This is a genomic window from Paramesorhizobium salinisoli (assembly GCF_003335045.1).
Classification (GTDB): Bacteria; Pseudomonadota; Alphaproteobacteria; order Rhizobiales; family Rhizobiaceae; genus Paramesorhizobium; species Paramesorhizobium salinisoli.
This window is the reverse complement of record NZ_QOZG01000011.1, coordinates 1-56,827: the sequence shown is the minus strand read 5'-3', so window position 1 is coordinate 56,827 and position 56,827 is coordinate 1. Positions and strand designations below refer to the sequence as shown.

The 56,827-nt window shown below is 60.5% G+C and carries 52 protein-coding genes, 2 tRNA genes and 1 pseudogene (1 of these 55 cut by a window edge); 23 read left to right on the top strand and 32 right to left on the bottom strand.

What is annotated here, in order from left to right:
* The 4 genes in view from DUT91_RS20815 to dprA are tightly spaced (at most 29 nt apart) and all read left to right on the top strand, a layout consistent with a single transcriptional unit that may run on beyond the window.
* Positions 1-577, top strand: partial view of an aspartate carbamoyltransferase catalytic subunit gene (locus tag DUT91_RS20815; RefSeq protein ID WP_114442402.1) — the 3' portion only. It extends 407 nt beyond the left edge of the window; 577 of the gene's 984 nt are visible here — the last part of the coding sequence; the start codon falls outside the window, past its left edge; it ends in the stop codon at positions 575-577.
* The gene (locus DUT91_RS20810; protein ID WP_114442401.1) at positions 574-1,860 is read left to right on the top strand and encodes a dihydroorotase; all 1,287 of its coding nucleotides are present in this window, start codon (positions 574-576) and stop codon (positions 1,858-1,860) included. Before DUT91_RS20815 ends, DUT91_RS20810 begins: the two co-directional genes overlap by 4 nt.
* A 29-nt stretch (positions 1,861-1,889) precedes the next feature.
* Positions 1,890-2,504, top strand: coding sequence for a glycerol-3-phosphate 1-O-acyltransferase PlsY (gene plsY / locus DUT91_RS20805; protein ID WP_114442400.1), 615 nt, complete (start codon positions 1,890-1,892; stop codon positions 2,502-2,504).
* On the top strand, positions 2,501-3,694 hold the full coding sequence (gene dprA / locus DUT91_RS20800) for a DNA-processing protein DprA (RefSeq protein ID WP_114442399.1): 1,194 nt from the start codon (positions 2,501-2,503) through the stop codon (positions 3,692-3,694). The genes plsY and dprA overlap by 4 nt, the downstream gene beginning before the upstream one ends.
* On the opposite strand, the gene DUT91_RS20795 is transcribed toward dprA, so the two are convergent.
* Positions 3,662-3,940 carry a hypothetical protein gene (locus DUT91_RS20795; RefSeq protein WP_147272229.1) on the bottom strand — a complete coding sequence of 93 codons (279 nt, stop codon included), beginning with the start codon at positions 3,938-3,940 and terminating at the stop codon, positions 3,662-3,664. The two genes, dprA and DUT91_RS20795, sit on opposite strands and share 33 nt — an antisense overlap.
* A gap of 189 nt (positions 3,941-4,129) precedes the next feature.
* Here DUT91_RS20795 and topA point away from each other — a divergent pair, with 189 nt between their 5' ends.
* The 7 genes from topA to DUT91_RS26255 all read left to right on the top strand — a co-directional run bounded on the left by topA (position 4,130) and on the right by DUT91_RS26255 (position 12,062).
* On the top strand, positions 4,130-6,751 hold the full coding sequence (gene topA / locus DUT91_RS20790; RefSeq protein ID WP_114442397.1) for a type I DNA topoisomerase: 2,622 nt from the start codon (positions 4,130-4,132) through the stop codon (positions 6,749-6,751).
* A 12-nt stretch (positions 6,752-6,763) separates the two neighbouring features.
* Positions 6,764-9,070 carry a ribonuclease R gene (gene rnr / locus DUT91_RS20785; RefSeq protein ID WP_425373826.1) on the top strand — a complete coding sequence of 769 codons (2,307 nt, stop codon included), beginning with the start codon at positions 6,764-6,766 and terminating at the stop codon, positions 9,068-9,070.
* Positions 9,067-9,498 carry a DUF983 domain-containing protein gene (locus tag DUT91_RS20780; protein WP_114442396.1) on the top strand — a complete coding sequence of 144 codons (432 nt, stop codon included), beginning with the start codon at positions 9,067-9,069 and terminating at the stop codon, positions 9,496-9,498. The genes rnr and DUT91_RS20780 overlap by 4 nt, the downstream gene beginning before the upstream one ends.
* 39 nt (positions 9,499-9,537) lie before the next feature.
* Positions 9,538-10,281: an NUDIX hydrolase gene (locus tag DUT91_RS20775; RefSeq protein WP_114442428.1), complete on the top strand. Its 744-nt coding sequence runs from the start codon at positions 9,538-9,540 to the stop codon at positions 10,279-10,281.
* A 7-nt stretch (positions 10,282-10,288) separates the two neighbouring features.
* Complete coding sequence (locus DUT91_RS20770; RefSeq protein ID WP_114442395.1) at positions 10,289-11,482, top strand: MFS transporter; 1,194 nt, start codon at positions 10,289-10,291, stop codon at positions 11,480-11,482.
* A 101-nt stretch (positions 11,483-11,583) separates the two neighbouring features.
* Positions 11,584-11,751 carry a 50S ribosomal protein L33 gene (gene rpmG / locus DUT91_RS20765; RefSeq protein WP_105743497.1) on the top strand — a complete coding sequence of 56 codons (168 nt, stop codon included), beginning with the start codon at positions 11,584-11,586 and terminating at the stop codon, positions 11,749-11,751.
* 149 nt (positions 11,752-11,900) lie between these two features.
* A complete protein-coding gene (locus tag DUT91_RS26255; protein WP_200835036.1) occupies positions 11,901-12,062 on the top strand; it encodes a hypothetical protein in 162 nt (53 codons plus the stop codon).
* A 372-nt stretch (positions 12,063-12,434) separates the two neighbouring features.
* On the opposite strand, the gene DUT91_RS20755 is transcribed toward DUT91_RS26255, so the two are convergent.
* Together DUT91_RS20755 and DUT91_RS20750 are read right to left on the bottom strand one after the other, a co-directional pair.
* Complete coding sequence (locus DUT91_RS20755; protein ID WP_114442393.1) at positions 12,435-13,808, bottom strand: PleD family two-component system response regulator; 1,374 nt, start codon at positions 13,806-13,808, stop codon at positions 12,435-12,437.
* Positions 13,809-13,826: 18 nt separating this feature from the next.
* Positions 13,827-14,183: a response regulator gene (locus DUT91_RS20750; protein ID WP_281032632.1), complete on the bottom strand. Its 357-nt coding sequence runs from the start codon at positions 14,181-14,183 to the stop codon at positions 13,827-13,829.
* A gap of 257 nt (positions 14,184-14,440) precedes the next feature.
* On the opposite strand from DUT91_RS20750, the gene DUT91_RS20745 reads away from it, so the two are divergent.
* Positions 14,441-14,737: a DUF3572 domain-containing protein gene (locus DUT91_RS20745; RefSeq protein ID WP_114442391.1), complete on the top strand. Its 297-nt coding sequence runs from the start codon at positions 14,441-14,443 to the stop codon at positions 14,735-14,737.
* A 168-nt stretch (positions 14,738-14,905) separates the two neighbouring features.
* Positions 14,906-16,219: a DNA polymerase IV gene (locus DUT91_RS20740; protein ID WP_114442427.1), complete on the top strand. Its 1,314-nt coding sequence runs from the start codon at positions 14,906-14,908 to the stop codon at positions 16,217-16,219.
* 105 nt (positions 16,220-16,324) lie between these two features.
* Here the strand turns inward: DUT91_RS20740 and dnaE are convergent, their stop codons facing one another.
* From dnaE to DUT91_RS20620, 24 genes are all read right to left on the bottom strand, one after another.
* On the bottom strand, positions 16,325-19,828 hold the full coding sequence (dnaE, locus tag DUT91_RS20735; protein WP_425373825.1) for a DNA polymerase III subunit alpha: 3,504 nt from the start codon (positions 19,826-19,828) through the stop codon (positions 16,325-16,327).
* Positions 19,829-20,472: 644 nt separating this feature from the next.
* Entirely contained in the window at positions 20,473-21,168 is a 696-nt protein-coding gene (locus DUT91_RS20725; protein ID WP_114442425.1) for an ABC transporter ATP-binding protein, read from the bottom strand.
* Entirely contained in the window at positions 21,168-22,466 is a 1,299-nt protein-coding gene (locus DUT91_RS20720; RefSeq protein WP_114442390.1) for a lipoprotein-releasing ABC transporter permease subunit, read from the bottom strand. The genes DUT91_RS20725 and DUT91_RS20720 overlap by 1 nt, the downstream gene beginning before the upstream one ends.
* Positions 22,463-23,791: a proline--tRNA ligase gene (proS, locus tag DUT91_RS20715; protein ID WP_114442389.1), complete on the bottom strand. Its 1,329-nt coding sequence runs from the start codon at positions 23,789-23,791 to the stop codon at positions 22,463-22,465. The genes DUT91_RS20720 and proS overlap by 4 nt, the downstream gene beginning before the upstream one ends.
* Before the next feature lie 326 nt (positions 23,792-24,117).
* Complete coding sequence (locus DUT91_RS25585; RefSeq protein WP_147272227.1) at positions 24,118-24,375, bottom strand: hypothetical protein; 258 nt, start codon at positions 24,373-24,375, stop codon at positions 24,118-24,120.
* Between the two features lie 31 nt (positions 24,376-24,406).
* A complete protein-coding gene (locus DUT91_RS20710; RefSeq protein ID WP_114442388.1) occupies positions 24,407-24,676 on the bottom strand; it encodes a DUF1467 family protein in 270 nt (89 codons plus the stop codon).
* 2 nt (positions 24,677-24,678) lie between these two features.
* Complete coding sequence (gene mce / locus DUT91_RS20705) at positions 24,679-25,083, bottom strand: methylmalonyl-CoA epimerase (protein WP_114442387.1); 405 nt, start codon at positions 25,081-25,083, stop codon at positions 24,679-24,681.
* Positions 25,084-25,090: 7 nt separating this feature from the next.
* Positions 25,091-26,764 (bottom strand): ribonuclease J, encoded by a 1,674-nt coding sequence (locus DUT91_RS20700; RefSeq protein WP_114442386.1) that lies wholly within the window; start codon positions 26,762-26,764, stop codon positions 25,091-25,093.
* A gap of 350 nt (positions 26,765-27,114) precedes the next feature.
* On the bottom strand, positions 27,115-27,915 hold the full coding sequence (locus DUT91_RS20695; protein WP_114442385.1) for a biotin--[acetyl-CoA-carboxylase] ligase: 801 nt from the start codon (positions 27,913-27,915) through the stop codon (positions 27,115-27,117).
* 19 nt (positions 27,916-27,934) lie between these two features.
* Entirely contained in the window at positions 27,935-29,371 is a 1,437-nt protein-coding gene (gene nuoN / locus DUT91_RS20690; RefSeq protein ID WP_114442384.1) for an NADH-quinone oxidoreductase subunit NuoN, read from the bottom strand.
* 76 nt (positions 29,372-29,447) lie between these two features.
* Complete coding sequence (locus DUT91_RS20685; RefSeq protein WP_114442383.1) at positions 29,448-30,956, bottom strand: NADH-quinone oxidoreductase subunit M; 1,509 nt, start codon at positions 30,954-30,956, stop codon at positions 29,448-29,450.
* Complete coding sequence (gene nuoL, locus DUT91_RS20680) at positions 30,956-32,947, bottom strand: NADH-quinone oxidoreductase subunit L (RefSeq protein ID WP_114442382.1); 1,992 nt, start codon at positions 32,945-32,947, stop codon at positions 30,956-30,958. The genes DUT91_RS20685 and nuoL overlap by 1 nt, the downstream gene beginning before the upstream one ends.
* Before the next feature lie 7 nt (positions 32,948-32,954).
* Complete coding sequence (gene nuoK, locus DUT91_RS20675; protein WP_068881842.1) at positions 32,955-33,263, bottom strand: NADH-quinone oxidoreductase subunit NuoK; 309 nt, start codon at positions 33,261-33,263, stop codon at positions 32,955-32,957.
* Between the two features lie 13 nt (positions 33,264-33,276).
* On the bottom strand, positions 33,277-33,897 hold the full coding sequence (locus tag DUT91_RS20670; RefSeq protein ID WP_114442381.1) for an NADH-quinone oxidoreductase subunit J: 621 nt from the start codon (positions 33,895-33,897) through the stop codon (positions 33,277-33,279).
* A gap of 208 nt (positions 33,898-34,105) precedes the next feature.
* Complete coding sequence (gene nuoI, locus DUT91_RS20665; RefSeq protein WP_114442380.1) at positions 34,106-34,597, bottom strand: NADH-quinone oxidoreductase subunit NuoI; 492 nt, start codon at positions 34,595-34,597, stop codon at positions 34,106-34,108.
* Positions 34,598-34,608: 11 nt separating this feature from the next.
* Positions 34,609-35,652, bottom strand: coding sequence for an NADH-quinone oxidoreductase subunit NuoH (gene nuoH / locus DUT91_RS20660; RefSeq protein WP_114442379.1), 1,044 nt, complete (start codon positions 35,650-35,652; stop codon positions 34,609-34,611).
* Positions 35,653-35,674: 22 nt separating this feature from the next.
* Complete coding sequence (gene nuoG / locus DUT91_RS20655; protein ID WP_114442378.1) at positions 35,675-37,756, bottom strand: NADH-quinone oxidoreductase subunit NuoG; 2,082 nt, start codon at positions 37,754-37,756, stop codon at positions 35,675-35,677.
* 83 nt (positions 37,757-37,839) lie between these two features.
* On the bottom strand, positions 37,840-39,147 hold the full coding sequence (gene nuoF / locus DUT91_RS20650) for an NADH-quinone oxidoreductase subunit NuoF (RefSeq protein WP_114442377.1): 1,308 nt from the start codon (positions 39,145-39,147) through the stop codon (positions 37,840-37,842).
* A gap of 89 nt (positions 39,148-39,236) precedes the next feature.
* Entirely contained in the window at positions 39,237-40,457 is a 1,221-nt protein-coding gene (locus DUT91_RS20645) for an NADH-quinone oxidoreductase subunit E (protein ID WP_114442376.1), read from the bottom strand.
* On the bottom strand, positions 40,457-41,647 hold the full coding sequence (locus DUT91_RS20640; RefSeq protein WP_114442375.1) for an NADH-quinone oxidoreductase subunit D: 1,191 nt from the start codon (positions 41,645-41,647) through the stop codon (positions 40,457-40,459). The genes DUT91_RS20645 and DUT91_RS20640 overlap by 1 nt, the downstream gene beginning before the upstream one ends.
* A gap of 11 nt (positions 41,648-41,658) precedes the next feature.
* Positions 41,659-42,267 carry an NADH-quinone oxidoreductase subunit C gene (locus DUT91_RS20635; protein ID WP_114442374.1) on the bottom strand — a complete coding sequence of 203 codons (609 nt, stop codon included), beginning with the start codon at positions 42,265-42,267 and terminating at the stop codon, positions 41,659-41,661.
* Between the two features lie 10 nt (positions 42,268-42,277).
* Complete coding sequence (locus DUT91_RS20630; protein WP_114442373.1) at positions 42,278-42,859, bottom strand: NuoB/complex I 20 kDa subunit family protein; 582 nt, start codon at positions 42,857-42,859, stop codon at positions 42,278-42,280.
* Positions 42,850-43,215, bottom strand: coding sequence for an NADH-quinone oxidoreductase subunit A (locus tag DUT91_RS20625; protein ID WP_114442372.1), 366 nt, complete (start codon positions 43,213-43,215; stop codon positions 42,850-42,852). The genes DUT91_RS20630 and DUT91_RS20625 overlap by 10 nt, the downstream gene beginning before the upstream one ends.
* Before the next feature lie 547 nt (positions 43,216-43,762).
* Positions 43,763-43,839, bottom strand: a tRNA-Asp gene (locus tag DUT91_RS20620).
* Between the two features lie 336 nt (positions 43,840-44,175).
* Here DUT91_RS20620 and DUT91_RS20615 point away from each other — a divergent pair.
* Positions 44,176-44,251: transfer RNA gene (locus DUT91_RS20615), tRNA-Val, on the top strand.
* A 179-nt stretch (positions 44,252-44,430) separates the two neighbouring features.
* Here DUT91_RS20615 and DUT91_RS20610 read toward each other — a convergent pair.
* From DUT91_RS20610 to DUT91_RS20600, 3 genes are all read right to left on the bottom strand, one after another.
* Entirely contained in the window at positions 44,431-44,754 is a 324-nt protein-coding gene (locus DUT91_RS20610) for a cupin domain-containing protein (RefSeq protein WP_114442424.1), read from the bottom strand.
* A gap of 35 nt (positions 44,755-44,789) precedes the next feature.
* Positions 44,790-46,076: an O-acetylhomoserine aminocarboxypropyltransferase gene (locus DUT91_RS20605; RefSeq protein WP_114442371.1), complete on the bottom strand. Its 1,287-nt coding sequence runs from the start codon at positions 46,074-46,076 to the stop codon at positions 44,790-44,792.
* A 135-nt stretch (positions 46,077-46,211) separates the two neighbouring features.
* Positions 46,212-46,631: a CoA-binding protein gene (locus DUT91_RS20600; RefSeq protein ID WP_114442370.1), complete on the bottom strand. Its 420-nt coding sequence runs from the start codon at positions 46,629-46,631 to the stop codon at positions 46,212-46,214.
* Between the two features lie 86 nt (positions 46,632-46,717).
* Between DUT91_RS20600 and DUT91_RS20595 the strand changes: the two genes are divergently transcribed.
* From DUT91_RS20595 to DUT91_RS20570, 6 genes are all read left to right on the top strand, one after another.
* Positions 46,718-47,203: a PaaI family thioesterase gene (locus tag DUT91_RS20595; RefSeq protein ID WP_245419852.1), complete on the top strand. Its 486-nt coding sequence runs from the start codon at positions 46,718-46,720 to the stop codon at positions 47,201-47,203.
* A 214-nt stretch (positions 47,204-47,417) separates the two neighbouring features.
* Complete coding sequence (gene rplM, locus DUT91_RS20590; RefSeq protein ID WP_114442369.1) at positions 47,418-47,882, top strand: 50S ribosomal protein L13; 465 nt, start codon at positions 47,418-47,420, stop codon at positions 47,880-47,882.
* A 2-nt stretch (positions 47,883-47,884) separates the two neighbouring features.
* Positions 47,885-48,370: a 30S ribosomal protein S9 gene (rpsI, locus tag DUT91_RS20585; protein ID WP_114442368.1), complete on the top strand. Its 486-nt coding sequence runs from the start codon at positions 47,885-47,887 to the stop codon at positions 48,368-48,370.
* Between the two features lie 155 nt (positions 48,371-48,525).
* Entirely contained in the window at positions 48,526-49,476 is a 951-nt protein-coding gene (gene speB, locus DUT91_RS20580; protein ID WP_114442367.1) for an agmatinase, read from the top strand.
* Positions 49,477-49,565: 89 nt separating this feature from the next.
* Positions 49,566-50,501 carry an N-acetyl-gamma-glutamyl-phosphate reductase gene (gene argC / locus DUT91_RS20575; RefSeq protein WP_114442366.1) on the top strand — a complete coding sequence of 312 codons (936 nt, stop codon included), beginning with the start codon at positions 49,566-49,568 and terminating at the stop codon, positions 50,499-50,501.
* Positions 50,501-51,334, top strand: a complete 834-nt coding sequence (locus tag DUT91_RS20570; protein WP_114442365.1) for an aminoglycoside phosphotransferase family protein — start codon at positions 50,501-50,503, stop codon at positions 51,332-51,334. Before argC ends, DUT91_RS20570 begins: the two co-directional genes overlap by 1 nt.
* On the opposite strand, the gene DUT91_RS20565 is transcribed toward DUT91_RS20570, so the two are convergent.
* A complete protein-coding gene (locus DUT91_RS20565; protein WP_114442422.1) occupies positions 51,322-52,392 on the bottom strand; it encodes a COX15/CtaA family protein in 1,071 nt (356 codons plus the stop codon). The two genes, DUT91_RS20570 and DUT91_RS20565, sit on opposite strands and share 13 nt — an antisense overlap.
* Before the next feature lie 218 nt (positions 52,393-52,610).
* On the opposite strand from DUT91_RS20565, the gene DUT91_RS20560 reads away from it, so the two are divergent.
* Positions 52,611-52,829, top strand: coding sequence for a DUF2842 domain-containing protein (locus DUT91_RS20560; RefSeq protein WP_114442421.1), 219 nt, complete (start codon positions 52,611-52,613; stop codon positions 52,827-52,829).
* Positions 52,830-52,902: 73 nt separating this feature from the next.
* Positions 52,903-54,042 (top strand): GNAT family N-acetyltransferase, encoded by a 1,140-nt coding sequence (locus tag DUT91_RS20555; RefSeq protein WP_114442364.1) that lies wholly within the window; start codon positions 52,903-52,905, stop codon positions 54,040-54,042.
* Here DUT91_RS20555 and DUT91_RS20550 read toward each other — a convergent pair.
* Positions 54,037-56,238, bottom strand: a complete 2,202-nt coding sequence (locus DUT91_RS20550; protein WP_114442363.1) for a GumC family protein — start codon at positions 56,236-56,238, stop codon at positions 54,037-54,039. The two genes, DUT91_RS20555 and DUT91_RS20550, sit on opposite strands and share 6 nt — an antisense overlap.
* 382 nt (positions 56,239-56,620) lie before the next feature.
* Here DUT91_RS20550 and DUT91_RS20545 point away from each other — a divergent pair.
* A pseudogene (locus tag DUT91_RS20545) lies at positions 56,621-56,827 on the top strand (hypothetical protein); the annotation flags it as partial.

The following is a 56,827-nucleotide window of genomic DNA, read 5'->3' as shown; positions in this document are numbered from 1 at the left end:
GGGGGATGGTGCGCATGAGCATCCGACCCAGGCGCTTCTCGATGCGCTGACGATCCGCCGCGCCAAGGGCAGGATAGAAGGGCTGATCGTGGCGATCTGCGGCGATGTACTCCACTCGCGCGTGGCGCGCTCCAACATCCTGCTTCTCAACGCGCTCGGCGCCCGCGTCAGGGTCGTCGCACCCTCGACCCTCCTCCCCTCCGGGATCGCGCAGATGAGCGTCGAGGTTTTCAATTCCATGGAGGAAGGGCTGAAGGACGCCGATATCGTGATGATGCTGCGCCTGCAGCGCGAGCGCATGGCGGGCTCCTTCGTGCCTTCGGTGCGCGAATATTTCCGCTATTACGGCCTCGACCGCGAGAAGCTGAAATTCGCGAAGCCCGATGCGCTGGTCATGCATCCAGGCCCCATGAACCGCGGCGTCGAGATCGCCTCCGATGTGGCCGATGGCCCGCAAAGCGCGATCCAGAACCAGGTCGAGATGGGTGTCGCCGTTCGCATGGCCGTGATGGAAGCACTGCTCGATCCACGCCGCAATGATGAGCCCTCCGGCTCCATGACGGGAGGACGGGCATGAGCGCTGTCGTTTTCGAAAATGCCCGCATTGTCGATCCCTCGCGCGGCCTCGACGAGACCGGAACCGTCATCGTCAGCGATGGGAAGATCGTTGCCGCCGGCGCGGATGCGCGTAACCAGGGCCTGCCCGAGGGCGCGCAACGGTTCGACCTTGGCGGCAAGACGATCATTCCGGGGCTGGTCGATTCCCGCGTGTTCATCGGCGAACCCGGCGCCGAGCATCGTGAAACCATCGCCTCTGCCAGCCGTGCGGCGGCGGCAGGCGGCGTCACGTCGATCATCATGATGCCGGATACCGATCCTGTTATCGACGATGTGGCGCTGGTCGAATTCGTCAAGCGCGCCGCGCGTGATACCGCGATCGTCAATGTCCATCCCGCGGCTGCGATCACCAAGGGCTTGCGCGGCGAGGAGATGACCGAGGTCGGGCTTTTGCGCGAGGCCGGCGCTGTCGCCATCACCGAAGGCCGCAAGACCATCGCCAGTACGCTTCTGATGCGCCGGGCTCTGACCTATGCGCGCGATTTCGGCGTGGTGGTCGCCCATGAGACCCACGATCCCTATCTCGCTGCGAACGGGGTGATGAACGAGGGGCTTTTCGCAAGCTGGCTGGGCCTGCCGGGCATTCCGCGCGAGGCGGAAGTCATCCCGCTCGAACGCGACCTGCGGCTGGCGGCGCTGACGCGCAGCAAATATCATGCCGCGCAGATCTCCACGGCGATGTCGGCGGATGCCATTCTGCGCGCCAAGGATCAGGGCCTGGCTGTCACGGCGGGGATTTCGATCAACCATCTTTCGCTCAATGAAAACGACATCGGCGAGTTCCGCACCTTCTTCCGGCTGTCGCCGCCCTTGCGGACGGAGGAGGACCGGCTGGCGATGGTCGAGGCGGTACGCTCAGGCGTGATCGATCTCGTCGCGTCCGCGCACGATCCGCAGGATGTCGACACCAAGCGGCTGCCCTTCGCTGACGCCGAGGCAGGCGCCATCGGCCTCGAGACCTTACTGGCGGCGGCGCTCCGCTTATACCACAATGAAAGCCTGCCGCTGATCCGCATCATCGAGGTGCTGTCGACCGCGCCGGCGAGGATTTTCAGCCTCGATGCGGGAACGCTGAAGCCGGGCGCGCCCGCCGATCTCGCCATCGTCGATCTCGGCGAACCGTGGATCGTGCGGGAACAGGATCTGCATTCGCGCTCCAAGAACAGCTGTTTCGAGGGAGCACGCTTCCAAGGCCGCGTAACGCAGACTATGGTGGCCGGAAAAATCGTGTTCAACATCTGAGCCGAATCGCAAGCCGAGGGGGAGGCATAATGATCGATCCGACCATCCTGCAGGCGGGCTTGCCTTCGCTGCTGGCCGCGCTTGTCTTCGGCTATCTCCTGGGATCGATACCTTTCGGCCTGATCCTCACCCGGCTTGCCGGCCTTGGTGACGTGCGCGCCATCGGCTCAGGCAATATCGGCGCGACCAATGTGCTGCGTACGGGCAACAAGAAGCTTGCTGCAGCGACGCTGCTTCTCGACGCACTGAAAGGCGCCGCCGCGGTTCTCATTGCCGGACGCTGGGGTCCGGAACTGGCGCTTGCCGCCGGCTTCGGCGCATTCATCGGCCATCTCTATCCGATCTGGATCGGCTTCAAGGGCGGCAAGGGCGTCGCCACCTATCTCGGCGTCCTCCTCGGCCTCGCCTGGCAGGGTGCGCTGGTTTTCGTGCTCGTCTGGCTCATCGTGGCGTTCGCAACGCGATATTCCTCGCTCTCGGCGCTCGTCGCGGCGGTAGCCGTGCCGATTGCGCTTTTTCTTCTTGGCTTGCGGGATGTAGCGCTCCTTTTCGCCATCATGAGCCTCATCGTCTTCATCAAGCACCAGGCCAATATTTCCCGTCTCATGAACGGGACCGAAGGAAAGATCGGGGCCAAAGGATGACCCGTCCGGCGAATTCACAGAAGGGAATTCGCCTGTCCGACCGCCAGAGGCTGAACTGGCTGCGCCTGATACGCAGCGAGAATGTCGGCCCCGTCACTTTTCGCGATCTCATTTCGCATTTCGGCTCTGCGGGCGATGCGCTGCAGATGCTGCCGGAACTGATGCGCCGTGGCGGCGGAAACCGCCCGATCCGCGTAGCAACCGTCGAGGACGCCGAGCGCGAGATGGAATTGATCGATAAGATCGGCGCGCGCTTCGTTGGAATGGGCGAACCCGATTATCCGCCCTATCTGCGCCACTACGAAGCCTCTCCGCCGCTCCTCGCGATCAAGGGCGATGCCAGTCTTTTCGAGGCCCCGCCGGTCGCCATCGTCGGCGCGCGTAATTCCTCGATCGCCGGCAACCGCTTCACGCATCGACTGGTGAAGGAGCTTGGCGATGCGGGATATGCCATCGTATCAGGGCTGGCGCGCGGGATCGATGCCGCCGCCCATGAAGCAAGCCTCGAAACCGGGACAATCGCCGTTCTTGCCGGCGGGCTGGACAAACCCTATCCGCCCGAGAACATGCATCTCTACAATGCCATTCCCGAAAAGAACGGCGTTCTGGTCAGCGAAATGCCCATGGGCTGGGAGCCCCGCGCCCGGGACTTCCCTCGCCGCAACCGCATCATCGCCGGCATCTCGCTCGGGCTTGTCGTCATCGAAGCGGCCAACAGATCCGGCTCGCTGATCAGCGCCAGGCTTGCCGGCGAAATGGGGCGGCTTCTGTTCGCGGTCCCGGGTTCGCCGCTCGATCCCCGTTCATTCGGAACAAACAAGCTGTTGAAGAACGGCGCGATACTCGTCACCGAGGCCAGCGACATCATCGAAGCGCTCACGCCTTTGATCGGCCCCCTGAACGGCCAGAAGACCGGCCCCATGGGGGGTGCTACCGGCGAGTTACCGTTCAATGCCCCGACGCAGGACAGCACGCTCGATGAGGCGGCGGTTTCTCCCATGATGCTTCTCAACGATCCCGAGCGGGAAAGCATCATCGACGCGTTGAGCCCCGTCCCGACCGATCCGGATGCGCTCATCCGCCATACGGGCCTGCACCCATCGCAGGTATTCCTGGTTCTGCTCGAACTCGATCTTGCCGGTCGCATCGCGCGTCATTCAGGCGGTGCCGTCTCGCTCCTGCAGGCCTGACATGGCTTCGCGTTCGGCCCTGATCGTGTCTTCGCTTTCAATGTGAGCCATTTTGATAAAATAGGCGAGCATCGGGTAATTGGCAGAATGGGCCATCCAATGCATCTCACCAAGCATTTGCTGGAGATATGAAAGGACTTCAATGCGGCTTACATCCATATCGTTCATTGCAAACCTTTGAAAATTTGTAATCGCAAAATGATGAATTTCAACATGGCGATGGTTATTAAAGTTCCGGCTATTCATCGGCCGATCACGTAGCACTAATACTACTTGAAGTTTTAATTAGATATAAAGCAACCAAAGGTTGTATTTCGCGAAAAATATCGTGTTGCCCTTGACCAAACGGAAAGGGCTGTTCATTTGGGGGGACAAATTTACCCCATCGAATGTGCTTTTGTGTAGCGACAGGGGCCCGGAAACCAGGGTCGAAGTATGAAACTCGTCGTTGTCGAATCGCCTGCCAAGGCAAAAACAATCGTTAAATATCTAGGTCCGGGCTATCAGGTCCTGGCCTCGTTTGGCCATGTCCGCGATCTCCCGGCCAAGGACGGGTCCGTACGCCCGGATGAAGATTTCGCCATGTCATGGGAAGTCGACACGCCTTCCGCCAAGCGTCTCAGCGATATCGCCAAGGCGGTGAAGGAGAGCGACGGTCTTATTCTCGCAACCGATCCTGATCGCGAAGGCGAGGCGATTTCATGGCACGTACTCGAAGTGCTGCGCCAGAAGAAGGTGATAGGTTCGAAATCCGTCCAGCGCGTCACGTTCAACGCCATCACGAAAAAGGCCGTGCTGGACGCCATGGCGAGCCCGCGCGAAATCGATGTACCCCTCGTCGATGCGTATCTGGCGCGCCGTGCGCTGGACTATCTCGTCGGCTTCACGCTTTCCCCGGTGCTCTGGCGCAAGCTGCCCGGCGCGCGCTCTGCCGGGCGGGTTCAATCGGTCGCGCTCCGCCTCATCTGCGACCGTGAGTCGGAGATCGAGCGCTTCGTCCGCGAGGAATACTGGAACATCGCAGCGCTTTTGAAGACGCCGCGCGAGGACGGCTTCGAGGCGCGGCTGACCGCATTCGACGGCAAAAAGCTCAGCAAGCTCGATATCAAGAATGCCGAACAGGCCGGCACCATTCGCAGCATGCTTGAGGGGGCGAGCTTCAAGGCGGCATCGGTGGAGGCCAAGCCGACCAAGCGCAATCCCGGCCCTCCCTTCACGACATCGACCCTGCAGCAGGCCGCGTCCGCCAAGCTCGGTTTTTCCGCAACGCGCACCATGCAGATTGCCCAGCGCCTCTACGAAGGCATCGATATCGGCGGCGAGACGGCCGGTCTCATCACCTATATGCGAACCGACGGCGTCCAGATGGATCCCGATGCCATCCAGGCGGCGCGGCGCGCCATCGGCACCGGTTTCGGCGATAGCTACGTGCCGGAGAAGCCACGCTTCTACGCGTCGAAGGCGAAGAACGCCCAGGAAGCGCACGAAGCGATCCGCCCGACGGATTTCGATCGCCACCCCAAGGAAATGCGCCGCTATCTCGACGAAGACCAGGCAAAACTCTACGATCTGATCTGGAAACGCGCCATCGCCAGCCAGATGCAGTCCGCCGATATCGAGCGCACGACCGTTGAGATCGAAGCGGTGAACGGGACACAGACGGCGCAGTTGCGGGCCACGGGATCCGTCCTGCGCTTCGACGGCTTCATCGCCGCCTATACCGAACATCGGGAAGATGACGAGGACGACGAGGAAAGCGCGCGCCTCCCCGAAATCCGCGCAGGCGAGATGCTGGCACGCGACAAAATCAACGCCACCCAGCATTCCACGGAGCCGCCGCCGCGTTATTCCGAAGCGACACTCATCAAGAAGATGGAAGAACTCGGGATTGGCCGGCCTTCCACCTACACCGCGACGCTCGGCACATTGCGCGACCGCGAATATGTAACGGTCGACAAGCGCAAGCTCATTCCGGAAGCGAAGGGACGTCTGGTCACCGCATTCCTGGAAAGCTTCTTCAACCGTTACGTGGAATATGACTTCACGGCGGATCTCGAGGAAAAGCTCGACCTGATCTCGGATGGCAAGCTGCTGTGGAAAGACGTGCTGCGCGATTTCTGGAACGATTTCTCCGGGGCAGTCGGCAATATCAAGGAATTGCGCGTCACCAACGTGCTCGACGCGCTGAACGAGGAATTGAGCCCGCTCGCCTTCCCGCCGCGCGCGGATGGCAGCAATCCGCGCAGTTGCCCCAATTGCGGCACCGGCACGCTGTCGCTGAAGCTTGGTAAATTCGGAGCCTTCGTCGGCTGCTCGAACTATCCGGAGTGCAAATTCACCCGCCAGCTCGGCGGCGATGCCAATGGCGACGGCACCAATGGGTCTGCCACGGGCGACGAGCCGAAAGTGCTGGGCAAGGATCCCTACACAGACGAGGACATCACCGCTCGAAACGGCCGCTTTGGCCCCTATATACAACGGGGCGAAGGCAAGGAGGCGAAGCGCGCGAGCCTGCCCAAGGGATGGTCGATCGAGACGATAGACCATGAAAAGGCGCTGGCGCTGCTATCCCTGCCACGCGATATCGGAAAGCATCCGGAAACGGGAAAGATGATTTCCGCCGGCATTGGGCGCTATGGTCCCTATGTGACGCATGACGGCACGTTCGCCAATGTCGAGAATGCCGAGGAGGTGTTCTCGATCGGCATCAACCGCGCCGTGACCGTCCTTGCGGACAAGCAGGCGAAGGGCGGTCGCACGCGCTCCACGCCCGCGGCGCTGGCGACATTGGGCGACCACCCCGATGGTGGGCCAATTACGGTACGCGACGGCCGCTATGGTCCCTATGTCAATTGGGGCAAGGTCAACGCCACATTGCCGAAGGGCAAGGAACCGGCCAGTGTGACGCTTGAGGAAGCGCTGGCGCTCATAGCGGAAAAAGGCGGCGCCTCGGCCAAGAAGCCAGCCCGGGCCAAGGCCGCCAAGACGACCAAGGCACCGGCAAAAAAGAAAGCCCCTGCCAAGACGGCGAAGAAGGCCACGGCAAAAACCGAATGAGGAATTAAAGGATTGGCGCGCCAGATTTCGAAACCACCCAAGCCTGGCCGGACAAGCCAAGATCGCCAGACGCATCTGCCGACGCGTGACGATATCCTGAACTTCATCAACGAAAATCCGGATCGCGCCGGCAAGCGCGACATAGCAAAAGCTTTCAACCTGAAGGGTGATAGCAGGATTTTCCTGAAGGACATGCTGCGCGATCTGGCCGACGAAGGGCTGATCGAAAAGCGTGCCAAGCGGCTGACCACGAAGGGTGCGCTGCCGCATGTCGCGGTCCTCGACATTACGGGCCGCGAGGCAGATGGCGGCCTGATCGCCAAACCTGCTGAATGGGACGTGACCGGAGAGAAAGCGCCCCAGATTCTCATTCGCCCCTCGCGCGACAAAGGCGCCGCGGCGGGTGTAGGGGACCGGGTCCTCGCCAAGATATTCCCGTCGCCCGAGAAGACCGGACCAGCCTATACGGCACGTGTCATGAAGCGCCTGGAGCACCGGCCGGATGCGGTGCTCGGCGTGCTGCGCCGAACCAGTGATGGCGAATGGCGCATTGAGCCCGTGGAACGCCGCCAGGCGGAGCTGGTGGTCGATAGCGGCCAGTTGAACGAGGCGAAAGCCGGCGACCTGGTGGAGGTAGAGATCACCCGCGCCGGGCGCTACGGCCTTGCCCATGCCAGCGTGCGGCAGATCGTGGGCTCGATCGATAGCGAGAAGGCGCTGTCGATGATCGCCATTCATGCCCATGAAATCCCGCATGTGTTTCCGGAAGCAGTGCTCCGGGAGGCCGAGGAGGCAAAGCCTGCCAGCATGACCCATCGCGAGGACTGGCGCAGCCTGCCGCTGGTCACCATCGATCCGGCCGATGCCAAGGACCATGACGATGCGGTCTTCGCCGAGCCGGACAGCGATCCCTCCAATCCCGGCGGCCATATCGTCACGGTGGCGATTGCCGATGTCGCGGCCTATGTGCTGCCCGGCTCGGCCCTTGACCGCGAAGCCCTGAAGCGGGGCAATTCGGTCTATTTCCCCGACCGCGTCGTGCCGATGCTTCCCGAGCGGATTTCCAACGATCTGTGTTCGCTGAAGGAGCTTGTCGACCGCCCTGCCCTCGCCGTCCGCATGATCTTCACCGCTGAAGGACGCAAGCGCTCGCACAGCTTCCACCGCGTGATGATGCGCTCCGCCGCGCGGCTTGCCTACAGCCAGGCCCAGACAGCCATAGACGGCGCGCCAGATGACAAGACCGGTCCTATCCTCGATAGCATCCTGAAGCCGCTGTGGGACGCTTATGCGGCGCTGAAGCGTGGGCGCGACCAGCGCGAACCGCTGGAACTCGACCTGCCGGAAAAGAAGATCCTGCTCACGCCTGAGGGCAAAGTGGACAAGGTCGTCATTCCGCCTCGCCTCGATGCGCACAAGCTCATCGAGGAGTTCATGATCCAGGCGAATGTCGCGGCGGCGGAAACGTTGGAGCGCAAGCGGCAGGCGCTGATTTTCCGTACCCATGACGCACCCTCGATGGCCAAGCAGGAATCGTTGCGCGAATTCCTGCGCACGCTGGACATCAGCCTCGCCAAAGGAGCCCAGCTCCGGCCCGGCCAATTCAACCAGATCCTGAAGCGCGTTCAGGGCAGCGACCATGAGGAACTCGTCAACCAGGTGGTGTTGCGCTCGCAGAGCCAGGCCGAATACAGCCCCGACAATATCGGCCATTTCGGCCTGAACCTCAGCCGCTATGCGCATTTCACCTCGCCGATCCGGCGTTATGCCGATCTGATCGTGCATCGTGCGCTGATCGGCAGCCTCGGTCTTGGGCCGGGCGGAATTACGCCTGATGAGGAAGCGCGGCTCGAAGAAATCGCCGCGCTCATCTCCGCTACAGAACGCCGCGCGATGGCGGCGGAACGCGAAACAGTCGACCGGCTGATCGCCCACCATCTGGCGACACAGATCGACTCCGAATTCCAGGGAAGGATTTCCGGCGTCATCAAATCCGGCCTTTTCGTTGCGCTTGCGACATATGGCGCAGACGGCTTTATTCCCATTTCCACACTGGGGAACGAATACTACCTATATGACGAAGCGAACCATGCGCTTACCGGTGAACGCAGCGGAAAAGGCTATCGCCTTGGCGATATCGTCGACGTCAAATTGATTGAAGCGCTTCCCATAGCGGGCGCGCTTCGCTTCGAAATGGTTTCCGAACCACGTCCCATGCCGGCATCGATGCGTTCGCACCATAAATCGAGCCGCGCGATGCGTGGCCAAAGAGGGAGGCCGTCAGGCATCCCCCGAGGCAAGCGGAAAGGACGTTCATGAACCAGTCCATCGAAAATCGGCAGATATTCGGCGGCGCCGCGGCCAATGCGCGCCCGGTCCGGCCGCTTCTGCAGGCCATGTGGCGCGGCTTTTGCGGACGTTGCCCGCATTGCGGCGAAGGCAAGCTGTTTCGCGCTTTCGTCAAGCCCGTCGACGCCTGCGCGGTATGCGGCGAGGAATTCCATCACCAGAGAGCCGACGACCTGCCGGCCTATCTGACGATTTTCGTCGTCGGCCATATCGTCGTCGGCGCGTTCATGGGTGTCGAAACCGCAGTCGATTTACCGCTCTGGGCGCATATGGCGATATGGGGCCCACTTACGATCATCATGTCGCTTTTGCTCCTGCAGCCGCTCAAGGGCGCCGCCATCGGGCTGCAATGGGCCTATTACATGCACGGGTTCGGCGGCGAAGAAGACCATTTCTAGCAGCATCCAGAAATGCAACCCGAGAGCCCTCCGCAGCAGATGCAGGACATGCAGGTGAAGTCGGGCTCCGGTCCGCTTCCCCTACGCCCACGCGCTGCCGCATCGCTGATCCTGATCGATCGCGAAGGGGCGGAATTTCGCGTCCTGATGGGACGCAGGCATGCGCGTCACGTCTTCATGCCGGGAAAGTTCGTTTTTCCGGGCGGACGAGCCGATCCGGACGATGGCAGCATTTCCGCCGCCGCCGAGCTTTTGCCTGAAGACGAGCAAAAACTCCTCGCCGGCATGGGCTCCCGGGGCACGCGGAGACGTGCGAGGGCGCTGGCGCTTTGCGCGATCCGCGAGACCTATGAGGAGGCGGGGCTTTTCCTCGGCAGACGGACAGCAGGTGGAGCCAAGCCTATCTCCCTGCATCCGGACTGGCAGGCTTTCGCGGAACGCAACCTTCAACCTGATCTGTCGGTTCTGCGCTATGTCGCGCGTGCCATCACCCCGCCGGGAAATGTCAGGCGTTTCGACACCCGCTTCTTCATCGCATTCCGCGACGCCATCGCCGATCAATTGGCGGAGGGTACCGGACCCTCGGGCGAGCTGGAGGAATTGTGCTGGCTTTCATTCGCCGATGCCTGTTCTCTCGACGTACCCTCGATTACGCTTGCGATTCTCAAGGAAATCGGAGCGCAATTGCGGGAGAGTCCTGCCCTGCCCTCCGCTGGCTTTCCGGGCCGTCCAGTCGTTCAATATACAATGCGGTATGGCCGCTATGTCCGTGAGATCATCTGAAGACGTGATGTCCCTCTCCTCAGGCTCGGGTCCCCAATCGGACCAAAATCAGCCTGGGGCACGCTGGCGCTCGCTTGCCGCGGCCATCGCCACGATCAGCGCCGTTGGCATGGCAATCGGTCTCGGCATTCCCCTTCTGAGCGTGCTTCTGGAAAGCCGCGGCTATTCCGCGAGCCTCATCGGCGCCAATACGGCTGTCGCCGGGCTTGCCTCGATCGCCGCTGCTCCTCTGGCAGCGCCGATCGCGGCGCGTTTCGGCGTGGTGCGGACAATACTCGCCATGCTGCTCCTTGGCGGCTTCGCCTTTCTCGGGTTTCATTTCTTTCAAGCCTTGTGGGCGTGGTTCGCGCTGCGCATCGCGCTGCATTTTGCGCTCACCGTGCTGTTCGTCCTGTCGGAATACTGGATCAATGCCTCCGCGCCGCCGGAAAAGCGTGGGCTCGTCCTCGGCATCTATGCCACCACGCTGTCGCTGGGGTTCGCCGTCGGTCCCTGGCTCTTCGCGCAGATAGGCAGCACCGGGATGCTGCCGTTCGGAGTCGGCTTCACCATCATCATGCTCGCGACCATCCCCGTGCTTCTGGCCTGGAAGGACAGCCCGGATTTCGATGAAGGCGAGCATGTGCCGTTCATCCCCTATATCTTCGCCGTCCCCACGGCGACCGCCGCCGTCTTTGTGTTCGGCGCGGTTGAAACTGGCGGCTTCGCGCTCTTTCCCGTCTTCGGAACCCGCATCGGCTATAGCGAAAGCGAGGCCGCCCTGCTCCTCACGATGATCGGCCTTGGCAATGTTCTCTTGCAGATCCCGCTCGGGATCATCAGCGACAAGGTTCGCGATCGGCGCAACCTCCTGCTGGTCTGCGCCTTCATCGGCCTCATGGGCATGGCTGTCCTGCCTTTCATTATCGGCAACTGGTATCTGGTGGCGGGGCTTCTCTTCGTCTGGGGCGGCGTAGTGGCGGGGCTTTACACGGTTGGTCTCGCGCATCTCGGATCCCAACTTACAGGGCGAGAGCTCGCCTCGGCCAATGCCGCCTTCGTCTTCTGCTACGCTTTGGGGATGCTGGCTGGGCCGCAGACCGTCGGCATTGGCATGGATGCCATGGGACCCAAAGGCTTTGCTGTCGTTCTCGGGGTATTTTTCGCCCTTTACATGCTTATCGCAGCATTCCGACTCCTGACACCCCAGAAGCGGGCTTGACTTTTTGGCCTCAATCCGTAGTGTCGCGCCGAATTTCCGCTGCCGGATGAAATCGCCGGAATCGCTGGCGGTTTCAATCAGAAAAGAGCAGGTACTTTAAAATGGCTAAGGCTACGACCATCAAGATCAAGCTTTTGTCGACCGCAGACACCGGTTTCTTCTACGTCACGTCGAAGAACAGCCGCACGATGACGGACAAGATGACGAAGCGTAAGTACGACCCGGTTGCAAAAAAGCACGTCGAGTTCAAGGAAACCAAGATCAAGTAATCCTGGTTTCAACGAATTTTCGAACGCCGCCTCCTGGGGCGGCGTTTTTGTTTCGGGCGCTCAGCGACGCGCGAACAAAAAAGTTGATTTGGCGGATCTGGAATTTGCGGTTAGCCTGACCGGGCACCAACAAAGCATGGAGACAGACGATGAAAGCATTTCTCGTACTTGCCGCCGCTTTTGGCCTCTCGGTATCAGCCGCCGCCGCGGATTGTGTCGGGCATTCGGCATCCGTCGACAAGCAGACGACTACAGCAAGCATTTCGACAGACGCGCAGTCCACCCAGAAAGAAAAGACAAAGACCGAATAGGCCGCTTTCGGCAGCCCTGATATTTCAAGACGCCGTCCCTACCGGGCGGCGTTTTGTGCATTGGGCATGCGAATGATCAAGAGCAAGCTTCGGAAGGAAAAGGGGGTCGGCCGGCGAAGAGGCAGCGGTACGAGGATTCCACTTTGTGCCAAACGCCGACCGACCGACCCCACGGACCCAGGAGATGCGGCGGACCTGAGCATCATGGGGTATTTTTTGCGTGGGTCGCTCCTCAACCAACGCTTGTTGCTCCCAAGAAATTTGCGCAAATAAAAGAGAAAAGCAACTGAATCTTAACTATGCCTGAAAACATCGTATTATTTGGTAAATGCGTACATACGCATGTACGCATTCAAATGGTCTCTCAGGCGGCTATGCGACCGCCGCGACCACCTGGTTACGACCGTTTTTCTTGGCTTCGTAAAGCGCCACGTCGGCGCGCTTGAAAAGCTTTTCAACGCTGTCGTTGCGGGGTTGAAGGCATGCCAGTCCAACGCTGATGGTGACGTTGACGCTTGCGGCGCCGTTGCGAATGAGAAACGGCGTCGAGGCTACCGTTCCGCGGATGCGTTCGGCGACGACCGCCGCCATATGTGCGTCGGTATCCGGTAGCACGACGACGAATTCCTCGCCGCCATAGCGGCAGGCAAGATCGATGCCCCGGATATTGCGATGCAGACGCCCGGCGAAATCACGCAGGACATCGTCGCCTGCATCATGGCCATAGGTGTCATTGATCAGCTTGAAATGATCCATGTCGGTCATCAGTACCGACAAAGGCCGCTCGCGCGATATCGAGCGCGTGAACAGCATCGACATGTGACTGTCGAGATAGCGGCGGTTGTGCAGCCCGGTCAGGCTGTCCGTCACTGCCATTTCGATGGTCTGGCTGAGGCTCTTCCTCAGGAGGTCGTTGTAGCGTTTGCGCTTGACCTGGGTGCGCACGCGGGCGAGCAGTTCGTTGCGATCCAGCGGACGCATCAGATAATCGTTGACGCCCAGATCCAGTCCGCGGGCGACGAGGCTGGTCTCGCCATGTTCGGCGATGAGGATGATCGGCAGCAGGCGCGTGCGCTCGATAGCCCGCATCTGCGAGCACAGGCGTAGCGGATCGTAATTGGCAAAGCCGGTGGCGACGATCACGCAATCATAGTCGCCTTCCACCACACCGATCAGCGCGGCCGACGGATCCGTGACAATATCGACCTGGTTGTCCTGGGACAGCAGGCCCTGCAACCGCGTCCCGGTTTCGGGATTCTCATCGACGATGAGGAGTTTTGCCCGAACCTTGACATCTTCCGTGCGGCTCATCAGCAGCGCTTCGATATCCGCCTCGCGTGCCGTGGCCGCGCGAAGGAAAAGCTCGTCGGAAAGGTTTTTCAGCCGGGCCAGGCTCTTAACCCGCGATATTAGTTGCAGGTCGTTGACCGGCTTGGTGAGGAAATCATCGGCGCCGGCTTCCAGCCCGCGAACGCGATCTTCCGGTCGGTCGAGCGCCGTTACCATCACAACTGGGATGTTGGTCGTCTTCGGATCAGCTTTCAAGCGACGGCAGACCTCGAACCCATCCATGCCAGGCATCATGACATCGAGAAGCACGATATCGACATTGCTGCTCTGGCAGATCTCGAGCGCTTCCCGGCCGCTCAGCGCGGAAACCACGTCATAATATTCCGCAAGAAGCCTCGATTCGAGAAGCTTCACGTTGGCAGGAAGATCATCGACGACAAGAATGCGAGCAGTCACAGAATGGCCCCCAGCCTCTCAGGCATCGCCAAGATAAGATTTAATGGTTTCGATGAACCGCGGAACCGAGATGGGTTTCGATATATAGGCCTCGCATCCACCCTGACGAATCCGTTCCTCGTCGCCTTTCATCGCAAACGCCGTCACCGCGATGACCGGAATGCTATGCAGTTCATCATCCTCCTTCAGCCATTTCGTGACCTCGAGGCCGGAAACCTCGGGCAACTGAATATCCATGAGGATCAGATCCGGCTTGTGAAGCCGCGCAAGATCCAGCGCCTCCAGCCCATTGCGCGTGCGGATCGTCTCATAACCACTCGCCTCAATCAGATCCCGGAAAAGCTTCATGTTCAGCTCGTTGTCTTCAACGATCATCACTTTTTTTGTCATTGAAAACTTTCCCGCGAATCTTCTCGCATATGGCAGCGCTTGCCGTTCATCATGCGCGCAGCAATAATTCCGTTCATGCCGCTCAACCGATTATTGGCATCCTATGTCGATAAGATTGACGAAAGGCAAATGAACCGGCCTATGTTCCCATGCCTACTATAAAGTTGCAGATTAGATTGCCTAGCCCTAAAAAACCGACCCATCAACGCCATATTTTGCCAGTGCCACCTCCGGAACCCTTCATGTTGACCAATATGACGACCGATCAGGCCCAGACGATGGCGGTGAAGGCCCTGGCTTTCCTGGCACAGGATGATGAGCTCTTGCCTCGGTTCCTTTCGCTTACCGGCATTCAGGCCAACGATATCAGAACCGCGGCCCGCGAACCGGGATTCCTTGCCGGCGTGCTGCAATTCTATCTTGCGCACGAGCCGACGCTCATGCGCTTCTGCGAGGCAACCGGCAGCAACCCCATGGATATACAACGCGCCCTTCATGCGTTGCCGGGTGGCGACGAGGCATGGGACCGGCAGGTCTGATTTTCACCAGACAGGGACCTGTCGGCAAATCGCGGAATTTGATCGCTAGCGTTGCATATCCAGCGGTGCTGCGGTCGCTTCTAACGGTGTATGATCGCGCATCTGTTCTTGCCGCGACGGCATCAGTCGCCTATCATTCAAAATGTTCCTCTTATGTTCGCCGTGTGTATGGGCTCTGTCAATGATCCGCTTAGCGGTTTCTGCCGCGACTGCCTGACGCTGCAACGTTCCGCGGCGCGGCGTTGCCATGCCTGCGGCAGCCCACGGCTCATGCGTCATGACGAGCTCTACAGCCTGTCGCTGGCGCATATCGACTGCGACGCCTTCTATGCGGCGGTGGAGAAGCGCGACAATCCCGATCTTCGCGACAAGCCGCTGATCATCGGCGGCGGCAAGCGCGGCGTGGTCTCGACGGCATGCTATATCGCGCGCATCCACGGCGTGCGCTCGGCCATGCCGATGTTCAAGGCGCTGGAGGCCTGTCCGCAGGCGGTGGTCGTCAAGCCTGACATGGAGAAATATGTCCGGGTCGGCCGTGAAATCCGGCAATTGATGCTGGAACTGACGCCGCTGGTCGAGCCGATTTCGATTGACGAGGCTTTTCTCGACCTGAAAGGCACGGAGCGGCTGCACCGCGATCCCCCTGCCCGTGTGCTGGCCCGCTTCGCCAAGCGCATCGAGGACGAAGTCGGCATTACCATCTCCGTCGGCCTCTCCTATTGCAAGTTCCTGGCAAAGGTCGCCTCCGATTTCGAAAAGCCGCGCGGCTTCTCCATCATCGGCGAGAAGGAGGCGTTGTCGTTCCTGAGGGAAAAATCGGTGACGCTGATCTGGGGTGTCGGCAAGGCCTTCGCGGCGACGCTGCAAGCCGATGGCATCAGCACCATCGGCCAGTTGCAGGAAATGGAGGAAACGGCGCTGATGAGGGCCTATGGAACGATGGGCCAGAGGCTCTATAGGCTTTCGCGGGGTATGGATGTGCGGCGGGTCGAACCTGAGGGCGAGATGAAAAGCGTATCGTCCGAGACCACGTTCAACACGGATCTCTCCTCGGCCGGCGATCTCGTGCCAATCCTGCGCAGCCTTTCAGAAAAAGTATCGCGGCGACTGAAGGCCGGCGGCATTGCCGGGCGCACCGTTGTCCTGAAGCTCAAGACCCAGGATTTTAAGAGCCGGACCCGCAACAGGCAGCTTTCCGATCCGACGCAACTCGCCGACCGCATATTCCGCACAGGGTTGCAGCTCCTGGAAAAGGAGCTTGATGGAACAAAGTTCCGCCTCATCGGCATCGGCGTCAGCGATCTGGAGGATGCGGGCAAGGCAGACCCGCCGGATCTGGTCGACAATCAGGCAACGAAGCGCGCAGTTGCGGAAGGCGCGATCGACAAGCTTCGAACTAAATTCGGCAACAAGGCCGTCGAAACCGGCTACACTTTCGGCAAGGCGCGGACTGAGCGACCGCCGAGCGAGGGGAAGGGTTGAGACCAGGGCTCCAGGTTTGCTGTTCTGGAATTCCGGACGGTGACCCGTTGTTTGCATGTCAAGTAACGGATGCGGATTCCAGGGACGGAACGATTTCAACCTTCCCTAAAGCAACTCGACATCCACAACGCCCTTGATCGCCTTCATGGCGCTGGCGATCTGGGGGCTGACGCGGTAGCGGTCGGGAAGTTCGATCTCCACCTCGCGAAGGCCGTTCTCCTTGATGACGATGAGGCTCACCTGGCCATCTCCGCGCGTCGCCAGATGCGGCACGATCTGCTTCAAGGCCTCGCTCGAGCGCAGATATAGCCGCAGCGCCTTCTGGATGCGACTTGCCTCGTCCTCCAACGACTGGACCGTCTGGATACGCAGGCTGATGCCCTCGGGCCGGTCTTCCGCCGCAACCGTGATCACCACCGATCTGCCCGATTCGAGCAGGTCGCGATATTGCGCGAGCCCTTCGGAAAACAGAATGGCTTCGAATTGTCCTGTCGCATCCGAAAGCTGGACGATGCCCATCTTGTTGCCGGTGCGCGTCTTGCGCTCCTGGCGGCTCGTCACCGTGCCGGCGAGTCGCCCGGCGCTTGCGCCGCGCTTCACGGCGATGGAGAAATCCGCCCAGCTCTGCACGCGCATCTTCTGCAGGACCGAGCGATATTCATCCAGCGGATGGGCCGAGAGATAGAAGCCGACCGCCTGGAATTCGCGATGCAGTTTTTCGGAGGGGAGCCAGGGCGGTGCGGCGGGAAGCTGAAGCTTTTCCTTTGGTCCGCCACCCAGGCCGAAAATATCCGCCTGGCCGCTGACGGCGTCTTCCTGCGTGCGCTGTGCGTGGCCCATGATCCGGTCGAGGCCGGCGATCATCGACGCCCTGTCGCGCTTGAAGCAATCGAGCGCGCCGGCATTGATCAGGCTTTCGAAAACGCGGCGGTTGACGATGCGCGGGTCGATGCGCTCGCAGAAATCCTCAAGACTCTCATATGGCTTTTCCTGCCGTTTCGCGACGATATGGTCGACGGCGGCCTCGCCCACGCCCTTGATCGCGGCAAGCGAATAGAAAATCCGGTTCTCACCCACTTCGAACGCACGGAACGAGGTCATGACCGAGGGCTGCACGACCTCGATGCCCAGCCGGTTCGCTTCACGACGGAAGTCGTTGAGCTTGTCCGTGTTGGACATGTCGTAGGTCATAGACGCGGCGAGAAATTCGACGGGATGATGCGCCTTGAGATAGGCAGTCTGGTAGGACACAATCGCGTAGGCAGCGGCGTGCGACTTGTTGAAGCCGTAATCGGCGAATTTTGCCAGCAGGTCGAAGATGGTATTCGCCTGCGCCTTGCCGACGCCGCGCTCGATGGCGCCATCGACGAAGCGGAGACGCTGCTTGTCCATCTCCTCGCGAATCTTCTTGCCCATGGCGCGGCGCAACAGATCTGCTTCGCCGAGCGAGTAGCCGGAAAGCTCCTGCGCGATCTGCATCACCTGTTCCTGATAGACGATGACGCCCTGCGTCTCCTTCACCAGATAATCGATCTTGGGATGGATCGAGGCGATTTCCTCCTCGCCATGCTTGCGCGCATTATAGATCGGAATGTTCTCCATCGGCCCCGGGCGATAGAGCGCCACCAGCGCGATGACATCCTCGATACAGTCCGGCTTCATGCCGATCAGCGCCTTGCGCATGCCGGAACTTTCCACCTGGAACACGCCGACCGTCTCGCCGCGCGACAGCATTTCGTAGGTGGGCTCATCATCAAGCGGCAGGTTGGAGAGATCGATCGCGATGTTCTTGCGGGCGACAAGCTTCACCGCCGTCTGCAATACGGTCAGTGTCTTCAAGCCGAGAAAGTCGAACTTGACCAGCCCCGCCTGCTCCACCCATTTCATGTTGTACTGGGTGACCGGCATGTCCGAACGCGGATCGCGGTACATCGGCACCAGTTCCGACAAAGGCCGGTCGCCGATGACGATACCCGCTGCGTGGGTCGAGGCATGACGGTAGAGACCTTCGAGCTTCAGCCCGATATCGAGGAGGCGGCCCACGACGGGTTCCTTCTCGCGCTCCTCGGCAATCTTCGGCTCGCTCTCGATCGCCTGTCCCAGCGTGACCGGATTGGCCGGGTTCTGCGGCACGAGCTTGCAGAGCCGGTCCACCTGACCATAGGGCATTTCGAGCACACGGCCGACGTCGCGCAGCACGGCGCGCGCCTGGAGCGTACCGAAGGTAATGATTTGCGCCACTTGGTCACGGCCGTACTTAGCCTGGACATAGCGGATGACCTCGTCGCGCCGGTCCTGGCAGAAATCGATGTCGAAATCGGGCATCGATACGCGGTCAGGATTGAGGAAGCGCTCGAACAGCAGCGAAAAACGCAAGGGGTCTACGTCTGTGATGGTGAGCGCGTAGGCCACAAGCGAGCCCGCGCCCGAGCCGCGGCCCGGCCCCACGGGAATGCCCTGTGCCTTCGCCCATTTGATGAAGTCGGAAACGATCAGGAAGTAGCCGGGAAACCCCATCCGCTGGATGATCGATATCTCGTATTCCAGGCGCTCGATATATTGCTCGCGCGTATACCCGTCCGCCATGCCGAGCGTCGCGATACGCTGGTCGAGCCCCTCGCGCGCCTGCCGCGCCAGTTCGTCGGCTTCAGCCTGCAGCGCAGCCTCCGGGTTTCCCGCATCGCCGGTAAAGCGCGGCAGGATGGGCTTGCGGGTTTCCGGATACCAGCAACAACGCCGCGCGATTTCGACCGTATTCTCCAGCGCCTCTGGCAGATCGGCGAAGAGCGCCGCCATCTCGGCCTGGCTCTTCAGATAATGGTCCGGCGTCAGGCGGCGGCGCTCGTCGGAGGAAAGCAATTGTCCGTCGGCGATGGCGAGCAGCGCGTCATGGGCCTCGTAATCGGCGCTTTTGAGGAAGAAGGCCTCGTTGGTCGCAACCAGCGGTAGCGCCCTCGCATAAGCGAGTTCGATCATGCGCGCCTCGATCAGGCGGTCATAGCCGGCGGGGCGCTGCAATTCGACATAGAGACGGTCGCCAAACAGGAACTGGAGATGCTGGAGGCGCTGCTGCGCACGATCCGGCCGCTCGGCGGCAAGTGCCCGGCCAATAGGCCCGAGCGCGCCGCCGGTCAGAGCGATGATGCCTTCCGAATGTCCGTCGAGCCAGCCGGCATCGATATGCACGGGATCGCCTGCCGGCGTTTCGAGATAGGCACGGCTCACCAGCCGCACCAGATTGGTATAGCCTTCCTCGGTAGCGGCGATCAGTACAATGGGCGCAAGGCCCAGCGCATCGCGCCTGCTGGCGCTGCGGCTGTCATCGCCACTATCGCCGAAGCTTAAATCGAGCTGGCAGCCGACGATCGGCTGTACGCCGTCCTTGACCGCCTTCTGGGCGAATTCCAGCGCCCCGAACAGATTGTTGGTGTCGGTGATCGCGATGGCCGGCGCATTGTCGCCGACCGCATGGCCGATGATCTTGCCGATCTGCAACGCGCCTTCCAGCAGGGAATAGGCGGAATGGACCCTGAGATGGATGAAACGCGGATCGGCTTTTGCCGATGCCGTCTTCAGATCACCCCTGCTCGCTTGTGTACCGTCCGCCACTTTTCATTCCCTGACTTGCGCACAGGCGACTCTCGGCCGCCTTCGCGTCAGTCTTAGGGATCGTGCGCGGCATGTCCAGACAAAGCCGCGTGTGATTGTCGGCGGTCAACAGGTCTGCCGGCCGGAAAGCCTCAGATCGCGCTCACCCAGATGGCGAAGGTCGCGATGAACAGGCTGACGGAAACGAAGGACAAGACATCGTGGACAAGATCGGTCATGACAAAAACTCCTCTTTGTTCTCATATGTTTAGTTTTTGTTCCATTTTTGTTCTAATGTCAACCAAGTTTTCCCCGTTGTTTTTTGCTTATGGTTTGCAGAGGGTTAATGGGGATCGGGACGATTGTGGTTGGTTTGACGTTCCGGAATGGATCATCGGATCAAGTCCGATGATGACGGGTTTTTATGCTGCTGCAATATGGCTGCGCCCGGCTCGTTTGGTACGAGCATGACGACATTCGCGACGCCATCAGGCGCAGCGGACATTGAAGCGCTGGAACCGGCAGTGGAAAATAGACCTCATCGAGAGCCTCAACCCAGACTGCGCAGAGCTTTATCGCGGGATCGGATGGTAGAAAATTTTGCGCCGTTTCGCCGGTTTGCCGTTCCGAATCCCCGCCTCGGGATCGACAAGCAAACCGACAGCTCAGACGTCCACTACCTTGCCGTCCTTCAATGTCACGCGGCGGTCCATGCGGGCGGCCAGGTCGTGGTTGTGGGTGGCGATCAGCGCGGAGAGGCCTGACTGGCGCACCAGCGCTTCCAGCGCCTCAAATACGTAGGAGGCCGTCTGCGGATCGAGATTGCCGGTCGGCTCATCCGCGAGGAGCACCAGGGGCGCGTTGGCGACGGCGCGAGCGATCGCGACGCGCTGCTGCTCGCCGCCGGAAAGTTCCGACGGGCGGTGCGTGGCGCGGGGGCCGACCTTCATGTAGTCGAGAAGTTGCTGCGCCCGCTCGGCAGCAGCGGCCGATGTGAGCCCGCGCAGCATCTGGGGGATCATCACATTCTCGAGTGCTGTGAATTCCGGAAGAAGGTGGTGGAATTGATAGACGAAGCCGACATCGTTGCGGCGGATGGCGGTGCGCTCGTCGTCGGAAAGCGCGCTGCAGTCGCGGCCGTCGAGAAGGACATCGCCGCTGTCAGGACGCTCCAGCAGTCCTGCGGTGTGCAGGAGCGTCGACTTGCCGGCGCCTGACGGCGCCACGAGCGCGACCATCTCGCCTCGCCCGAGGGAAAAATCGGCGTCCTTCAGGATCACCAGCGCGCGTCCGGCTTCGTGATAGGCGCGACCGACATTGGTCAGTTTCAAAATGGGATCAAGCGCCGGCTTCTTTGCCATCATTCATACCTCAGGGCTTCGACCGGATCGAGCCGGGCCGCCCGCCATGCCGGAAAGAGCGTCGCAAGGAAGGACAGCGCCAGCGCCATCACGATGACCGAGATCGTCTCGCCCGGATTCATCTGGGCCGGCAATTGGCTCAGGAAATAGAGTTCCGGATTGAAAAGCGTGGTGCCCGAAAGCCAGGAAAAGAACTCACGAATGCGCTCGACATTGAGGCACACCACGACCCCGAGGACGACACCTGCCAACGTCCCGGCAGTGCCGATCGCGGCGCCTGTCATCAGGAAGATGCGCAGGATGGCGTTGCGTGTCGCGCCCATGGTGCGCAAGATGGCGATGTCCCTGCCCTTATCCTTGACCAGCATGATCAAGCCGGAAATGATGTTGAGGGCGGCAACCAGCACGATCAGCGTCAGGATCATGAACATCACGTTGCGCTCCACCTCGAGAGCGGAGAAGAAGGTCTTGTTCTGCTGGCGCCAATCGGTCAGCAGAAGCTGACGACCGGCAACGTCTTCGATCGGCTTGCGCAGCGCATCGACATTATCGGGATTATCGGCAAAAACCTCGATCATCTGCACCTTACCCTCCTGATTGAAGAAGAGCTGCGCCTGCGAGAGCGGCATGAGAACGATCGTGGCATCATATTCCGACATGCCTATTTCGAAGATCGCCACGACTTTATAGGATTTGACCCGGGGATTGACGCCGAAGGGCGTTACGTCTCCCTCCGGCGATATGACGGTCACGCTGTCACCGATGGAAACACCGAGCGCTTCCGCCATGCGGGTGCCGATGGCGACACCGCCGCTATCGTCAAAGCCGGCGAACGTGCCCTGCTTCACATTGTCGGAGACAAGCTTCAGCTTGGCGATATCCTCGCCACGCAGGCCACGTACCGCAGCGCCGCTTCCGGCACCGATATTGCCCTGGACCAGCGCCTGCCCCTGGACAAGCGGAATGGCGAAGGAAACGCCCGGGATGGCATCAATGCGCTTGATGAGATCGGCATAATCGTCGAACGGCCGATCCATTGGCTGCATGATAAGATGGCCGTTGATGCCGAGGATGCGGGTGAGCAATTCCGTGCGGAAACCGTTCATCACCGCCATGACGATGATCAGCGTTGCGACGCCGAGCATGATGCCGGTGAAGGAGAAGCCGGCGATGACGGAAATAAAGGCTTCACGGCGGCGTGCGCGCAGGTATCGCCACGCGATCATCCGCTCCAAGGCGCAGAAGGGCTTGGAGCCCTCCCGTCCGCCCTGATTGGCCACAGCCGCCGTCTTGCTCATGTGTGATCCACCAGCCGGTTGATGGCTGCCTCAATGGAAAGCGTTTCGCGGGTGCCCGTCGCCCGGTCCTTTATCTCGACCTCGCCCGCCGCTACCCCGCGCGGTCCGACGATGATTTGAACCGGCAGGCCGATCAGGTCCATCGTCGCGAATTTCGACCCAGCTCGCTCATCGGTGTCATCGAGAAGCGGGTCGAGCCCGGCATTCGTCAACGTCGCGTAAAGCTTCTCCGACACGCTGTCGCAGCCTGCATCGCCGGACTTCATGTTGACGATACCGGCATCGAACGGCGCGATCGACTTCGGCCAGATGATGCCGTTCTCGTCATGCGAAGCTTCGATGGTCGCAGCGACAAGACGTGACGGGCCAATGCCGTAGGACCCCATGGAAACCAGATGTTCCTTGCCGTCGGGGCCTGTCACCTTGGCGCCCATCGGTTCTGAATATTTGGTCCCGAAATGGAAGATGTGTCCAACCTCTATACCGCGGGCGGCAAGACGGTCGCCCTTGCCGATCTTGTCCCAGGCGGCCTCGTCGTGCATTTCATCGGTGGCCGCATAAGGCTTGGTCCAACGGTCGACAACGCCGGAGATTTCCGCGTCATTGCGGAAATCCGTATCCGCGCCGGGAACGGCCAGATCGAGATAGGCGCGGTCGCAGAACACCTGGCTTTCGCCGGTGTCGGCCAGGATGATGAACTCATGGCTGAGGTCGCCGCCGATCGGGCCGGTATCGGCGCGCATGGGGATCGCCTGCAGGCCGATACGCGAGAAGGTGCGCAGATACGCGACGAACATCCGGTTATAGGCAGCCTTCGCGCCCTCATAATCCAGGTCGAAGGAATAGGCGTCCTTCATCAGGAACTCGCGCGAGCGCATGACGCCGAAGCGCGGGCGAACCTCGTCGCGGAACTTCCACTGAATGTGATAGAGGCTGAGCGGCAAATCCTTGTAGGAACGCACGTAGGAACGGAAAATGTCGGTGATCATTTCCTCGTTGGTCGGTCCGAACAGCATGTCGCGGTCCTGGCGATCCTTGATGCGCAGCATTTCCTTGCCGTAATCATCGTAACGACCGCTCTCGCGCCAGAGATCGGCGGGCTGGATCGTCGGCATCAGCAATTCGATGCCGCCTGCCCGGTTCTGCTCTTCCCGGATGATCGTGTTGACCTTGTTGAGAACCTTCAGGCCGAGCGGCAGCCATGAGTAAATGCCGGCCGTCTGCTGGCGGATCATACCGGACCTTAGCATAAGCCGGTGCGAGACGATCTCCGCCTCTTTGGGATTTTCCTTGAGGATAGGCAAGAAGTAACGCGAAAGACGCATGGGACCACCGAAGAAAAGACCTGAGTGCTTGCAGAATCAGGCGAAAACATGAGCAAAGCCACGGGTTTCTTAGCGGCTTCTCATGCGGTTGGAAACCCGTGAGAAAACCGGTTCTGCAAATGTCAGCCGGCAAACCCTTGGGGACAGGCAAGACGTCGTGCAACCGGATTCATCACAATGTCAAAATTCGAAAGAATTTGCGTGACATTCCATGAGCACTCCGCTATTTTTTTCATCATAAAGAGAAAGCGGGTATAAAACTGCTTTCCTACGCGGTCAAAGTCTTGGGAGGATGCGATCTCGGCGCGATAATCCGCAGCCGCCGACTATACGGATATGAGATCGGACGCGTATTCAACTGCAAGGCGCAAGCCTTGCTTTTTTTTTGCAAAATCAGTCATTAATCGGGATTTGTTCAGGCGTAAGCGAGCAGCTTGCGGCAGCAACAGCATTTCGAATTCGCATTTTACGGTGCGTTTTGAACCAAACCGCGCCGCAAGTGAAAAATCTGCGACAAAGTCTTTAAACCAAGAGCGGATTTTTGGACAATTCGCGTAGCATTTCAACGCGATGGGCCATTCCACCACACGATGCCGGACGGCATGGCGCGTTTCTTTACTTCAGGTCGGGAAAGAAATGCGGAATATCGTCAAGGCCGAAGCCAACGATTTGCGTGATGTAGTAGTAGGCCGCGAAAATGATCGTTGCCACGATGGTGGTGCGAAAGAACGCCAGCCATATACGCGGGCGAGCCGGCGCGCTTGCGGTCGTGCCGAGCGTGATGTCGTTTTCCTCGGCCTGCGTGCGCACGCCAACCGGCAGAAGCGCGAAAAGCATCGTCCACCAGATAATGAAATAAATTGCCAAGGCCGAACCAATACCCATGATCACACCTGTTCCAGTTCAATGAGCGTACCGTTGAAGTCCTTGGGATGCAGGAACAGCACCGGTTTTCCATGCGCACCGATCTTCGGCTCGCCATCGCCCAGAATGCGGGCGCCCTGCTCTGTCAAATGGTCCCGCGCAGCGATGATGTCTTCCACCTCATAGCAAAGATGGTGCATGCCGCCAGCCGGATAGTTAGCCAAAAAACCCAAGATGGGTGAGTCCTCTCCCAAAGGTTCAAGAAACTCGATCTTGGTATTGCCGACATCGACGAAGGCAACCGTGACGCCGTGCTCGGGCAGCGCCTGCGGATCGCTCGGCTCCACGCCGAGCGTCGTGCGGTAGAGCGCCACCGCCGCAGCCAGATCGGGCACGGCGATCGCGACATGATTGAGACGGCCGAGCATGGTCTCTCTACACCTTTGCCAGGAATACCGTGACGACGGGCTTCTTGCCCCAGGCCTCGTTTGCGGCAGCACGCACGGCGCGGCGCACCGCTTCGCGCAGGACTTCCAGATCCCTGCGGCGGGCACGCGGAATGTTCTCGATCGCAGCCACGGCAGCATCGAACAGGATATCCTCCATCAGATCGCCGGTTGCGTCAGCTTCCGGCAGACCGATCTGCACCAGATCAGGATCGCCAACGATATTGTAGCTGCCATCGACTAGCACCGACACGGCGACATGGCCGACAAAGGAAAGCTTACGGCGGTCGGCTATCCCCATTTCCTCTTCGTCGCCGATGAGCTTGCCGTCCTTGAAAACACGGCCAAACGGCGCTTCGTCGATAATTTCCGCCAATCCCGGCGCGAGGCGCAGCATGTCGCCATTGCGCACCTGCGCCACTTCGGGGATACCCGCCATCGCGCCGAGAGACCCTTGCGCCACCAGATGCGCCGCCTCGCCATGCACGGGGACGAGTATTTGCGGCCTGACCCAGGAATACATGCGTTTCAGTTCGTTGCGACGGGGATGGCCGGAGACGTGGACCAGGGCGTCGCTGTCGGTGATGATCTTGATGCCCTGTTCGATCAGGAGATTCCGCGTCTCGATAATCGCCTTTTCATTGCCCGGTATGGTGCGGGACGAATAGATCACCGTATCGCCCGGCGCGAGCGCCACGTTGCGCATCTCGTCGCGGGCGAGCTTGGCCAGCGCCGCGCGGGATTCACCCTGGCTCCCCGTCAGGATGATCACGACATTCTCGCGCGGGATGAAGCCGTAATCCTCCTCGGTGAGGAACTCCGGCAGCCCGTCCATATAACCGAGTTCCGACGCCACCTCGATGGCGCGTTTCAGCGAGCGGCCAAGGACCAATACCTGACGGCCCGCGTCACGCGCGGCTTCGGAGATGGAGCGTATGCGCCCGACATTGGAGGCAAAGGTGGTGATGGCGACGCGGCCGCGTGCATTCTCAATGAGTTCGCGCAGGCTTTCGCCGACCTGCCGCTCGGAAGGCGAATCCCCGTCCCGCATGGCATTGGTGGAATCGCAGATCAGCGCCAGAACACCCTTGTCGCCCAGTTCACGAAAACGGTCCTCGTCGAGCAGAGGCCCGAGCGAAGGCTCCGGATCGCTCTTCCAGTCGCCGGTGTGGATCACCGTGCCGAGGGGCGTGGTGATCGCCAGAGACACGGGCTCCGGAATGGAATGGGTAACCGCTATCGCCTCGATCTCAAACGATCCTACGGAGAAAGTGTCTCCGGCGCGATAGATCGTAACCGGTATTTCCGGCGCGTTATGCTCGCCCCGGCGCTTCGCCTCGAGAAGCCCGGCCGCGAAGGGCGATGCATAGACCGGCACCTTGAGGCGCGGCCACAGATCAAGCAGCGCGCCATAATGGTCTTCATGGGCATGGGTGATGATGATGCCCTTGAGATTGCGGCGCTCGGCTTCCAGGAATCGGATGTCGGGCAAGACCAGATCGACGCCCGGCAATTCCGGCCCGGCAAAGCTGACGCCCATATCGACCACGATCCATTCGCGATTGTCTGCCGGCCCGTAGCCATACAGCGCCAGATTCATGCCGATTTCGCCGACGCCGCCAAGCGGCAGGAAGACGAATTCCGCGGATTTGGAATGAGGCATTCAGGTTCCTCGCAATATGTTCATAAGTTTGCATTCCGGAGCAGCCCCGATTTCATCGCGGAACCGCTCCAGCTCGTGTCATATGCAAACCCGGGAAAAGCAATCCTATGCTTTCTCCCTGATCTGCTCTCCGTTCATCTCTATGCAAGTCCGGGGGGAAAACCGGCTTCCACCTTGCCTGACTTGCTTTCTACTCATCTCTACGCAAGCCCAACAAAAAAGCACTTTCTGCTTTTCCCAGAAAAAGCGGCTCCCGCTTTTTCTCGACTTGCTCCGTTGCTCAAACGCTTATCACCGGGTTAGCGGGCCGCGCCACCCTTTCTTTGCACGGAAATGGCAATAGACCCGGGTTATACAGCCTTCGCGGACGCCACAGCGCCAAAATGCACGTCGCCGGCGGTGATACGGACCCGCGCGCCATCCTCATCGCGGATGACGAATTGGCAGTCTTCATCAATGGTCTCGAATATGCCGCTGATGACGCGGCCTCCCATGCGCACCGCTACTTCGCCGCCCAGTCCGGCTGCTCGCTCAAGCCATCGCGCGCGGATAGCCTCGAGCCCACGGCCCTCATTCCACAGGGCGCAGTTTTCCCGCCAACTGTCGGAAAGGGCGAGAAACAATGTTTCGGCGTCGCAAGCGCTGCCAAGCGCCTGCAAGGACGTTGCCGGATAAGGCAGATCTTCCGGATGGGAAACCACGTTCACGCCGATGCCTATGGCAATGCCGAAACGCCCATCAGGCAGAAGCGCCGATTCCAGCAGGATGCCGGAGAGCTTTGCGCCATCGACCAGCACATCGTTCGGCCATTTGAGCCCGATCCGAGCAGAGCCAAGCGAGGGGGTCTGCGCGAAAACGGCGTCGAGCGCGTCGGCAAGCGACAGCCCCGCCACGAAGCCGAGCGTTGCAGCCGTCTTCAATTCGTAGGATTCGACGAGAAGCAGCGTTGCGGCCAGATTGCCGGCAGGCGTTGCCCAGGCGCGGCCCCGCCGCCCGCGGCCGCTTTCCTGGCGCTTCGAGACGACCCAGAGTTTTCCCGGGTCGCCTGCATGCGCGCGCTCTAGCGCGACCGCATTGGTGGAACCGACACTATCGAAGGCTTCCAGGCGATAGGAGCTCAAGCCGGCCAGCGGAGAGAGCGAAAACGCCATGGCTCAGATACCTGCCATATCAGAAGAACGATTTCGCCGCAGCCTCGGCAATCGCGCCGATCGGCCCGCCGATGAGAACATAGAACAGGACGAACGCGCCGGAAACGCCGAGCACCAGCCGCAATTCGCCCGCCACCGGAACGAAACCGCCGGCCGGCTCGTCGAACCACATCAGCTTGATCAGGCGAAGATAATAGAACGCGCCGACGACGGAGGCGACGATGCCGATAACGGCGAGCGGATAAAGCCCGGCCTCGACGGCGGCGAGGAAGACATACCATTTCGCCCAGAAGCCCGCGAGCGGCGGAATGCCGGCCAGCGAGAACAGGAAGATGGTCATGATCGTCGCCATCACCGGATTGGTCTGTGACAGGCCCGCCAGATCGTCGATCTGCTCGACATTGCCATCCTTGCTGCGCATGGCGAGAATGAAGGCAAAGGTTCCGAGCGTCATCACGAGATAGATGAGCATATAGATCGCGACGCCACGCACGCCAGCCGCCGTTCCGGCAGCGAGGCCGACAAGCGCATAGCCCATATGGCTGATCGAGGAATAGGCCATCAGGCGCTTGATGTTACGCTGACCGATGGCCGCGAAAGCGCCAAGCAGCATGGAGGCGATCGAAATGAAGATGACCACCTGCTGCCAATCCTTGGTCACCGGCTCGAACGCTCCGATCACCACACGCACGAGAAGCGCCATCGCCGCCATTTTCGGCGCGGCGGCGAAGAACGCCGTCACCGGCGTCGGCGCGCCCTCATAAACGTCAGGCGTCCACATATGGAAGGGCACGGCGGAAATCTTGAAAGCCAATCCGGCCAACAGGAAGACCAGGCCAAAGACGAGGCCGAGCTGGCGCTCGCCGCCCGAAATCGAAGCAGCGATCTGTTCGAAACCGATATGACCGGTATAGCCGTAGATCAGCGAAATGCCGTAGAGCAGCATGCCTGACGACAGCGCGCCCAGGACGAAATATTTGAGGCCCGCTTCCGTCGAGCGAACATTATCGCGATTGATCGCCGCCAACACGTAGAGCGAGAGCGACTGCAGCTCAAGGCCGAGATAGAGCGTCAGCATGTTGTTGGCCGAGACCATCAGCAGCATGCCAAGCGTGGCAAGCAGGATCAGCACCGGAAATTCGAACCGGTCGAATTTCTCCGCCTTGGCAAAACCGACCGACATCACGAGCGTGACGATCGAGCCAATCAGCGTCAGCCCTTTCATGAAGCGCCCGAAACCATCATTGATGAACGCGTCGCCAAATGCCTTGCCGTTGGCAGGAAAGATGATCACGAGCGCCAGCGCGCCGATCAGCACGGCGACGGCCAGGCCATTCACCAGCGTGCTCGCCCGCTCGCCGGAGAACACGCCCACCATCAGGAGCACCAGTGCTCCCAAGGCCAGGAACAGCTCCGGAGCCATAAGCGTCAGTTGAGCAATCAGATCGGTCTGCATCGGCCTTCGCCTCTATTGTTTTAACCGCATGATCCTGTCCAAAAAGTCTGTAACTTTTCGGGATCTTGCACTTGATTTAATGCGCCAGCGCAAGGCTGGCGGCTGCGGCCAGCGATGCGTTGTATTGATTGACGAGCGCGCCCACGGCAGCCGCGGTCACGTGGAAGACCGGAGCCGGATAGACGCCGAAGAAAATGGTGAGCACCACGAGCGGGTAAAGGATCACCTTCTCGCGCGGGGAAAGATCCAGGAGCGCCTTCAGGCTTTCCTTGTCGAGCGCACCGAAGATGACCCGGCGATAGAGCCAGAGCGCATAGGCCGCCGACAGGATTACGCCTGTGGCCGCGAAGAACGCCACCCAGCTATTGACCTGGAACACGCCGAAAAGCGTCAGGAACTCGCCGATGAAGCCGGATGTGCCGGGCAGGCCGACATTGGCCATCGTGAAGATCAGGAAGGCGACGGCGTATTTCGGCATGTTGTTGACAAGGCCGCCATAGGCAGCGATGTCGCGCGTGTGCATGCGGTCATAGATGACCCCAACGCAGAGGAAGAGAGCGCCCGAAACGATGCCGTGCGACAGCATCTGGAAAATCGCGCCCTGTACGCCCTGCTCATTGGCGGCGAAGATGCCCATTGTCACAAAGCCCATATGGGCGACGGAGGAATAGGCGATGAGCTTCTTGATATCCGTCTGCACCAGCGCCACGAGCGAGGTGTAGATGATCGCGACAGCCGACAGCGCGAAGACGAGCGGCGCCAGTTCGGCGGAGGCCAAGGGAAACATCGGCAGCGAGAAGCGCAGGAAGCCATAGCCGCCAAGCTTCAGGAGAACGCCTGCCAGGATAACCGAGCCTGCCGTGGGCGCCTCGACGTGGGCGTCGGGAAGCCATGTGTGGACTGGCCACATCGGCATCTTCACCGCGAAGGAGGCGAAGAAGGCGAGCCACAGCCAGGTCTGCATGGACGCGGGGAAATTATACTTCAGCAGTTCCGTGATATCGGTCGTTCCGGCCTGCCAGGACATCGCCATGATGGCAATGAGCATCAGCACCGAACCGAGCAGCGTATAGAGGAAGAACTTGAAGCTCGCATAGACGCGGCGCTTGCCGCCCCATACGCCGATGATGATGAACATCGGGATGAGTCCCGCCTCGAAAAACACGTAGAAGAGCACGATATCGAGCGCGCAGAACACGCCGATGATCAGCGTTTCCAGGATCAGGAACGCGATCATGTATTCCTTGACGCGGAAATTCACCGACTGCCAGCTTGCCAGAATACAGAACGGCATGAGGAAGGCGGAAAGCACGACGAACAGCATGGAGATGCCGTCGACGCCCATATGGTAGGAGATGCCGGATCCAAGCCAGGCATGCTTCTCGACCATCTGGAAGCCGGCATTCTTGTCGTCGAAGGCCGCCCAGACGAGCAGCGAAAGGATGAACACGAACACGGTGGTCAGAAGCGCGACATTGCGGATGTTGCGGCGCGCGGCATCGCTGTCGTCCTTGATCAGCAGGATCAGGAACGCGCCGACGAGCGGCAGAAACGTGACCGTTGAGAGAATGGGCCAGTCGGTCATCAGAAAGAGCTCCCGAGCATCATCCAAGTGACGAGCGCGGCGACGCCGATAAGCATCGCGAATGCGTAATGATAGAGGTATCCGGTCTGCAGCTTGACGACCCGATTGGTGACATCGACCACGCGGGCGGAAATCCCGTCCGGTCCAAAGCCGTCAATCAGCCAGCCATCGCCGCCCTTCCACAATATGCGGCCGAGCGCCAGGGTGGGTCGAACAAACAGGAAGTTATAAAGCTCGTCGAAATACCATTTATTGAGCAGGAACTGGTAGAGGCCGGGATGGCGGCGCGCCAGTTGCTTCGGCATTTCTGGCGAACGGATATAGAAGATCCAGGCGATGACGAAGCCGACGGCCATGGCGAGGAACGGCGCGATCTTTACCAGGAACGGCACGTGATGGTATTCTTCCAGGATCTCGTTATGCGGCCCTGTAAACAGCGCGCCCTTCCAGAATTCGACATAGTGATGGCCGAAGAAATAATCGTGGAAGAGGAAGCCTGCGATCAGCGCGCCGGCGCCCAGGACGAACAGCGGCACCAGCATGACCGGCGGCGATTCATGCACATGGTGCATGACGTCGGCGGTGGCGCGTGGCTTGCCGTGGAAGGTCATGAAAATCAGACGCCAAGAATAGAAGCTGGTGAACAGCGCGGCGACCGTCAGCATGACGAAGGCGTATCCCGCTGCCGGGCCATGCGAGGCATAGGAGGATTCGATGATCGCATCCTTGGAAAAGAAGCCCGCCGTGCCGATGGACGTGCCGGGAATGCCGAGACCGGTCAGCGCGACCGTGCCGATGATCATCATCCAGTAGGTGGTGGGGATCAGCTTGCGCAGACCGCCCATGCGGCGCATGTCCTGCTCGTCGGAGACGGCATGGATGACCGAGCCGGCTCCCAGGAACAGAAGCGCCTTGAAGAACGCGTGGGTGAATAGGTGGAAGACGCCCGCGCCGTAAGCCCCGACGCCGAGCGCCACGAACATGTAGCCGAGCTGCGAGCAGGTGGAATAGGCGATGACGCGCTTGATGTCGTTCTGCACGAGGCCGACGGTCGCCGCAAAGAAAGCGGTCGTTGCGCCGATGATCGTGACAAATGTCAGCGCCGTTTGCGACAGCTCGAACAGCGGCGACATGCGCGCGACCATGAACACGCCCGCCGTCACCATCGTGGCGGCATGGATGAGCGCGGAAACAGGCGTCGGGCCCTCCATCGCGTCGGGAAGCCAGGTGTGCAGCAGGAACTGCGCCGACTTACCCATCGCCCCCATGAACAGGAGAAGGCAGACGACGGTGATCGCGCCTTGGCGGTCAAGCGAATAGCCGAGGAAATGGAGAACCGCCTGCCCTGCTTCCGCGCTGCCTTCGGCAGGCAGATAATTGGCCGCGGCGGCGAAGATCGTGTCGTAACTGACTGAGTTGAACAGCACGAACACGCCGAAGATACCGAGCAGGAAGCCGAAATCGCCGACGCGGTTCACGATGAAAGCCTTCATCGACGCGGCATTGGCCGAGGGCTTCTTGAACCAGAAGCCGATCAGGAGATAGGAGGCCAGACCGACGCCTTCCCAGCCGAAGAACATCTGCACCAGATTGTCCGACGTCACCAGCATCAGCATCGCGAAGGTGAAAAGCGAGAGATAGGCGAAGAAGCGCGGCCGATGCGGATCATGATGCATGTAGCCGATCGAATAGATATGGACCAGCGCGGAGACGGTGTTGACCACCACCAGCATCACGGCGGTCAGCGTATCGATCCGGAATGCCCAATCGAAGGAGAGCGTACCCGACGTTACCCAGTGCATCACCGGGATGCGCAGCGTTTCACCATGGCCGAGCGCAACCTGGAAAAAGGCAACCCATGAAAGGGCAGCGGCGATCACCAGGAAGCCAGAGGTAATGTACTCGCAAGCCTTGACGCCGAGCTGCTTGCCGAGGAGCCCGGCAGCCAGGAAGCCCGCGAGCGGAAGGAAGACGATTGCGTAATAGAGCATTTGCCCGTCAACCTTTCATGACATTGACGTCTTCCACCGCGATGGAGCCGCGGTTGCGGAAGAAAACAACGAGAATTGCAAGACCAATGGCGGCTTCGGCGGCTGCCACGGTGAGAACGAAAAGCGCGAAGACCTGTCCGACCAGATCGCCCAGCGCCGCCGAGAAGGCCACGAAATTGAGGTTCACGGCGAGAAGGATCAGTTCCACGGACATCAGGATGACGATGACGTTCTTGCGGTTCAAAAAGATGCCGAAGACGCCGAGCGTGAACAGAACGGCCGAAACAGTCAGATAGTGTGCGATACCGATTTCCATCATATGTTTCCCGTCAGATACCCTTGCCCGTTTCGACCTTCTTGATCTCGATCGCCGTTGCCGGCGTGCGCGCGACCTGCGCCGGGACCGACTGGCGCTTGACGCCTTCCTTGTGGCGCAGCGTCAGCACGATCGCGCCGATCATCGCCACCAGAAGGATCAGGCCGGCGATCTGGAAGAAGAAGGCATAGTTCGTATAGAGAATATCGCCGAGTGCGGCTGTGTTGGTGCGGGTTGCCATATCTGGGATCGGCAGCGTTCCCGTTTGCCCAAGTTTCGGCGCAAAAACCGATCCGCCGAGCACGATAACCAGCTCAGCCGCCAGGATAAGGCCGACCAGCGCACCGATCGGCGCATATTGCAACGCGCCGCTCTTCAATTCTGCGAAATCGACATCAAGCATCATGACGACAAAAAGGAACAGCACTGCCACGGCGCCGACATAGACGACGAGAAGGATGAATGCCAGGAACTCGGCGCCCGCCAGCAGGAAAAGAGCTGCGGCGTTGAAGAAGGCAAGGATCAGGAACAGCACCGAATGCACGGGATTGCGCGCCGCAATCACCATGAAGGCGCTCGCAATCATGATAAAGGCGAATAGATAGAAAAACGCCGCCGCTAGACCTGTCAGCATGGGGGTTCCCCGATTTCCTTCCGTAGCAAGGCCTTGCGCCCTGCCCTGTTCCTTTACCCGCGCTTTACATGCGCGGATGTTGTTTCCAACGCTATTCCCGCCTGGCTCTCAAGCCCGGCGGTTCATGACGTCCGTTCGAATTTCATCGTCGCTCGGTTCGGTCAACATGACCTGACTTTGTGACGGTTGTCCGAATTCGCCTTTCCGCTCAGCGGTACGGCGCATCCATGACGATATTGCGCGCAAGCTCGCGCTCCCAGCGATCGCCGTTAGCCAGAAGCTTGTCCTTGTCGTAGTAAAGTTCCTCGCGCGTTTCGGTCGCGAATTCGAAATTCGGCCCCTCGACGATGGCGTCGACCGGGCAGGCTTCCTGGCAGAAGCCGCAATAGATGCACTTCACCATGTCGATGTCATAGCGCACCGTGCGGCGGGTGCCGTCATTGCGGCGCGGGCCAGCCTCGATGGTGATGGCCTGCGCCGGGCAGATCGCCTCGCAAAGCTTGCAGGCGATGCAGCGCTCTTCACCGTTGGGATAGCGGCGCAGCGCGTGCTCGCCCCGGAAGCGCGGGCTGACCGGGCCCTTCTCGAACGGATAATTCAATGTCGCCTTCGGCGAGAAGAACTGGCGCATCGAAAGGAAGAATGCACCGACGAACTCCTGCAGAAGGAGCGATTTGGCGGCTTGAGCAAGGGAAGCCATATTCAATCTCCTTAAGCCAGACCGGTGATCTTCAGGAACGTCGCGGTGGCGACGACCATGAACAGCGAGATCGGCAGGAACACTTTCCAGCCCAGGCGCATCAGCTGGTCATAGCGATAGCGCGGCACGAACGCCTTTACCATGGCGAACATGAAGAAGCAGAAGCACAGCTTGAGCACGAACCAGATAACGCCCGGCACCCAGTTGAGGAACCACACATCGACGGGCGGCAGCCAGCCACCGAGGAAGAGTATGGTGGTCAGCGCGCACATCAGCGTGATGGCGACATATTCGCCGAGGAAGAACAGCAGGAACGGCGTCGAGGAATATTCGATCATGTGACCGGCGACGAGTTCCGATTCCGCCTCGACCAGATCGAAGGGCGGGCGGTTGGTCTCCGCAAGTGCAGAGATGAAGAAGATGACGAACATCGGGAAGAGGCCGAGCCAATGCCAGTCGAGGAACGAGCTTGGCAGGCCCATCATCGTGCCGAGGCCGGTATTCTGCGAAAGCACGATATCCGTCAGATTGAGCGAACCGACGCAAAGCAGCACGGTGACGATGACGAAACCGATGGAGACCTCGTAGGAAACCATCTGCGCTGCTGAGCGCAGGGCACCAAGGAACGGATATTTCGAGTTCGACGCCCAGCCGCCCATGATCACGCCGTAAACCTCAAGCGAGGAGATGGCGAAGATATAGAGGATGCCGACATTGATGTTGGCGATGGCCCAACCCGCATTGACGGGGATTACCGCCCATGTCGCCAGCGCCAGAACGGCGGAGACGAGCGGCGCGAGCAGGAAAACCGCCTTGTTGGCGCCGGACGGGATGATCGGCTCCTTGACCACGAACTTCAAAAGATCGGCGAAAGACTGGAGCAGGCCCCAGGGGCCGACGACATTCGGGCCGCGGCGCAACTGCACGGCCGCCCAGACCTTGCGGTCGGCATAGAGCAGATAGGCCACGATGACGAGCAGCACGACGAGCAGCACGACCGACTTCAACGCGATAATCAGCGCCGGCAAGACGTATGTTGCGAAAAAACCGTCCATTTTCGTTTCTTTCCCTGCCTGCTTACTCGGCCGCCTGCCTGAAGCTGCCCTGGGCCAGCGCGGAACATTCGGCCATGACGGCCGATGCCCGCGCGATCGGGTTTGTCAGATAGAAGTCTTTGATCACGGAAGCAAATGCGCCCTTGCCAGTATTGGCGCTTTTTGCCCCAAGTGCGACAATATCGTCCGCGTTGCCACGCTCGATCGCGTCGATTGCGGCGAGATGCGGATATTCTGCATAAAGCAATGCACGCAGCGCGGCCAGCGAATCGAACGGAAGCCTGTGGCCCAGCACGTCGGAAAGCGCGCGCAGGATAGCCCAATCCTCCTTGGCCTCGCCCGGCGCGAAGCCGGCGCGGCTGGTCATCTGCACCCGGCCCTCGGTATTGACGAACGTGCCCGACTTTTCCGTATAGGCCGCGCCCGGCAGGATAACGTCGGCTGCATGAGCGCCGGCATCGCCATGGGTGCCGATATAGACCGTAAAGGTGTCGCCCTTGGCCGAAAGGTCGATCTCGTCCGCGCCCAGCAGAAACAGCACGTCAAGACCACCAACCATTTCGGCCGCGATCTTGCCTTCCGAGCCGGGCATGAAGCCGATGTCGAGTCCGCCGACGCGGGCGGCAGCCGTGTGGAGAACGGCAAAGCCATTCCACTCGGCGCTTGCAGCACCGACCTTCGATGCGAGTTTCGCGGCCAGCACCAGCGCATCCCTGCCGCCTTCGCCCTGCAATGCACCCTGGCCGATCAGGATCAGCGGATGCTTGGCGTTCTCCAGCACAGAATAAAACTCGCCCTTGCCGCCGGTCAGGTCGCGCAGCGTGTCCATGCCCGCACCGAGATAGGCGTAATCATAGCGCAGATCCGCTTCCTCGCCGATGAGAGCGATCGGGAAATGGCCCTGACGCTGGCGCTTGCGGATGCGGGCATTGAGCACCGATGCCTCGAAGCGCGGGTTGGAGCCGATGATCAGCAGCGCATCGGCATCTTCAATGCCTTCGATGGTCGGGTTGAAAATATAGGACGCGCGGCCAAGCGAGGGATCGAGCGCGACCCCGTCCTGACGGCAGTCGATATTCTTCGAGCCAAGCGAGGCGAGAAGGCCCTTGAGCGCATACATCTCCTCAACGCTGGCGAGATCGCCCGCGATTGCGCCGATCCTGTCGCCCGAGGTCGCGGTAACAGCCTGCCTGATCGCGGCGAATGCCTCGTTCCAGCTTGCAGCCTGCAGCCGACCGTTGCGGCGGACATAAGGGCGATCGAGGCGTTGCGTGCGCAGCCCGTCCCAGATGAAGCGGGTCTTGTCGGAAATCCATTCCTCGTTCACCGCCTCGTTGACGCGGGGCAGGATGCGCATCACCTCGCGGCCACGCGTATCGACGCGGATGGCCGAGCCGACCGCGTCCATCACATCGATGGATTCTGTCTTCGACAGTTCCCACGGGCGAGCCTGGAAGGCATAGGGCTTGGAAGTCAAAGCGCCGACCGGGCACAGATCGATGACGTTGCCCTGGAGTTCGGAGGTCATGGCGCGTTCGAGATAGGTAGTGATCTCGGCGTCCTCGCCACGGCCGATGAGGCCGAGCTCGGAAATGCCCGCCACCTCGGTGGTGAAGCGGACGCAGCGCGTGCAATGGATGCAGCGCGTCATGATCGTCTTGACCAGCGGGCCGATATATTTGTTCTCGACGGCGCGCTTGTTCTCGCGATAACGCGAATTTTCAGCGCCGAAGGCCATGGCCTGATCCTGCAGATCGCATTCGCCGCCCTGATCGCAGATCGGGCAATCCAGCGGATGGTTGATCAGCAGGAACTCCATCACGCCTTCGCGGGCCTTCTTGACCATCGGCGTGTTGGTGAAGATTTCCGGCGTCTCGCCGTTCGGACCCGGGCGCAGGTCGCGCACGCCCATGGCGCAGGAGGCCGCCGGCTTCGGCGGTCCGCCCTTCACCTCGACCAGACACATGCGGCAATTGCCGGCAATGGAAAGGCGCTCGTGGAAGCAGAAGCGCGGCACTTCCGCGCCCGCATCCTCGGCCGCCTGCAACAGCGTATAGTGATCGGGAACCTCGATCTCTCTGCCGTCAACCTTGATTTTTGCCATCATTTGCCCCCATTGAGGCGCGCCGCCTCGTAGGCTTGAAAGAGATCGCTAACTGCGATGCCGTTGATGATCATCATCGCCCCCTACTCCGCCGCTTCCAGCGCGATATTGCGGCTGTTCACGGCGTTGCGGCTATAGTCGTCGATCCGCTTTTCGATTTCCGGACGGAAATTGCGGATGAGCCCCTGGATCGGCCAGGCAGCCGCATCGCCGAGCGCGCAGATCGTGTGGCCTTCCACCTGCTTGGTGACGTCGAGCAGCATGTCGATCTCGCGGCGCTGCGCGTTGCCGGTGACCATGCGCTCCATGACCCGCCACATCCAGCCGGTGCCTTCGCGGCAGGGCGTGCATTGGCCGCAGCTCTCATGCTTGAAGAACTGCGACAGGCGGGCGATCGCCTTGATGATATCGGTGGATTTGTCCATCACGATGACGGCGGCGGTGCCGAAGGAGGATTTGACCTCGCGCAGACCGTCGAAATCCATCGGGCAATCGATGATGTCCTCGGCCTTCACCACCGGGCAGGACGCGCCGCCGGGAATGACCGCCAGGAGATTATCCCAGCCGCCACGGATGCCGCCCGCATGCTGCTCGATCAGTTCGCGGAAGGTGATGCCCATCACCTCCTCGACCGTGCAGGGCGTGTTCACATGACCGGAGATCATATAGAGCTTGGTGCCGACATTGTTTGGCCGGCCGAGCGACGAGAACCATGCGGCACCGCGGCGCAGGATGGTCGGCGCGACGGCGATGGATTCGACGTTGTTGACCGTCGTCGGGCATCCATAAAGGCCGACATTGGCCGGGAATGGCGGCTTGAGGCGGGGTTGGCCCTTCTTGCCTTCAAGGCTTTCGAGAAGAGCGGTCTCCTCGCCGCAGATATAAGCGCCGGCGCCATGGTGGAGATAGATATCCATGTCCCAGCCGCATTTGTTGTCCTTACCCAGCAGGCGGGCTTCATAGCAGTCGTCGATCGCCCGCTGCAGCGCCTCGCGCTCGCGGATATATTCACCGCGGATATAGATATAGGTCACATGCGCGCCCATGGCGCAGCCCGCGATGACGCAGCCCTCGAGCAGCGTGTGCGGATCGTGACGCATGATGTCACGGTCCTTGCAGGTGCCGGGCTCGGATTCGTCGGCATTGACCACGAGATAATGCGGGCGGCCGTCGCTTTCCTTCGGCATGAAGGACCATTTCAGGCCGGTCGGGAAGCCCGCGCCGCCGCGTCCGCGCAGGCCCGACGCCTTCATCTCATTGATGATCCAGTCACGGCCCTTGTCGATCAGGCCACGGGTGTTGTCCCACCGGCCGAGCGCCATCGCGCTTTTCAGCGACTCGCCGTGCTGGCCATAGATATTGGTGAAGATGCGATCCTTATCAGCCAGCATGTCTCACCTATTGTCCCGATCAATTCGTTTCATCATTGCGAACGCCGCATCGTTTCCCATCGCAAGCGATACCGCTTGGCTGTAAATGCTTATACCGGCTTCTTGCCGAAAACCCTGACATATTCGGCGACGCCGCCCTTGGCCAAGGCCTTGGCCTGCTTCACCCAGTCCTCGCGCTCGATCCGGCCCTTGAACTTGAGATAGCCATCGACCCAGTCGCGCTCAGGCTTCTTCCACGCGGCGACCTGCGCGTAGGTGTAGATGCCGAGCTCGTGCAGGATGCCCTCGATCTTGGGGCCGACGCCTGAGATCAGCTTCAGATCGTCAACCTCAGCCGGCCTCTCTATGCCGACTGGACGGTCCTTGTCGTCCAGCGAGCGACCCGGCGCGGAAGAGGTCCTGCTCCCGGCAGCCTTGCTCATTTTGCCCCGTGACGGCGTCAGATCGGCGTCGGATGCATCCTGGGCAGCGCCGACAGCGCCCACCGGACGATACTTGTCATCCTGCGAAAAGCCTGGCGCGGGGGACGTGGACGCCTTGTCCTCGGCTGCCTTGCTCACCTTGACGGACGATGGCGACTTGATCGCTTCGCTGGTCTCTGCGGAATGGGTCTTGGGCCTTGCGGCCTCCGACGGCGGCAGATCGGCGTCGGCAGCCGCTACCCTTTGACCGTTTTTTGCAGCCTTCGGCTTCACTGCAACATTGTCGTTCAGCGACGTCAGGCCGCCGGCCGGCGCCGAGAAGACGCGATCGATCTGCGGACCGGGCTTCACTTCGTCGCCCCTGCCCGCCTCGAAGGCATCGATAATCTCCTCAAGACGCTCAGGCGTCAGATCCTCATAGGTATCCTTGAAAATCATGACCATGGGAGCGTTGACGCAGGCGCCAAGGCACTCGACCTCTTCCCACGACAGCGTTCCGTCCGCGTTGGTCTCGAACGGCTCATGATTGATCTTGTGCTGACAGACCTTCTTCAGCTCTTCCGCGCCGCGCAGCATGCAGGGCGTCGTGCCGCAGAGCTGGATATGGGCGCGGGTGCCGACCGGCTTCAACTGGAACTGCGTATAGAAGGTCGCAACCTCCAGAACGCGGATCAGCGGCATGTCGAGCATCTGCGCAACATACTCGATGGCTGCGCGGGTGACCCAGCCTTCCTGCTCCTGCGCACGCATCAGGAGCGGAATGACAGCCGATTGCTGACGTCCTTCCGGATATTTCCTGATGACCTGCTCGGCCCACACGCTGTTTGCGCGATTGAACGAGAAGGCAAGCGGCTGAACGGAATCATCTGCGAGACGGCGAACGGACATCAGCGATCAACCTCACCAAACACGATATCGAGCGAGCCGAGGATTGCGGATACGTCGGCAAGCATATGGCCACGGCACATGAAATCCATGGCCTGGAGATGAGCAAAGCCCGGCGCGCGGAACTTGCAGCGATAGGGCTTGTTGGTGCCGTCGGAGACGAGATAGACGCCGAATTCGCCTTTCGGCGCCTCGACGGATGCATAGACCTCGCCTTCGGGCACGCGGTAGCCCTCGGTATAGAGCTTGAAGTGCTGGATGAGCGCTTCCATCGAACGTTTCATCTCGCCGCGCTTCGGCGGCACGATCTTATGGTCCGAATTGGCGACCGGACCGGTCGAATCCTTGCCCAGAAGCAGATCGACGCATTGGCGCATGATGCGAACCGACTGGCGCATCTCTTCCATGCGGATCAGATAGCGGTCGTAGCAATCGCCATTCTTGCCGACGGGGATGTCGAATTCCATTTCCGGGTAGCATTCATAGGGCTGCGACTTGCGCAGATCCCATGCCGCGCCGGAACCGCGAACCATCACGCCGGAGAAACCCCAGGCCCAAGCCTCTTCCAGCGTGACCACGCCGATATCGACGTTACGCTGCTTGAAAATGCGGTTGGGGGTGATGAGGTCGTCAAGATCCTTCAACGTATTCAGGAACGGATCAATCCACTTGCCGATATCCTCGACCAGCTTCTGCGGAATATCCTGATGTACGCCGCCCGGGCGGAAATAGGCCGCATGCATGCGTGCACCCGAGGCACGCTCGTAGAAGACCATCAGTTTCTCGCGCTCCTCGAAGCCCCAGAGCGGCGGGGTAAGCGCGCCCACGTCCATGGCTTGCGTAGTGACGTTGAGAAGATGGTTGAGAATGCGGCCGATCTCGGAGAAGAGAACGCGGATCACCTGGCCGCGCCTGGGCACCTCAATGCCGAGCAACCGCTCGACAGCGATCGCATAGGCATGTTCCTGGTTCATCGGCGCAACGTAATCGAGACGGTCGAGATAGGGCACCGCCTGCAGGTAGGTCTTGGCCTCCATCAGCTTTTCGGTGCCGCGATGCAGCAGGCCGATATGCGGATCGACGCGCGCGACCACCTCGCCGTCCAGTTCCAGCACCAGGCGCAGAACGCCGTGCGCGGCCGGATGCTGCGGGCCGAAATTGATGTTGAAGTTGCGGACCTGTGTCTCAGCCATTCTTTGTCGCCTCAGTTCGCCTTGGCTTTTTCATCGCCGGGCAGAACGTAATCCGTTCCCTCCCACGGAGAGAGAAAATCGAAGTTGCGGAATTCCTGCCGCAGTTCGACCGGTTGGTAGACGACGCGCTTCAACTCGTCGTCATAGCGCACTTCCACGAAGCCAGTGAGCGGGAAGTCCTTGCGCAGCGGATGCCCCTCGAAGCCGTAATCCGTGAGGATGCGGCGCAGATCGGGGTGGCCGGAAAACAGGATGCCGTACATGTCGTAGGCTTCGCGCTCAAACCAGTCAGCGCCCGGATAGACCGATGTCGCTGAAGGAACAGGCGTGTCCTCGTCGGTCTCGACCTTGATGCGGACACGCAAATTCTGGCGCGGCGACAGGAGATGATAGACGACATCGAACCGCCGGGCGCGCGAGGGATAATCGACGCCGCAAATATCGATGAACGCCACGAACTGGCACTGAACGTCGTCGCGCAGGAATGTCAGAGTGGTGATCAGCTTGTCGACCGGCACCGTCAGCACCAGTTCACCAAAGCTCAGCGCGATATCGTCGATACCGCTGCCGAGACGCTCCTCCAGATAGAGCTTGAGATCGCCGAGGGCTTCCTCGTTCATGCAGCCTCTCCTATCGCTCGATCGTGCCGGTACGGCGGATCTTCTTCTGCAGGAGAAGAATGCCGTAAAGCAGCGCTTCCGCCGTGGGCGGGCAACCGGGCACGTAGATATCCACCGGCACGACGCGGTCGCAGCCGCGCACCACCGAATAGGAATAATGATAATAGCCGCCGCCATTGGCGCACGAACCCATGGAGATGACGTAGCGCGGCTCGGGCATCTGGTCATAGACCTTGCGCAGCGCCGGCGCCATCTTGTTGGTCAGCGTGCCGGCGACGATCATGACGTCGGACTGGCGCGGCGAGGCGCGCGGCGCGATGCCGAAGCGCTCGGCATCGTAGCGCGGCATGGAAATGTGCATCATCTCCACCGCGCAGCAGGCGAGGCCGAAGGTCATCCACATCAGCGAACCGGAACGCGCCCAGGTGACCAGCGCGTCCGACGAGGTGACAAGAAAACCCTTGTCGGACAACTCATTGTTCAACTCGCCGAAGAAGGCATCGTCCGAACCGATCGGCTTGCCCGTGTTGGGATCGATGATTCCCTTGGGGCGCGGCGCGACGAGCGTGGCACTGCTATCGGTCAATCCCATTCCAGCGCTCCTTTTTTCCATTCATAGACGAAGCCGATGGTCAGCACGGCAAGGAACACCATCATCGACCAGAAACCGAACCAGCCTATGGAACCGAAGGATACGGCCCAGGGGAACAGGAAAGCGACTTCGAGATCAAAGATGATGAAGAGAATCGACACCAGATAAAACCGGATATCGAACTTCATGCGCGCGTCGTCGAAGGCGTTGAACCCGCACTCATAGGCCGACAATTTTTCAGGGTCCGGCTGCCGGTAGGCAACAAGGAAGGGGGCGACAAGCAGCGCCAGACCGATCACCAGCGCAACGCCAACGAAAATGACGATGGGCAGGTAGGAACTCAAAAGTTCGTTCATGATCCTTTTCCGCCTTTTGAAACGAGGCTGTTTCGCCTGTCATAAGCCTTTTGCCGGCCACGAACATGCGACACATTGCACCTGTACAGGCCCTCACCCGAGCAGCTTCAAAAGGCATGCCGTGCGAAACTAAGCGTGATTGCGGCGAGGGTTAGCGCAGAGCCGTCCATGGCGCAAGCCCATAGACAGGCAATCAGCCGTGGACTTTTTTGCCCCATCCTTAACGATATGCGGCCCGAGACACCTGCACGCCCGCATCCCTGAGTGCATATAGGATAAGGGATGCGGCAACACTACCACCCACGGCTCATAAAAACACCGGAATTCGAACATGTAAGCGCCCGGGTCAAACGAATGCCTGCGCCGAGGCGGAAGGACCACAGCCGAACAAATGTTTCTGCACGTAAATTTACGTTTCAAATGTTCGTGATGCTCACCGGACCCATGCGTCACATATAGAGACACATCCGTGTGATATCAGAACTCGGAAGCAAAAGAGGGAGGCGATTTGAAGAGGGGAAGCGCCACTTTTCCTAAGCATGAAAAGTGGCGCGAGTGACGGGGCTCGAACCCGCGACCTCCGGCGTGACAGGCCGGCACTCTAACCAACTGAGCTACACCCGCGCATTTTCCGGCCGGCGTTTCGTCCGGCGTGAGCGGTCGTTTAAGGGGTTCGCCGACACCTGTCAACGATCTTCATGCGGAAATTTTGAAGAAAGTTTTGGACGCCCGGAAACATGGGCATCCCAACTCGCGCGACCGGGTGGAACGCATGAATCGGCTCAAGGGATGTATCGCCATCTCTCCGCCCGGCGCCGATGAAGGTCATAGGTATCGAATCGAAAATGGGCAGGCCGCCCCATTTCCCTCAACGGATTTGCCATCCTGCCGCACTTGCCTCTTGCACTTGTCGCACGAATTGCCTAAACGCTGCGAACACACGCTGCTTACAGGGCAGTCGGGCGATTAGCTCAGTTGGTAGAGCGCTTCGTTTACACCGAAGATGTCGGCAGTTCGAGCCTGTCATCGCCCACCATTTTTTCAAAACACTTAGCGAAACACGGCGCGCGCGCGCCGGACAGAAACTCCCGGAGCGGCGAAGCTACCCGGACTGTTGCGGCGCCTCTCCGTCACGATGGCGTGGCTGCCGGTTCCCGGCGTCAACGTCCGCGATGGGCTTATGCACGTTGTTCAACCGCATCGCCGGACGGCCCGTTAGAGCCGAATCACATATTCCTTGCGAGTCGTTTCAAGAACTTGCCACGTTCCCTTGAAGCCAGGGCGCAGGATGAAGCTGTCGCCGGCGCGGAGCGTGACCGCCGGGCCGTCTTCCTCCGTAATGATCGAGACGCCCGAGAGGATGTGGCAGAATTCCCATTCGTCGTACTGGATGCGCCATTTGCCCGGCGTCGCCTCCCATATGCCGGCATAGAGGCCGCCTTCGGCCTCCTCCAAGTTCCATGTGCGGAATTTCGGATTGCCGGAGAGAACGCGGTCGGCGGGAGGAGCACCCTCCTCCGCCGCGCCTGTGTTGTTCATATCGATCGGGAGAAAGAGCGGGTGTGCGGCCACGTTCAGCCCACCTTCGCCAGCGCCTGTTCGAGATCGGCGACGATATCGTTGGCGTCCTCGATGCCGATGGAAAGGCGGACCACATCGGGCCCCGCCCCCGCCGCGATCTTCTGTTCGTCGGTGAGCTGGCGGTGCGTCGTCGAGGCAGGGTGGATGACGAGCGAGCGCGTATCGCCGATATTGGCGAGGTGCGAGAAAAGTTCGAGGCTGCCGACGAGCTTGACGCCGGCGTCATAGCCGCCCTTCAAGCCGAAGGTCAGCACCGCGCCGCCGCCCTTGGGCGAATATTTCTGCTGCAGCGCGTGATATTTGTCCGTGGGCAGGCCGGAATAGCTGACCCAGGCGATTTTTTCATGCTTCTCAAGCCAGCTTGCGACGACAAGCGCATTGTCGCAATGGCGCTGCATGCGCAATGGCAGTGTCTCCACGCCGGTCAGAAGCTGGAAGGCGTTGAATGGCGAAATCGCCGGTCCGAGATCGCGCAGCCCGAGGACGCGGGCGGCGATGGCGAAGGCTATATTGCCGAAGGTCTGGTGCAGCACCATTCCCGCATATTCCGGGCGCGGCTCGGAGAGAAGCGGATAATTGCCCGATTTCGACCAGTCGAACGTGCCGCCATCGACAATGATGCCGCCCATGGAATTACCGTGGCCGCCGATGAACTTGGTCAGCGAATGGACGACGATATCGGCGCCATGCTCAATGGGGCGGATGAGATAGGGAGAGGCCAGCGTGTTGTCGACGATAAGCGGCAGGCCATGCTTGCGCGCGACAGCCGCCAGCGCCTCGATATCAACGACGATGCCGCCGGGATTGGCGATGCTTTCGACGAAGATGGCCCGGGTGCGCTCGTCGATTTGGGCTTCGAAGGACGCGGGGTCGTCGGTATCGGCCCAACGCACCTGCCAGCCGAACGACTTGAAGGCCTGGCCGAACTGGTTCATCGAGCCGCCGTAAAGTTTGTTGGCCGCGACGAAATTATCGCCCGGCTGCATCAGCGTGTGGAAGATCAGCAGTTGGGCCGCATGGCCGGAAGCAGTCGCCAGCGCCGCAGTGCCGCCTTCCAGCGCCGCGATTCGCTCCTCCAGCACCGCAGTCGTCGGATTGGTGATGCGGGTATAGATATTGCCGAAGGCCTGCAGGCCGAAAAGCGCTGCCGCGTGATCGGCATCCTCGAAGACGAAGGATGTGGTCTGGTAGATGGGCGTGGCCCGCGCGCCGGTCGTCGGATCCGGCTTGGCTCCGGCGTGAACGGCAAGGGTTTCGATTCCTGGGGTGCGTCTGACCATAGTTCCTCCTTGATAGGCTTCTGCCTGTTCTTCGGCACACTATGGCCAGCGCTTTTCCGAAATCAAAGCAATTCATTCCAGAAAACGTGAGGGAGGAAGAAATACAGGCCCCGCAACCGCAGGAATCCCAGCGCCTCAGCTGATGAGCCTGGGATATTCGATCGCCGGGCAGCGGTCCATCACGACCTTGATCCCCGCCTCGGCGGCACGCGCCGCGGCTTTGTCGTCGCGAACGTCGAGCTGCGTCCACAGCACTTTCGGCAGCGGTTCGAGCGCCAGCATTTCCTCGACAATCCCCGGCAGCGCCTCCGATGCGCGGAAGACATCCACCATGTCGATCCCCTCCCCGATATCGGCAAGGCGGGCATAGGTCTTCTGCCCCTGGATCTCCTTGCCCACATGTCCTGGATTGACCGGGATGACGCGGTAGCCTCGCGCCAGGAGAAAAGCCATGACCGAAAAGCTCGGACGTATCTCCTTCGGCGATGCGCCGACCAGCGCGATGGTCTTCACCGAGCGGAGGATATCGAGAATGTATTCGTCGGAGTAAGTCATTTTCTCACGCGCCTTCCATCTCTTGCTGGCATTCTTGCTGGCGTTTATCGATGATTACGCCAACGATAGGGATATCCGGAGGATATATGGATCACAGGCCGCTTCGCAAACTTGCACCAGTGATGGACATCGAGGAGTTGAACCGCTTCATCGAACGAGAGTTTCCGCAGGTCAATGCAGGAAGCCCGCCCGGTCGTCCCACCTTTTCGATTCTGGCGGTCGGCGAAGGCATGGCATCGATGCGGCTTGAGGCGGATGAACGGCACTTGCGTCCCGGCGGCACGGTTTCAGGACCCAGTCTCTTTGCCCTTGCCGATATCACTGCCTATGTGGCGATCCTCGCCCATATCGGACCGGTGGCATTGGCGGTGACGACGAACCTCAACATCAATTTCCTGCGCAAGCCATCGTCGGACCGGATCGATGCCGTCTGCCGCATCCTCAAACTGGGCAAGCGTCTGGCCGTGGTGGAGATATCGATGATCAGCTCTGCCGACGGTGAATTGCTGGCGCATGCGACAGCCACCTACTCCATTCCACCTATTAAGGGCCAATTCGATACGGTATTATAATACCAAATTTCCAACACATTGTTTTCATTGATTTATTTCACGCACCCTTGTAAATAAGCGCTTGACGCAATGCCGACATGCGTGTATCTGGCCGCACGGATGCGGAAAGTTTCGGCTTTGCGCATCCTTTGTTGTTCCCCCACGGCTTTGGCCGAGGAACAACGCAAGCAACAAAAAATGCCTTCCCAGTGAAGGATATTCAAGGATCAAATTCATGACAACCTTCTCCCAGAAGCCGGCAGAAGTGGTGAAGAAGTGGGTGCTGATCGACGCCGAGGGTCTCGTCGTCGGCCGTCTCGCCTCGATCGTCGCCAATCGCCTGCGCGGCAAGCATAAAGTCACCTTCACCCCGCATGTCGATGATGGCGACAATGTCATCATCATCAATGCAGGCAAGATCGCCCTGACCGGCAAGAAGTTCACCGACAAGGTTTATTACTGGCATACCGGCTATCCCGGCGGCATCAAGGAGCGCACTGCGCGCCAGATCCTCGAAGGCCGTTTCCCGGAGCGCGTCGTCGAAAAGGCCATTGAGCGCATGATTCCGCGCGGACCTCTCGGCCGCCGCCAGATGAAGAACCTGCGTGTCTATGCCGGCGCCGAGCATCCGCACGAAGCTCAGCAGCCTGAAGTCCTCGATATCGGCTCGCTGAACCGCAAGAACAAAAGGATCGCATAATCATGGCTGAGCAGCTCAACTCGCTCGAAGAACTCGGCAATGTCGCAGGCACTGCGAAGGCCGAAGCAGCCGCACCGGTTCACGTCCAGAAGCTCGACGCCCATGGCCGCGCCTATGCGACCGGCAAGCGCAAGGATGCGGTCGCCCGCGTCTGGATCAAGCCCGGCTCGGGCAAGATCATCGTCAACGACAAGGAATTCGGCGCGTATTTCGCACGCCCGGTGCTGCAGATGATCCTGCAGCAGCCGGTCATCGCGGCCAATCGCGCAGGTCAGTATGACGTGATTGCCACCGTTGCAGGCGGCGGCCTCTCCGGCCAGGCCGGCGCAGTGCGTCACGGCATCTCCAAGGCGCTGACCTATTACGAGCCCGCCTTGCGCGCGGTTCTCAAGAAGGGTGGCTTCCTGACCCGCGACAGCCGCGTGGTCGAGCGAAAGAAGTACGGCAAGGCGAAGGCCCGTCGTTCGTTCCAGTTCTCCAAGCGCTAATCGGCGTTTCAGAACGGAGTTGGAAAAGCGGGCCTTCGGGTCCGCTTTTTTGTTGCGTGTGAATACGGTATGCAGTCCAAAGCTTTTTGAATGAAACCATTGTGGTATTCGCCCCCCTCTGTCCTGCCAGCGTTTAAGACTCGAGGAAGACTCCCATGCCGCCGAAATCCATCGATCACGCCTTTACCGCCCGCAGCCTTACCGGCGCCGCAACGGACCCGACCTATGCGGGGGCGTTGTCGTTCATGCGGCGGCGCTATACCAAGAACCTGACGGGCGCTGATGCGGTCGTGTGGGGCATTCCCTTCGATGCGGCGGTGTCCAATCGGCCCGGCGCGCGGTTCGGGCCGCAGGCGATTCGGCGGGCGTCCGCCATTTTCGATAATGACCCGCAATATCCCTTCAGCCGCGATCTTTTCGCCGATCTGGCAGTGACCGATTATGGCGATTGCCTGCTCGATTACGGTAATCACCAGAAGACGCCCGCGACGATCGAGCGGGAAGCGGCGAAGATCCTGAAATCGGATGCGTTCCTGCTGTCGCTCGGCGGCGATCATTTCGTCACCTGGCCATTGCTCAGGGCGCATGCAGCCAAATACGGGCCGCTGGCGCTGGTGCAGTTCGATGCGCATCAGGATACCTGGTTTGACGATGGCAAGCGCATTGATCACGGCTCTTTCGTTGGTCGCGCCGCGAGGGACGGCGTGATCGATCCCGCCCATTCGATCCAGATCGGCATCCGTACCCATGCGCCCGAGGATTGCGGCATCAAGCTTATCCACGGTCATGAGGTCGAGGACATGTCGGCTGCTGCGATAGCCGAGGCGATTCGCCAGCGGACCGCCGGACGCAAGGTCTATCTGACCTTCGACATCGACTGCCTCGACCCCGCCTATGCGCCGGGCACGGGCACGCCTGTTGCCGGAGGGCCCTCCTCGGCCAAGATATTGTCGGTGCTGCGCCAGCTAGGCGACCTTGACGTGGTCGGCGCCGATGTCGTCGAGATTGCGCCCGCCTATGATCATGCCGATATAACGGCAATCGCAGGGGCGACGATCGCCATGTACTATCTGGGTCTGCTTGCGGAGAAAAAAGCGCGACGATGAAGCCCTCGAGCATCGATTCAAGCGCTTGGGAAACTGAATCCAAACATTTCCGCATCATTTTGAAAAATATGGACTAAAGGCAAAAGACAATGAAACCGAAGATCTTCATTGATGGCGAACACGGCACCACGGGCCTGCAGATCAGGACACGGCTTGCGGCCCGCGACGATCTCGACGTGCTGTCGATCCCCGAGGCCGAGCGGCGCAACAAGGACATGCGCGCCGATTATTTGCGCGCCGCTGATATCGCCATCCTCTGCCTGCCGGACGATGCCTCGCGCGAAGCCGTATCGCTGCTCGAAGGGCATAATGCGACACGCATCATCGATACATCGACGGCGCATCGCGTCCATCCGGACTGGGCTTATGGTTTTGCGGAACTCGCCAAGGGACAACGCGGGCGGATCGCCGAAGCGCGCCTTGTCTCCAATCCCGGCTGTTATCCCACGGGCGCCATCGCGCTCGTCCGCCCGTTGCGCGATGCGGGCCTGCTTCCCGCCGACTATCCCGTCAGCGTCAACGCCGTCTCCGGCTATACCGGCGGCGGCAAGCAGATGATTGCGCAGATGGAAGACAAGAACCACGCGGATCATCTGGCGGCGAACAATTTCCTCTACGGCCTGCCGCTGCGCCACAAGCACGTTGCGGAACTGGAGATGCACGGCCGGCTCGACCGCCGCCCGATCTTCAGCCCCAGCGTCGGCCGCTTCCCGCAGGGCATGATTGTGCAGGTGCCGCTGTTCCTCGGCGGCCTCGACGGCCCGGCGTCGCTCGAAAAGCTGCATGCGGTCCTGACCGAACATTATGCCGGCCAAGATATCGTGGAGGTGGTGCCGCTGGCGGAGAGCGCCAAGCTTCCTCGCGTCGATGCCGAAGAACTGGCGGGCAGCGATCGCATGAAGCTCTATGTCTTCGGCACGGAAGGCGATGGACAGGTCAATCTTGTCGCGCTGCTCGACAATCTCGGCAAAGGCGCCTCGGGCGCCGCCGTCCAGAACATGAACCTGATGCTCGGAAAGGCTTGATGGACGCAACGCCGGTATTTCCCGCTGAATGGAATATCGGCTCGTTCGAGCCGTTGGCGGACACGCATTCGAGCCATGTCTGGAAGGTAGAGAGCGGGAAACATCCGGGCACGCCGCTGGTCGTCAAGAAGCTGAAGCCCGCCGGAATGGAGGAGATGCGCGGGGCGCATTATCTTCGCTGGCGGGACGGCCACGGCGCGGCTCGGCTCTACGATCTTCAGGGCACCGCGATGCTGCTCGAATATGCGGGCAGCCATCATCTTGAAAAGCATCTGGACAAGGGCAAGGACGCGGAATGTCTCGACATTTTCGGGCAGGTGATTGCCGCATTGCACACGCCCGCCCCCTCGCCTATCCCTGCCGATTTACAACCGTTGGACAGGCATTTTTCCGGGCTGTTCGCGGTGGCCGGCGAAAGCCCGCTCTATGCGGAAGCCACGTCACTCGCCAAGCAACTGCTCGCCACACCGCACACGCCGATCCCGCTGCATGGCGACATCCACCACGAGAACATCATCGAGAGCCCGCGCGGCTGGCTGGCGATCGATCCACACGGTCTCGTAGGTGATGCGGCGTTCGATGTGGCCAATATCTTCTACAATCCGCTCGACCGGGACGATCTCTGCCTTGATCTCGCGCGGGCCAGGAGCATGGCGGAGCACTTCGCGCCCATCATCGACCGGCATCCGGCGTTCATCCTCGACTATGCCTTCGCCTATGGCTGCCTTTCCGCCGCATGGCACCGCGAAGACGGCAATGATGGGGATGAGACACGTGAGTTGAAGATCGCCGCAGCACTCAGAGAACTGCGCCTTTCTGCCTATCCCGCGTAAGCGCCCTTGCAGGCGCGCCAATGCGCCACGGCGAAGGCGAGGACCACCAGCGCGAAGGCCTGATGCGTCAGGCCCCAGTGGATCGGCACGCTCGCCAGAAGCGTGGCGACGCCGATGGCCGCCTGCACAAGGATCAGCCCCACCAGCAAAACCGCGCGGCGCGCATGGGTGGTACCCGGGGCGTCCCGCCAGGCCTGAACGGCGTGAAGCACCGCCAGAACCAGGATGGTATAGGCAAACATGCGGTGCACGAACTGCACTGTCTTCGGGTTCTCGAAGAGGTTGCGCCACCAGGGCGACTGGATGAACAGGTCGGACGGGATGACGGCGCCGTCCATCAGCGGCCAGGTGTTGTAGGTGAGGCCCGCGTGGAGGCCTGCCACCAGACCGCCGAGATAGATCTGCACCAGAACGGCGAACACCAGCCATCCGGCAAAGCGCGTGATGCCGCGTTCGGCCGGCCTTGCGGTATATGTCGCCAGCCCGCGCGCCACATAGAGCACAGCGGTTATGATGACGCAGGCGAGCGTCAGATGCGTGGCCAGCCGGTACTGGCTGACGCTGACACGTTCGCTCAAGCCGGAAGCGACCATCCACCAGCCGATTGCGCCTTGCAGGCCGCCAAGCGCCAATATGCCGAGGAGGCGCGGCTTCAGCCCGCGTTCCAGCCGTCCGGTGAGCCAGAAGAAGGCGAGCGGGATGGCCACGAGGAACCCGACGCCCCGCGCCAGGAAGCGATGCGCCCATTCCCACCAGAAAATGCCCTTGAATTCGCCAAGGCTCATTCCCTTGTTGATCTGCTCATATTGCGGGATCTGCTTGTATTTCTCGAATTCCTCGATCCATTCGGCATGGTTCAGCGGAGGAATGACGCCGTGGATCGGCTTCCATTCGGTGATGGAGAGGCCAGAGCCGGTCATGCGCGTCGCGCCGCCGACCATGACGATGGCGATGAGGACGAGGAACACGGCATAGAGCCAATAGCGCACCGCGCGCCGGTTGCGTGTCTCCTGCCCCGTCATCGAGACAAGTTTGCCGCCCAGTGCCGTTGCCGTCATGCCGATCACTCCATGCATTCTTTTTTAGCCACATGATCTTGTCCGAAAAGTCTACAACTTTTCAGGACCATGCTCTAAGGGCGGATAGGTGCCGCATCGCAGCCGTCATTACAAGAAGACACTACGCGACACGCCGTCGCGTTCCCGCTGGTCCGCTTTCCCCCTTTTCCTTTCATCCATGAAACGCTAGGAAAGCGCGAAATGAAAGTGAGATGCCGATGCCGGTAAGGCTGAAAAAACTGATCGGAACCTTTTTGCTCGTGGCGCTTGTGACGATCTATGCGCTGCTCGCCACGATCATAGCGGTCGCCCATCTCGGACAATCGAGCGGCTGGGTGCATCTCCTCTATTTTCTGTTTACCGGTATTCTCTGGATTCTCCCGGCGATGTGGATCATCTGGTGGATGGAAAAGCCGCCGCGTGAGAAAAACGGCTGAGCAAAACCGTCGATCATTCCTTCACCAATTGCTTTTATGAATCGCGTTCGGCGGACAATTGGAAGGGTGCGAAATGACCGGTAGCCTATCGCCTCGTATCCTCGGCGACATGAGCACGGCTCTCCCCCTGCTGGATGCGCCCGATCATCTTGTCGCCGGTCTCCCCCAATCGGTCGCGTGGGTGCGTAACTGGCATGCCCACGCCAATGCGGATTGCCTTGTCGCGGCGCTTTTCAACGGGGAAACGCCGGTGCTGCTGCTTCCGCTCGAGGTGGTGAAGTCGGGTTCGATCCGGCTGGCGCGGTTTCCCGGCGGCACCCATGCCAATTGCAATTTCCCCGTCCTGGCCCGTGATCACGCCGGAAGGATCGGCCGGAGCGATATTCGGGAACTGGCGCACGCCATCCACAAGGCACGGCCGGATATCGATGCGCTGCTTCTGGCAAGGCAGGTCGATGTTCTCGACGGGTTGAGCAATCCCCTCCTGCATATCGGCAAATCCGGTAATCCAAATCCCGTGCTTGCCGCCTCCCTTTCGTGCGGCTTCGATGCCGTTCTGGACCGCAGCAACGCCAAGCGCAAGCGCAAGAAGCATCGCCAGCATGCGCGCCGCTACGAAGAGGCGGGCGGTTACCGGATCGTCACGGCTTCATCTTCAGCAGAGGCCATCGCAATGCTCGACCGGTTTTTCGCGGTGAAGGCCGAGCGCTTCGCGCGAACCGGCGTCACCGACGTGTTTGCCGATGCGGGCGTGCGTGAATTTTTCCGTTCCTTGTTTGGGGAGGCGGCGGGCAAGAAACCCGACAGTTTCCAGATAAAGGCGCTCGAAGTGGCCGGCATCTCGCGCGCCATCATTGGAAAATCCTACTGGATGGGCGATCTGACGGTAGAATTCGGCGGCATCGCTGAGGACGATCTCGTTTCGGCCAGCCCGGGCGAGTTCCTCTTCTTCGAAGACATCATGCAAGCGTGCCGGGAAAGCGTCGCCATATACAGTTTCGGCATCGGCGACGAACCCTACAAGCGCGACTGGTGCGATATCGAACAGCCGCTCTATGACAGCATGACCGGTTTTACGCTGAGGGGCCGCGCTTACGCCGTCGCATTTCGGGCGCGGAACGCTGTCGCGACAGCGATCAAGAAGAACGCCCGGATCTGGGCCGTGGCCAAGAAACTGCGCGGCCTGCGCGCCGGAGGCCCGCAGCACTCATAGCGCAGCATGCGGACCCGGATGTCCTTCGCCGGATGGCGGTGTCGGCAAGATCGTATCGGCGTCGGTGAGGATGAGAACGTCCTCAAATCCGTTTTCATCCAGATCCAGAGCCGAAAGCGCCACAGCATTGTCGTCGGGATCGACCACGCTCAAAATGACCTGCGTGGCGGAACTGGTCAGCCTCCTGACATGGTCTGCGGTCGAGGGACCACATTCGACGATGACGATATCATAAGCGGCCTCCAGCGCATCGAGTATGATCGGCAGCCTGTCGACGGCGCGCATGGCGCGTTCGGGATCGGCAAGGCCGAGTGGCATGACATGCGCATCCGAATAATGATCGCTGTGGATGACTTCCGTAAACTGTTTTTCCGAGGCAAGAAGATCGGTGATGCCGGCGGCGGTCTTGCCGTCGAGCATCGCTCTGCTGATCGCGCCGGTCCCGGTCATGTCGATCAGGATGGAGCGCAGCTTCCTGTCGGCCAGTTCCCGGGTCAGATGCACCGATGCCGCTGAACCGTCGTCGCCTTCAGGCGATACGACAAGGCCGCGCGATACGCCAAGTTCGATCAGGCGCGAGGCGACGGTGTGAACGCTGTGCGGATTTTCCGGAACATCCTCGCCGATGGTGGTGTAGCTGTCATAGATCTGTTGGATCGTCTCCGCCGAGGGAGCGGGACGAGCCGGATTTTCCGCAACCGGGCTTGCCTTTTCGTCCGCTAGCGCGGCTGCGGAAGAGGCATACGCAGCCTCCCTGCCCGCCGGCATCTGGATTTCGTTTGCCGGCGCCTGCGGATCATTATCGACCGGCCGCATGGCGCGGCCGCTGAACAGCTCCCGCAGCAGCACGAAGATCGAAAGCAGGAGCAGGCCGGCGACAAATGTCGCGCTGACGATCGGCCAGGTCTTCGGGAAATAAGGCTCTGCCGGTGTTTCGGCGCGTGAAAACACGCGGGCGTCCACCGGCAGATAGTTGCGGTCGGTGCGCGATGCCGCTTCGCGATAACGCGTGAGATAGGTCTGGAGCAATTCACGCTGCGCCGTGGCTTCGCGTTCCAGCGCCCGCAGTTCGACCTCCTCATCGCCGGCGCGTGCAGCCTGCGCTTTCTTACCGTTCAATTCGCGGGTCAGCTCGGTCTCGCGCATCCTGGCGACGGAGGCCTCGTTTTCGAGACTTTCGAGGATCTTGCGGCCTTCGCCACGGATCTGCTGGTCAAGATCGGCCAGTTGCGAGCGCAAGGCCTTGATGCGCGGATGACCATCCAGAAGCGACGTGGAAAGGTCGGCGATTTGGGCATTGAGCTGGATCTGACGCTCGCGCAGGCGCTGCATCAGCCCCGACGAGACGATATCGGGCAATGTGTCGAGCGCTGCGCCCGTCTCGAGTGCCCTGCGGATGCTTGCCGCCTTCGCCTCGCTTGCAGCCCTGTTGGCGCGTACGCGCGAAAGCTCCGACGAGGTTTCGGACAGTTGCTGGGTGGCAAGGGTCGAATCGTTCTGGCCGACCAGGAGATCGGAGGAGGCCCGGTAATTGGCGACCTTGGCCTCCGCATCTTTCACGCGCTTGCTGAGATCGGCAATCTCCGGCTCGAGCCAGCCCGTGGCATCGTCGGTCGACTGCAGCTTGGCGGCGCGCTGGAGGGCGATGTATTCGTCGGCGATGGCGTTGGAGGCCTTTGCCGCCAAGGAAGGATCCTCGGATGAAAACTGCACGACGATCACCCGGGAATCGGGAACATTATAGACCTGGAGGTGCTTGCGCATCTCGCGCAGCATGTTTTCGTCGCCGGCAATCTGTGAAGGATCCTTCTTCAACCCGAGAGCAATCAGGCCGCGCGACAGGAGCGATGGTTTGCCGAATTCGTCCGTGTCGGCGAGATTGAGCCTGGCGCCGACTTTCTTCAGCAGATCGCTGGATGTCAGGACTTCCACCTGGCTCTTGACCCCCTCCTGATCGATAACCGGGCGATCGGCCGCCGTCTCGCCATTCGGCCGGGTGAAGATGGATTCGCGGGTTTCGATCAATATCCGGGTTTCTGCCTGGTATTCCGGCGTCGCCAGCAGGCAGAACAGGAGAGCAAGCGCAGCAAGAACCGCCGCGCCGCCCAGGATGAACAATCCGTTGCGCCGGAGGCTGGCGAAAAGAGCGCCCAAATCTATATCGACATCGTTCCCGACGGAGCCTGCGCCAGACATGAACCTACTCCACACCAGAGTGCCGCGCGTCCAATGGGCCGCGCAAAAGACGCTCTAACTCTTTAAAGCTACGCATCGTGCTTTCCAAAATCGATCCGGACTTTTTGGCCGAGGCTGTAGTCCCCATAGGGTAAACGCTTATGGTAACCATCGGGTTAAACTGCTGTTAGGCAATTGTTATTAGAGATTAGCGGCAGGTTAATGGCTCCGCGCGCACTGCTTGCTTTTCAAAAAACTAAACCTTTCAGGACATATCTTTACCCCCCATTAACCCTAATCATTCGATAACGGATGCTGGGAAGCGCGTCGGACGGTGACCATCATGTTTTATGTGATGTAAGAACGCCGGGCGCAGCGACAGAGGTTTCAAGCGGTGCAGACAATGCGAGTTTCTGGGCGAGTTTCTGAGCACATTTCTCGGCGATTTTCCGGGCGCATAATCCTGACTGCTCTCGGCGCGGCGCTTCTTGCCACCAGCGGATGCTCCAGCTATCACCCTGCGCCTGCCGCCTTCCATGCGGCGCTCAACCGGCCCTATATGCTCGATGCCGGCGACAGGCTGCGCATCACCGTTTTCGACCAGGCCGAT

What these genes read in the sequence shown, in the direction of transcription:
- DUT91_RS20810 (WP_114442401.1), top strand. Translation starts at nt 574, where the DNA reads ATGAGCGCTGTCGTTTTCGAAAATGCCCGCATTGTCGATCCCTCGCGC.
- plsY (WP_114442400.1), top strand. Translation starts at nt 1,890, where the DNA reads ATGATCGATCCGACCATCCTGCAGGCGGGCTTGCCTTCGCTGCTGGCC.
- dprA (WP_114442399.1), top strand. Translation starts at nt 2,501, where the DNA reads ATGACCCGTCCGGCGAATTCACAGAAGGGAATTCGCCTGTCCGACCGC.
- DUT91_RS20795 (WP_147272229.1), bottom strand. Translation starts at nt 3,940, where the DNA reads ATGAATAGCCGGAACTTTAATAACCATCGCCATGTTGAAATTCATCAT.
- topA (WP_114442397.1), top strand. Translation starts at nt 4,130, where the DNA reads ATGAAACTCGTCGTTGTCGAATCGCCTGCCAAGGCAAAAACAATCGTT.
- DUT91_RS20780 (WP_114442396.1), top strand. Translation starts at nt 9,067, where the DNA reads ATGAACCAGTCCATCGAAAATCGGCAGATATTCGGCGGCGCCGCGGCC.
- DUT91_RS20775 (WP_114442428.1), top strand. Translation starts at nt 9,538, where the DNA reads ATGCAGGACATGCAGGTGAAGTCGGGCTCCGGTCCGCTTCCCCTACGC.
- DUT91_RS20770 (WP_114442395.1), top strand. Translation starts at nt 10,289, where the DNA reads ATGTCCCTCTCCTCAGGCTCGGGTCCCCAATCGGACCAAAATCAGCCT.
- rpmG (WP_105743497.1), top strand. Translation starts at nt 11,584, where the DNA reads ATGGCTAAGGCTACGACCATCAAGATCAAGCTTTTGTCGACCGCAGAC.
- DUT91_RS26255 (WP_200835036.1), top strand. Translation starts at nt 11,901, where the DNA reads ATGAAAGCATTTCTCGTACTTGCCGCCGCTTTTGGCCTCTCGGTATCA.
- DUT91_RS20750 (WP_281032632.1), bottom strand. Translation starts at nt 14,183, where the DNA reads ATGATCGTTGAAGACAACGAGCTGAACATGAAGCTTTTCCGGGATCTG.
- DUT91_RS20745 (WP_114442391.1), top strand. Translation starts at nt 14,441, where the DNA reads ATGTTGACCAATATGACGACCGATCAGGCCCAGACGATGGCGGTGAAG.
- DUT91_RS20740 (WP_114442427.1), top strand. Translation starts at nt 14,906, where the DNA reads ATGGGCTCTGTCAATGATCCGCTTAGCGGTTTCTGCCGCGACTGCCTG.
- DUT91_RS20725 (WP_114442425.1), bottom strand. Translation starts at nt 21,168, where the DNA reads ATGGCAAAGAAGCCGGCGCTTGATCCCATTTTGAAACTGACCAATGTC.
- DUT91_RS20720 (WP_114442390.1), bottom strand. Translation starts at nt 22,466, where the DNA reads ATGAGCAAGACGGCGGCTGTGGCCAATCAGGGCGGACGGGAGGGCTCC.
- proS (WP_114442389.1), bottom strand. Translation starts at nt 23,791, where the DNA reads ATGCGTCTTTCGCGTTACTTCTTGCCTATCCTCAAGGAAAATCCCAAA.
- DUT91_RS20710 (WP_114442388.1), bottom strand. Translation starts at nt 24,676, where the DNA reads ATGGGTATTGGTTCGGCCTTGGCAATTTATTTCATTATCTGGTGGACG.
- mce (WP_114442387.1), bottom strand. Translation starts at nt 25,083, where the DNA reads ATGCTCGGCCGTCTCAATCATGTCGCGATCGCCGTGCCCGATCTGGCT.
- DUT91_RS20700 (WP_114442386.1), bottom strand. Translation starts at nt 26,764, where the DNA reads ATGCCTCATTCCAAATCCGCGGAATTCGTCTTCCTGCCGCTTGGCGGC.
- DUT91_RS20695 (WP_114442385.1), bottom strand. Translation starts at nt 27,915, where the DNA reads ATGGCGTTTTCGCTCTCTCCGCTGGCCGGCTTGAGCTCCTATCGCCTG.
- nuoN (WP_114442384.1), bottom strand. Translation starts at nt 29,371, where the DNA reads ATGCAGACCGATCTGATTGCTCAACTGACGCTTATGGCTCCGGAGCTG.
- DUT91_RS20685 (WP_114442383.1), bottom strand. Translation starts at nt 30,956, where the DNA reads ATGACCGACTGGCCCATTCTCTCAACGGTCACGTTTCTGCCGCTCGTC.
- nuoL (WP_114442382.1), bottom strand. Translation starts at nt 32,947, where the DNA reads ATGCTCTATTACGCAATCGTCTTCCTTCCGCTCGCGGGCTTCCTGGCT.
- nuoK (WP_068881842.1), bottom strand. Translation starts at nt 33,263, where the DNA reads ATGGAAATCGGTATCGCACACTATCTGACTGTTTCGGCCGTTCTGTTC.
- DUT91_RS20670 (WP_114442381.1), bottom strand. Translation starts at nt 33,897, where the DNA reads ATGCTGACAGGTCTAGCGGCGGCGTTTTTCTATCTATTCGCCTTTATC.
- nuoI (WP_114442380.1), bottom strand. Translation starts at nt 34,597, where the DNA reads ATGGCTTCCCTTGCTCAAGCCGCCAAATCGCTCCTTCTGCAGGAGTTC.
- nuoH (WP_114442379.1), bottom strand. Translation starts at nt 35,652, where the DNA reads ATGGACGGTTTTTTCGCAACATACGTCTTGCCGGCGCTGATTATCGCG.
- nuoG (WP_114442378.1), bottom strand. Translation starts at nt 37,756, where the DNA reads ATGGCAAAAATCAAGGTTGACGGCAGAGAGATCGAGGTTCCCGATCAC.
- nuoF (WP_114442377.1), bottom strand. Translation starts at nt 39,147, where the DNA reads ATGCTGGCTGATAAGGATCGCATCTTCACCAATATCTATGGCCAGCAC.
- DUT91_RS20645 (WP_114442376.1), bottom strand. Translation starts at nt 40,457, where the DNA reads ATGTCCGTTCGCCGTCTCGCAGATGATTCCGTTCAGCCGCTTGCCTTC.
- DUT91_RS20640 (WP_114442375.1), bottom strand. Translation starts at nt 41,647, where the DNA reads ATGGCTGAGACACAGGTCCGCAACTTCAACATCAATTTCGGCCCGCAG.
- DUT91_RS20635 (WP_114442374.1), bottom strand. Translation starts at nt 42,267, where the DNA reads ATGAACGAGGAAGCCCTCGGCGATCTCAAGCTCTATCTGGAGGAGCGT.
- DUT91_RS20630 (WP_114442373.1), bottom strand. Translation starts at nt 42,859, where the DNA reads ATGGGATTGACCGATAGCAGTGCCACGCTCGTCGCGCCGCGCCCCAAG.
- DUT91_RS20625 (WP_114442372.1), bottom strand. Translation starts at nt 43,215, where the DNA reads ATGAACGAACTTTTGAGTTCCTACCTGCCCATCGTCATTTTCGTTGGC.
- DUT91_RS20610 (WP_114442424.1), bottom strand. Translation starts at nt 44,754, where the DNA reads ATGAACAACACAGGCGCGGCGGAGGAGGGTGCTCCTCCCGCCGACCGC.
- DUT91_RS20605 (WP_114442371.1), bottom strand. Translation starts at nt 46,076, where the DNA reads ATGGTCAGACGCACCCCAGGAATCGAAACCCTTGCCGTTCACGCCGGA.
- DUT91_RS20600 (WP_114442370.1), bottom strand. Translation starts at nt 46,631, where the DNA reads ATGACTTACTCCGACGAATACATTCTCGATATCCTCCGCTCGGTGAAG.
- DUT91_RS20595 (WP_245419852.1), top strand. Translation starts at nt 46,718, where the DNA reads ATGGATCACAGGCCGCTTCGCAAACTTGCACCAGTGATGGACATCGAG.
- rplM (WP_114442369.1), top strand. Translation starts at nt 47,418, where the DNA reads ATGACAACCTTCTCCCAGAAGCCGGCAGAAGTGGTGAAGAAGTGGGTG.
- rpsI (WP_114442368.1), top strand. Translation starts at nt 47,885, where the DNA reads ATGGCTGAGCAGCTCAACTCGCTCGAAGAACTCGGCAATGTCGCAGGC.
- speB (WP_114442367.1), top strand. Translation starts at nt 48,526, where the DNA reads ATGCCGCCGAAATCCATCGATCACGCCTTTACCGCCCGCAGCCTTACC.
- argC (WP_114442366.1), top strand. Translation starts at nt 49,566, where the DNA reads ATGAAACCGAAGATCTTCATTGATGGCGAACACGGCACCACGGGCCTG.
- DUT91_RS20570 (WP_114442365.1), top strand. Translation starts at nt 50,501, where the DNA reads ATGGACGCAACGCCGGTATTTCCCGCTGAATGGAATATCGGCTCGTTC.
- DUT91_RS20565 (WP_114442422.1), bottom strand. Translation starts at nt 52,392, where the DNA reads ATGACGGCAACGGCACTGGGCGGCAAACTTGTCTCGATGACGGGGCAG.
- DUT91_RS20560 (WP_114442421.1), top strand. Translation starts at nt 52,611, where the DNA reads ATGCCGGTAAGGCTGAAAAAACTGATCGGAACCTTTTTGCTCGTGGCG.
- DUT91_RS20555 (WP_114442364.1), top strand. Translation starts at nt 52,903, where the DNA reads ATGACCGGTAGCCTATCGCCTCGTATCCTCGGCGACATGAGCACGGCT.
- DUT91_RS20550 (WP_114442363.1), bottom strand. Translation starts at nt 56,238, where the DNA reads ATGTCTGGCGCAGGCTCCGTCGGGAACGATGTCGATATAGATTTGGGC.